Annotated in this window: 44 protein-coding genes, 5 tRNA genes and 4 pseudogenes (1 of these 53 running past the window's edge); 31 read left to right on the top strand and 22 right to left on the bottom strand. The window is 43.6% G+C overall.

The window, feature by feature from the left end:
- The 3 genes from FS373_RS16285 to FS373_RS16275 all read left to right on the top strand — a co-directional run.
- Nucleotides 1-10 carry the 3' end of a VC2046/SO_2500 family protein gene (locus FS373_RS16285; RefSeq protein ID WP_144046671.1) on the top strand. The gene continues 503 nt to the left of window position 1, outside the view, so the window shows 10 of its 513 coding nt (coding positions 504-513); its start codon lies beyond the left edge, outside the window; the stop codon is at nucleotides 8-10.
- Between the two features lie 180 nt (nucleotides 11-190).
- Nucleotides 191-478, top strand: coding sequence for a DUF406 family protein (locus tag FS373_RS16280; protein ID WP_152829881.1), 288 nt, complete (start codon nucleotides 191-193; stop codon nucleotides 476-478).
- Nucleotides 479-627: 149 nt separating this feature from the next.
- Nucleotides 628-2,796, top strand: coding sequence for an EAL domain-containing protein (locus FS373_RS16275; RefSeq protein WP_144048974.1), 2,169 nt, complete (start codon nucleotides 628-630; stop codon nucleotides 2,794-2,796).
- A gap of 46 nt (nucleotides 2,797-2,842) precedes the next feature.
- Here FS373_RS16275 and FS373_RS16270 read toward each other — a convergent pair whose 3' ends face one another.
- The 3 genes from FS373_RS16270 to FS373_RS16260 form a co-directional block, all read right to left on the bottom strand.
- A complete protein-coding gene (locus tag FS373_RS16270; RefSeq protein ID WP_152829880.1) occupies nucleotides 2,843-3,325 on the bottom strand; it encodes a YchJ family protein in 483 nt (160 codons plus the stop codon).
- Nucleotides 3,309-3,884 carry a YybH family protein gene (locus tag FS373_RS16265; protein WP_144046674.1) on the bottom strand — a complete coding sequence of 192 codons (576 nt, stop codon included), beginning with the start codon at nucleotides 3,882-3,884 and terminating at the stop codon, nucleotides 3,309-3,311. The genes FS373_RS16270 and FS373_RS16265 overlap by 17 nt, the downstream gene beginning before the upstream one ends.
- Nucleotides 3,885-4,085: 201 nt before the next feature.
- Nucleotides 4,086-5,924: a M2 family metallopeptidase gene (locus FS373_RS16260; RefSeq protein ID WP_152829879.1), complete on the bottom strand. Its 1,839-nt coding sequence runs from the start codon at nucleotides 5,922-5,924 to the stop codon at nucleotides 4,086-4,088.
- 195 nt (nucleotides 5,925-6,119) lie between these two features.
- On the opposite strand from FS373_RS16260, the gene FS373_RS16255 reads away from it, so the two are divergent.
- Both FS373_RS16255 and FS373_RS16250 read left to right on the top strand, forming a co-directional pair.
- On the top strand, nucleotides 6,120-6,758 hold the full coding sequence (locus FS373_RS16255; RefSeq protein WP_144046676.1) for a TetR/AcrR family transcriptional regulator: 639 nt from the start codon (nucleotides 6,120-6,122) through the stop codon (nucleotides 6,756-6,758).
- A gap of 31 nt (nucleotides 6,759-6,789) precedes the next feature.
- Nucleotides 6,790-9,066 carry an acyl-CoA dehydrogenase gene (locus FS373_RS16250; RefSeq protein ID WP_152829878.1) on the top strand — a complete coding sequence of 759 codons (2,277 nt, stop codon included), beginning with the start codon at nucleotides 6,790-6,792 and terminating at the stop codon, nucleotides 9,064-9,066.
- Nucleotides 9,067-9,217: 151 nt separating this feature from the next.
- Here the strand turns inward: FS373_RS16250 and pyk are convergent, their stop codons facing one another.
- Together pyk and FS373_RS16240 are read right to left on the bottom strand one after the other, a co-directional pair.
- Complete coding sequence (gene pyk / locus FS373_RS16245; RefSeq protein WP_144046678.1) at nucleotides 9,218-10,657, bottom strand: pyruvate kinase; 1,440 nt, start codon at nucleotides 10,655-10,657, stop codon at nucleotides 9,218-9,220.
- 185 nt (nucleotides 10,658-10,842) lie between these two features.
- On the bottom strand, nucleotides 10,843-11,697 hold the full coding sequence (locus FS373_RS16240) for a MurR/RpiR family transcriptional regulator (RefSeq protein ID WP_144046679.1): 855 nt from the start codon (nucleotides 11,695-11,697) through the stop codon (nucleotides 10,843-10,845).
- A gap of 308 nt (nucleotides 11,698-12,005) precedes the next feature.
- On the opposite strand from FS373_RS16240, the gene zwf reads away from it, so the two are divergent.
- The 7 genes and pseudogenes from zwf to FS373_RS16205 all read left to right on the top strand — a co-directional run bounded on the left by zwf (nucleotide 12,006) and on the right by FS373_RS16205 (nucleotide 19,345).
- Entirely contained in the window at nucleotides 12,006-13,478 is a 1,473-nt protein-coding gene (gene zwf / locus FS373_RS16235) for a glucose-6-phosphate dehydrogenase (protein ID WP_144046680.1), read from the top strand.
- A 12-nt stretch (nucleotides 13,479-13,490) separates the two neighbouring features.
- Nucleotides 13,491-14,189 carry a 6-phosphogluconolactonase gene (gene pgl / locus FS373_RS16230; protein WP_144046681.1) on the top strand — a complete coding sequence of 233 codons (699 nt, stop codon included), beginning with the start codon at nucleotides 13,491-13,493 and terminating at the stop codon, nucleotides 14,187-14,189.
- Nucleotides 14,190-14,198: 9 nt separating this feature from the next.
- A complete protein-coding gene (gene edd / locus FS373_RS16225) occupies nucleotides 14,199-16,025 on the top strand; it encodes a phosphogluconate dehydratase (protein WP_152829877.1) in 1,827 nt (608 codons plus the stop codon).
- A gap of 14 nt (nucleotides 16,026-16,039) precedes the next feature.
- Nucleotides 16,040-16,681 carry a bifunctional 4-hydroxy-2-oxoglutarate aldolase/2-dehydro-3-deoxy-phosphogluconate aldolase gene (locus tag FS373_RS16220; RefSeq protein ID WP_152829876.1) on the top strand — a complete coding sequence of 214 codons (642 nt, stop codon included), beginning with the start codon at nucleotides 16,040-16,042 and terminating at the stop codon, nucleotides 16,679-16,681.
- Between the two features lie 353 nt (nucleotides 16,682-17,034).
- Nucleotides 17,035-18,018, top strand: a complete 984-nt coding sequence (gene dmeF, locus FS373_RS16215) for a CDF family Co(II)/Ni(II) efflux transporter DmeF (protein ID WP_152829875.1) — start codon at nucleotides 17,035-17,037, stop codon at nucleotides 18,016-18,018.
- Nucleotides 18,019-18,088: 70 nt separating this feature from the next.
- Complete coding sequence (locus FS373_RS16210; protein ID WP_144046685.1) at nucleotides 18,089-18,508, top strand: MarR family winged helix-turn-helix transcriptional regulator; 420 nt, start codon at nucleotides 18,089-18,091, stop codon at nucleotides 18,506-18,508.
- A gap of 85 nt (nucleotides 18,509-18,593) precedes the next feature.
- Nucleotides 18,594-19,345, top strand: a pseudogene (locus FS373_RS16205) (IS6 family transposase).
- Between the two features lie 295 nt (nucleotides 19,346-19,640).
- Here FS373_RS16205 and FS373_RS16200 read toward each other — a convergent pair.
- The 5 genes and pseudogenes from FS373_RS16200 to FS373_RS16175 all read right to left on the bottom strand — a co-directional run.
- The gene (locus FS373_RS16200; protein ID WP_227992869.1) at nucleotides 19,641-20,702 is read right to left on the bottom strand and encodes an L-tyrosine/L-tryptophan isonitrile synthase family protein; all 1,062 of its coding nucleotides are present in this window, start codon (nucleotides 20,700-20,702) and stop codon (nucleotides 19,641-19,643) included.
- Nucleotides 20,695-22,191 (bottom strand): FAD-binding protein, encoded by a 1,497-nt coding sequence (locus FS373_RS16195; RefSeq protein WP_152829874.1) that lies wholly within the window; start codon nucleotides 22,189-22,191, stop codon nucleotides 20,695-20,697. The genes FS373_RS16200 and FS373_RS16195 overlap by 8 nt, the downstream gene beginning before the upstream one ends.
- Nucleotides 22,188-23,024, bottom strand: coding sequence for a TauD/TfdA dioxygenase family protein (locus FS373_RS16190; protein ID WP_144046687.1), 837 nt, complete (start codon nucleotides 23,022-23,024; stop codon nucleotides 22,188-22,190). The genes FS373_RS16195 and FS373_RS16190 overlap by 4 nt, the downstream gene beginning before the upstream one ends.
- Nucleotides 23,009-23,255 (bottom strand): annotated as a pseudogene (locus FS373_RS16185) (IS3 family transposase); the annotation flags it as partial. The pseudogene FS373_RS16185 and the gene FS373_RS16190, both read right to left, overlap by 16 nt.
- A gap of 703 nt (nucleotides 23,256-23,958) precedes the next feature.
- Nucleotides 23,959-24,464: pseudogene (locus tag FS373_RS16175) on the bottom strand (DDE-type integrase/transposase/recombinase); the annotation flags it as partial.
- A gap of 499 nt (nucleotides 24,465-24,963) precedes the next feature.
- Between FS373_RS16175 and FS373_RS16170 the strand changes: the two are divergent.
- The 4 genes and pseudogenes from FS373_RS16170 to FS373_RS16155 all read left to right on the top strand — a co-directional run bounded on the left by FS373_RS16170 (nucleotide 24,964) and on the right by FS373_RS16155 (nucleotide 29,521).
- Nucleotides 24,964-26,007, top strand: a complete 1,044-nt coding sequence (locus FS373_RS16170) for a type III polyketide synthase (protein WP_144046688.1) — start codon at nucleotides 24,964-24,966, stop codon at nucleotides 26,005-26,007.
- A gap of 209 nt (nucleotides 26,008-26,216) precedes the next feature.
- Nucleotides 26,217-26,324: pseudogene (locus FS373_RS16165) on the top strand (IS6 family transposase); the annotation flags it as partial.
- 388 nt (nucleotides 26,325-26,712) lie between these two features.
- Nucleotides 26,713-28,344: a phosphoethanolamine transferase gene (locus tag FS373_RS16160; RefSeq protein ID WP_144046689.1), complete on the top strand. Its 1,632-nt coding sequence runs from the start codon at nucleotides 26,713-26,715 to the stop codon at nucleotides 28,342-28,344.
- 145 nt (nucleotides 28,345-28,489) lie between these two features.
- Entirely contained in the window at nucleotides 28,490-29,521 is a 1,032-nt protein-coding gene (locus FS373_RS16155; protein WP_144046690.1) for a GGDEF domain-containing protein, read from the top strand.
- 48 nt (nucleotides 29,522-29,569) lie between these two features.
- Here FS373_RS16155 and FS373_RS16150 read toward each other — a convergent pair whose 3' ends face one another.
- A complete protein-coding gene (locus tag FS373_RS16150; RefSeq protein ID WP_152829873.1) occupies nucleotides 29,570-32,260 on the bottom strand; it encodes a bifunctional acetate--CoA ligase family protein/GNAT family N-acetyltransferase in 2,691 nt (896 codons plus the stop codon).
- Between the two features lie 485 nt (nucleotides 32,261-32,745).
- Between FS373_RS16150 and xdhA the strand changes: the two genes are divergently transcribed.
- The 10 genes from xdhA to FS373_RS16100 all read left to right on the top strand — a co-directional run bounded on the left by xdhA (nucleotide 32,746) and on the right by FS373_RS16100 (nucleotide 43,403).
- Entirely contained in the window at nucleotides 32,746-34,203 is a 1,458-nt protein-coding gene (xdhA, locus tag FS373_RS16145) for a xanthine dehydrogenase small subunit (protein ID WP_144046692.1), read from the top strand.
- Entirely contained in the window at nucleotides 34,196-36,556 is a 2,361-nt protein-coding gene (xdhB, locus tag FS373_RS16140; RefSeq protein WP_152829872.1) for a xanthine dehydrogenase molybdopterin binding subunit, read from the top strand. The genes xdhA and xdhB overlap by 8 nt, the downstream gene beginning before the upstream one ends.
- An 8-nt stretch (nucleotides 36,557-36,564) precedes the next feature.
- Nucleotides 36,565-37,491 (top strand): xanthine dehydrogenase accessory protein XdhC, encoded by a 927-nt coding sequence (gene xdhC / locus FS373_RS16135; protein WP_227992867.1) that lies wholly within the window; start codon nucleotides 36,565-36,567, stop codon nucleotides 37,489-37,491.
- Nucleotides 37,492-37,566: 75 nt separating this feature from the next.
- Nucleotides 37,567-38,625 (top strand): allantoicase, encoded by a 1,059-nt coding sequence (gene alc, locus FS373_RS16130; protein ID WP_227992865.1) that lies wholly within the window; start codon nucleotides 37,567-37,569, stop codon nucleotides 38,623-38,625.
- An 11-nt stretch (nucleotides 38,626-38,636) separates the two neighbouring features.
- On the top strand, nucleotides 38,637-39,137 hold the full coding sequence (gene uraD / locus FS373_RS16125; protein WP_144046694.1) for a 2-oxo-4-hydroxy-4-carboxy-5-ureidoimidazoline decarboxylase: 501 nt from the start codon (nucleotides 38,637-38,639) through the stop codon (nucleotides 39,135-39,137).
- A complete protein-coding gene (gene uraH, locus FS373_RS16120; RefSeq protein ID WP_152829871.1) occupies nucleotides 39,134-39,475 on the top strand; it encodes a hydroxyisourate hydrolase in 342 nt (113 codons plus the stop codon). The genes uraD and uraH overlap by 4 nt, the downstream gene beginning before the upstream one ends.
- A gap of 13 nt (nucleotides 39,476-39,488) precedes the next feature.
- Nucleotides 39,489-40,007, top strand: a complete 519-nt coding sequence (locus FS373_RS16115) for an ureidoglycolate lyase (RefSeq protein WP_144046696.1) — start codon at nucleotides 39,489-39,491, stop codon at nucleotides 40,005-40,007.
- A gap of 81 nt (nucleotides 40,008-40,088) precedes the next feature.
- A complete protein-coding gene (gene guaD / locus FS373_RS16110; protein ID WP_152829870.1) occupies nucleotides 40,089-41,399 on the top strand; it encodes a guanine deaminase in 1,311 nt (436 codons plus the stop codon).
- 24 nt (nucleotides 41,400-41,423) lie between these two features.
- Nucleotides 41,424-42,620: a urate hydroxylase PuuD gene (locus FS373_RS16105; protein WP_144046698.1), complete on the top strand. Its 1,197-nt coding sequence runs from the start codon at nucleotides 41,424-41,426 to the stop codon at nucleotides 42,618-42,620.
- 156 nt (nucleotides 42,621-42,776) lie between these two features.
- The gene (locus FS373_RS16100) at nucleotides 42,777-43,403 is read left to right on the top strand and encodes a TetR/AcrR family transcriptional regulator (protein WP_144046699.1); all 627 of its coding nucleotides are present in this window, start codon (nucleotides 42,777-42,779) and stop codon (nucleotides 43,401-43,403) included.
- On the opposite strand, the gene FS373_RS16095 is transcribed toward FS373_RS16100, so the two are convergent.
- The 5 genes from FS373_RS16095 to bhcB form a co-directional block, all read right to left on the bottom strand.
- Nucleotides 43,381-44,343 (bottom strand): urea transporter, encoded by a 963-nt coding sequence (locus FS373_RS16095; protein ID WP_194165866.1) that lies wholly within the window; start codon nucleotides 44,341-44,343, stop codon nucleotides 43,381-43,383. The genes FS373_RS16100 and FS373_RS16095 overlap by 23 nt on opposite strands.
- A 26-nt stretch (nucleotides 44,344-44,369) precedes the next feature.
- Nucleotides 44,370-44,819 (bottom strand): YtoQ family protein, encoded by a 450-nt coding sequence (locus FS373_RS16090; RefSeq protein WP_152829979.1) that lies wholly within the window; start codon nucleotides 44,817-44,819, stop codon nucleotides 44,370-44,372.
- 102 nt (nucleotides 44,820-44,921) lie between these two features.
- The gene (bhcD, locus tag FS373_RS16085) at nucleotides 44,922-45,920 is read right to left on the bottom strand and encodes an iminosuccinate reductase BhcD (protein ID WP_152829867.1); all 999 of its coding nucleotides are present in this window, start codon (nucleotides 45,918-45,920) and stop codon (nucleotides 44,922-44,924) included.
- Nucleotides 45,921-46,202: 282 nt separating this feature from the next.
- Nucleotides 46,203-47,351 carry a 3-hydroxy-D-aspartate aldolase BhcC gene (bhcC, locus tag FS373_RS16080; RefSeq protein ID WP_144046669.1) on the bottom strand — a complete coding sequence of 383 codons (1,149 nt, stop codon included), beginning with the start codon at nucleotides 47,349-47,351 and terminating at the stop codon, nucleotides 46,203-46,205.
- Nucleotides 47,352-47,400: 49 nt separating this feature from the next.
- Nucleotides 47,401-48,378, bottom strand: a complete 978-nt coding sequence (gene bhcB, locus FS373_RS16075; protein ID WP_152829866.1) for a beta-hydroxyaspartate dehydratase BhcB — start codon at nucleotides 48,376-48,378, stop codon at nucleotides 47,401-47,403.
- A gap of 344 nt (nucleotides 48,379-48,722) precedes the next feature.
- Between bhcB and FS373_RS16070 the strand changes: the two genes are divergently transcribed.
- The 3 genes from FS373_RS16070 to FS373_RS16060 all read left to right on the top strand — a co-directional run bounded on the left by FS373_RS16070 (nucleotide 48,723) and on the right by FS373_RS16060 (nucleotide 52,140).
- Complete coding sequence (locus FS373_RS16070; RefSeq protein ID WP_152829865.1) at nucleotides 48,723-49,535, top strand: IclR family transcriptional regulator; 813 nt, start codon at nucleotides 48,723-48,725, stop codon at nucleotides 49,533-49,535.
- Nucleotides 49,536-49,670: 135 nt separating this feature from the next.
- Nucleotides 49,671-50,114: a GlcG/HbpS family heme-binding protein gene (locus tag FS373_RS16065; RefSeq protein ID WP_144046667.1), complete on the top strand. Its 444-nt coding sequence runs from the start codon at nucleotides 49,671-49,673 to the stop codon at nucleotides 50,112-50,114.
- Nucleotides 50,115-50,703: 589 nt separating this feature from the next.
- Nucleotides 50,704-52,140, top strand: coding sequence for an NCS2 family permease (locus tag FS373_RS16060; protein WP_144046666.1), 1,437 nt, complete (start codon nucleotides 50,704-50,706; stop codon nucleotides 52,138-52,140).
- Between the two features lie 914 nt (nucleotides 52,141-53,054).
- Here the strand turns inward: FS373_RS16060 and FS373_RS16055 are convergent.
- The gene (locus tag FS373_RS16055; protein WP_144046665.1) at nucleotides 53,055-54,176 is read right to left on the bottom strand and encodes a pyridoxal-phosphate-dependent aminotransferase family protein; all 1,122 of its coding nucleotides are present in this window, start codon (nucleotides 54,174-54,176) and stop codon (nucleotides 53,055-53,057) included.
- 354 nt (nucleotides 54,177-54,530) lie between these two features.
- On the opposite strand from FS373_RS16055, the gene FS373_RS16050 reads away from it, so the two are divergent.
- Nucleotides 54,531-55,325, top strand: coding sequence for an outer membrane protein OmpK (locus tag FS373_RS16050; protein WP_322619515.1), 795 nt, complete (start codon nucleotides 54,531-54,533; stop codon nucleotides 55,323-55,325).
- A gap of 238 nt (nucleotides 55,326-55,563) precedes the next feature.
- Nucleotides 55,564-56,808 carry a malic enzyme-like NAD(P)-binding protein gene (locus FS373_RS16045; protein ID WP_144046664.1) on the top strand — a complete coding sequence of 415 codons (1,245 nt, stop codon included), beginning with the start codon at nucleotides 55,564-55,566 and terminating at the stop codon, nucleotides 56,806-56,808.
- A 316-nt stretch (nucleotides 56,809-57,124) separates the two neighbouring features.
- On the opposite strand, the gene FS373_RS16040 is transcribed toward FS373_RS16045, so the two are convergent.
- The 5 genes from FS373_RS16040 to FS373_RS16020 all read right to left on the bottom strand — a co-directional run bounded on the left by FS373_RS16040 (nucleotide 57,125) and on the right by FS373_RS16020 (nucleotide 57,659).
- Nucleotides 57,125-57,201: transfer RNA gene (locus FS373_RS16040), tRNA-Val, on the bottom strand.
- Nucleotides 57,202-57,221: 20 nt separating this feature from the next.
- Nucleotides 57,222-57,298, bottom strand: a tRNA-Met gene (locus FS373_RS16035).
- A 44-nt stretch (nucleotides 57,299-57,342) separates the two neighbouring features.
- Nucleotides 57,343-57,419: transfer RNA gene (locus tag FS373_RS16030), tRNA-Met, on the bottom strand.
- A 43-nt stretch (nucleotides 57,420-57,462) separates the two neighbouring features.
- Nucleotides 57,463-57,539 (bottom strand) — tRNA-Met (locus tag FS373_RS16025).
- A gap of 43 nt (nucleotides 57,540-57,582) precedes the next feature.
- A tRNA-Met gene (locus FS373_RS16020) sits at nucleotides 57,583-57,659 on the bottom strand.
- Nucleotides 57,660-57,671 lie beyond the last annotated feature (12 nt).

Below are 57,671 nucleotides of genomic sequence, written 5' to 3'. Positions count from 1 at the left end.
GACATGTTAACCAGCGCTTATCATCTTAGGATTCAGTCAAGTGAAATCCTGATACCCTAGTCGTATTTAGAATGACTTAATGGCCACTAAATTTATTGCTTTTTATTGTTGAAGTTTGAGGTATCTGACAATGCCTCAATGACATTGGCGTATAATGCTAAATAATGTTCATTTACGAGACTGATGTTCCATGAAAAATATTCAGAATGCACAATCCGCCCTAGTTAATGATACCTGTAATGATTGCGGTAGTTATGCCGATATTGGCGCCGTGATCGATGAACACGATAGGCAACTGGTCGTTAGCTTCACCGGAGAAGAAGCCTTGGCTGAGTCAGAGTTATTGCGAGATAAAGTTCAAGCCAGATTCGATAATGTCAGGGTCGAGTTAATGAGTGTAGATTCTGATATTAGCCTAACGATTGATTTTGCTTTTAGTGCAGAAAAAATGATTTTCCAATTAGAAAATTCGATATAACATTATAGCCTTGTTGCTCAAAAGTAATATTGTGTGTAGGCTAAATCAAAAATAATAATACCAATAATAGTTTCAATAACTTTGAATATATTAATCATAATTATATGAAGCTTTGAGTGGGCAATTTTGCTTACTTTTTAGGGATATTCTTGAAGAAGCGTGAGTATCAAGATTTATTAGAGTGCATCGTTAACTCTGCAGAAAAACAAGTTGGTGATTTTCAGAAAACGACTGAGTTGGCGACTGAATTACTCTGTCAGCAACTTGCTGTCACCTATGTGGGTGTCTGTATGCTCTCTTGTAAAGATAACCAAATTAGCTCGACTGCTAGTTATGGTCCCTTGCTGTCTGCTGTTTATTCACGTCCCGCCCCCTCAGATTGTCCAGATTATATTGCTGAACTCAGAAGCAAATGTTTGATAGATATAAGCGATGTGAATCTGGATCCCAGAGTCACAGAGATTGCTGATGTCTATTTCAAGCCTAAAGGGATCATGTCCTCCCTGGATGTCGCCATTAGAATTAACGGCCATCTCGAAGGTGTCTTGTATCTTGAAAGAACATCTGCGGCTTCTTGGACCGATAGTGAGATTCATATCGCGACTCATGTCGCCGATCAACTCGCGCTGACTCTGGCAACGCGCAATGCTTATGAAAAAGATGAGAGACTAACCTTACTGCTCAGTGCCGATGAAGAGTCAGAGCAGGTGAGTATGTTGATTAACTTGAAAACAGATTTGATCGAATATGTAAACCAAGCTCATGAGTTTGTCTCGGGTATCCCTAAGCATCAAATCATCGGGGAGTCATTCAAACGACTCGACTTTATTAAACAACACCCGGAACAGGCAAAACTCGTCTTAGAAAAGGTGTCAATGGGCTCAGTGGCTAAAGGAGAGAGCCAAGTTGTACGTGCAGATGGGAGGCAGTACTGGCTCAGGTATTCAGTGAAACAATTTATTACCGAACGAGGTAATCATTACGCACTGGTTAAAGCCGATGATATCTCAGAAGAAAAGCAGTATCAGGCCAAATTAGAGCATTTAGCTTGGCGTTGTGGCTTGACTGGGCTCTATAACCGCAGCTATTTCAATAAAGAGTTAGAGCACTGTAAATCGGGTCAGCTGATCCTGATCGACCTCTGTGGTTTTAAACGTTTCAATGATGCCTATGGTCATAAAAGTGGTGATGCATTACTGATTGAAGTAGCCAGACGCCTGAAGCATTGCGCTAATGTCAATAAAACCGAACAACTTGCCAGAGTTGGCAGCGATGAGTTTGCGATTATTCTTCCCAAGCAAAATCAAATTGATATGGACTATATTACCGCCAGATTATACAGTCAGCTGACTCTACCGGTAATCATAGGCCGTGAACAGATCCAACCTAAACCGGCTCTGGCTATTGTAGATATCGAGTCTGTCGAAGACAGCTTCGCTCCCTTAGCCTGTGCCGATATAGCGCTACAATACGCGAAGAAAAAACAAAGCGATAAGATCCAAGTTTTTAATAATGCTTTACTCAATAGCTTCAAAGAAGACGCGCAGATAGAGCGTGACCTGAAAACTGCGCTTAGGGGCAGAGAGTTCGAGCTTTACTATCAACCCCTTAAAGATCTTAAAAGCAAAAAATATATCGGTGCGGAGGCCTTGATTCGTTGGCACCACCCTAAGAAAGGGGTGCTGTATCCAGGCGCTTTTATCAATATTGCCGAGCAAACAGGCTTGATAAATGCGATTGGAGCTTGGGTGTTGGAAGCAGCGTGCAGGCAACTTAATTTGTGGCAACATCATCAAATTAATATTTCTATGCATGTGAATGTGTCTGCTCGTCAATTCTTCAGTGGTAACCTTTTCGAACAGGTGTGGAATTTAATATCGCGCTATCGACTTCAACCCGATTCGCTGATTTTGGAGATCACAGAGACAGAGCTGATGGAAGACATAAATTATGCGACTAACTTATGTACTGAGCTCTCTGAACTCGGTGTAGGATTAGCTATCGATGACTTTGGTACTGGCTACAGTTCGATGCGCTATCTGAAACAGTTCCCCATCAGTAAGCTTAAAATTGACCGTTCGTTTATTTCTGATCTTACAGTAAGCCGAGAGAGTCGTGAGATTGTGAGCGCCATCATAGCGATGGCTTCGGCGCTGAACATATCCTTAACTGCCGAGGGGGTAGAGACTAAGGAGCAAGAAGATTTCTTATCGGAACATCGATGTCATCAGGCTCAAGGGTTTCTTTACAGTCCCGCCTTGAGAGAGTCTGATTTTAGCCAGTTTTTATTTAAATCCAATCCCGAGCTGGTTCATTAAAAAGGCCTGTTCATCTATCTGTCGTTTCAGTGCTGTGATTGAGACATCATAGGCAACACTGTTTGAATTTCTTACCACTGCCACAGAGGCAAGCTTGGTTACGTTTAGGGAAAATTGCGTCGAACTGCTCTCCCTGAGTATAAAGCCACTCTCCTTCGATACACTGGAAATCTGAGCGCTCGTGAATCGCGTTGATACTTGTGTCATCTTTATACCAAGCTTGGAATTCAACTTGCCCTTGTAGGTCAGTGCCTGATGAAGAGATGATTTCCAGTGACAACCAGTGAGTTTCCGGACTTTGAGCTAAGCTGTTAGCCGTGAGACCATGCAAGTATTCGGGATGATGAGTGGCAATTAAATAGTCATACAGTTTCATGACGAAAGCCGTATAGCGACTTCGCATCAAGTGTTCAGGACTGGCTGCTTTTAGGGAGTTAGAATGAAATGGTCCACAGCAAGTGTGATATAAAAGCGCTGTGTGCTGGGTGCTATTACCACAAGGGCAGGCAATGTTAGTGTTGTTCGACATGGATCTCGGCTGTTAGCGGTGAAAATTGACGGCCATAATACAGATCTGGGGAGGGTTTTGCATTGTAGTAAAATGGCGTCTCTGAACGATTGTTGGTGTCGACGGTCAGATACCACTTACCATCGGCATTCTTTTTAGAGACATTGACAAATTTTCCGGCAAATTCACTGATAGGCTCTTCGGCATCTTTAGCTGGGTGAAATCGGATCAGGTAGTAGCCTACATCTGTCGCGTTATTGGTTTCCATTTGACGCTCTACGACTCTAAAGTCGACTTCGATACGGGCTTCTTTGTGTTTAATCTTACCAAAAAACGTCTTATAAACCGCGATGATGTTGTCACGGCCCATGGTGATGCCCTTACTTTGATTTTCAGGGACATAGCAGGCATCTTCAGCATAGATATTCTCAACTATTCCTGCATCTAGTTGATTAAATGCCTGTGCAAACTGGGTATATAGTTGATTAATTGCTTTATTGTCTTCTGACAGCGCCATTGCCGGCTGTATCATATACAGAAAAGAGAATAGACCAACTAAGATAACTTTTATTAATGACATTAAATTTTTCTAATCCACCATTACTGATGTCACTATAATAGATGACCTTGATTATCTAAAGTTTTAGTTCTTAACAAAGTGTGTCCAGTGGAGGCGAGCGTGGTTTGTCATAGAAAAAGGGCGCTGTAATAAAGCGCCCTAAATCGTTTATGTCATTAATCTGAATGACTCAAGTGTTTAATTCCTATCGGCTTAACAGAATCACCATCCACATTGGCGGTTAGCCTGAGTGTTTTGCTCATTTAACCAAACTTGTAACGGGGCAAAGTAATCGAGTACGGCACTGGCATCCATCTCTGGGCTACCGGTAACCACTTTCAATGCTTCCGGCCATGGACGGCTCAGCCCCATCTCCAGCATGGTATTGAGTTTACTGCCAGCTTCTTTATTGCCATAGATGCTACATCTGTGCACGGGACCCGTATCACCTGCAGTCTCACACAGCGACTTGTGGAATTGAAACTGTAAAATGTGGGCGAGGAAATAACGCGTATAAGGGACATTGCCCGGTACATGGTATTTAGCACCTGGGTCGAAGTCATCTTCACTTCTCTCGATGGGAGCCTTCACTCCCTGGTATTTCTCTCTGAGACCCCACCAGGCTTGGTTGTACTGAGCCGGTGATATTTCACCGCTGAACACTTTCCAGCGCCACTGATCGATCATCAAGCCAAAGGGCATAAAGGCAACTTTATCTAATGCTTGCTTGAGTAACAGGCCGATATCTTTCGACGCATCCGGGACTTCATCGAGTAGACCTATCTGTTTCAGATAACTCGGAGTGATAGATAATGCAATCGTGTCACCTATGGCCTCATGAAAACCGTCATTCGCACTATTTTTGAAGATAAATGGCTGGTTCTTATAGGCACGTTGATAATAGTTGTGACCTAACTCATGATGAATAACGGTAAAATCTTCAGCCGTTTTCTGAATGCACATCTTGATCCGTATATCATCCAGGTTATCCAGATCCCAAGCAGATGCATGACACACCACATCACGATCTTTGGGTTGGACGAATAATGAGCGCTCCCAGAATGAGTCGGGTAGCTCATCGAAACCGAGTGAACTGAAGAAGCTTTCGGCTTGTTTAACCATTTTGATTTCATCATAGTCATGCTCGGCTAGCAGCTGAGTGACATCATAGCCAGGATCTGCATCTTGTGGCGAGACTTTATCATAGACATTGCCCCAACTTTGCGCCCACATATTACCCAGCAGATGAGCCGGAATAGGTCCATTGGCCGGTACAACTTCATCGCCATAGGCTTCATTGAGCTCGCCACGAACATAACAGTGCAATGAATCATAGAGGGGCTTAACTTGGCCCCATAGTCTGTCTAATTCATTGGAGAACTCATCGGGCTTCATGTCATATTGACTGCGCCATAATACAGATAAATTTTCGTAGCCAAGATCTTTGGCGCCTTCATTGGCTAATTCCACCTCACGCTCAAATAAAGGGCGCATGGGTTTAGCGATTTCACGCCAACCTTTCCACACTTCGAGCAATAATTTTGGATCGCTGGACTCTGCCATGATTGCCGACAGTTCCGGTTGAGTTAAACAGCGGCCGTCATCGAAACAATATTTCCCCTTGCCGTACAAGCCATTGAGTTGTGAACTTATCCCGGCTAGTTCGGCATTTTTTTCCGGATCGAGTGGGGCGGGAAGGACCAATGAGCTGCGTAATATATTGAGTTTACGCAGACTCACATCATCCAGGTTTAAATCGCTATACTGAGCGGCCTGAGTTGCTAACCTGACTGAGGTTGCGGTGAGTTTTTCAGCCGCAGACGCTGACAGGGCCGCCGTATCGTCGGTAATGAAATTACTGTAGATCCACTCGGCGCGGTTTATCTCGACTGACAGCTCGCTTAATGTTTGTTCAGACTGCTTTAGAAATTGCTTAGCCTCTTCAGCTTTAGATAAATCTGAGTGATTTTCATCATTTTGAGAGGAGTTACAGGCGGATATTCCCAGTGAAAGCGCAATAACCAGCGAAAGATGGGAAAGCTGTGGCTTAGAAAGTGACATTAATTCAGTTCCTTTGTTGTTTTTGTGTTGAGCATTTTAACCAAAAACCAACTATTTAAAAGTAGAAGGGACTAAAAGAACTGGAATTGAGTGTAAATCTAGCTGTAGCCTGCAATTGGCGAATAATTTTGTTTGACAAAATGTGAACCAATGTTTAATTTAAACGAGTGTTTAAAATAGAGTTAAGGTCACGGAATGGCAAATCGATCCGATACAAAAACAAGAATACTGGATGCTGCAGAAAAATTATTTGCAGAGCGAGGCTTTTCTGAAACCTCCTTACGTCTGATCACCAGTAAGGCTGAAGTTAATCTTGCTTCAGTGAATTATCATTTTGGTTCAAAAAAAGAGTTAATACGGGCTGTTTTAGCGCGTTATCTCGATGTTTTTATGCCTGCAGCCTCGTCTGAAATAGTGAGTCTACAGAGTTCTGACAAAGATGCATCGCTTAATGATATTTTTTCAACCTTAGTCAAACCTTTGTTAGACCTAAATCAACTAAGGTCAGAGGGTACCCGTACTTTTTTACAGTTACTGGGTAGAGGCTATATCGAGAGTCAGGGGCACCTCAGGTGGTTTATCACCACGCATTACGGTGACCATCTCACTCAATTTGTAAAAGCGGTAGCCGACAGTGCGCCTCATATTCCTCCCGCGGAAATGTTTTGGCGTTTACACTTTACCTTAGGCACTGTGGTCTTCACCATGGCCTCGGCGGATGCGTTAACAGAAATCGCGGCTGCTGATTTCGGTGAACATAATGATATCGAAGCCGTTATACGTAAAGTTATCCCTTATCTTTCAGCTGGTGTGGCAGTTCCGGTAACGGCTTAGCTTCAGCTTCAATAGAATAAAAGGTAAAATCATGACTCTGTTTATACTTGCACTCTTGATTATTATTGTGCTCTTTGGTGTCAAAAATATCAGGATGCAGTTCATCACACGCCCTGTCTTTTCATTTTTTAAGAAGGTCCTCCCGCCTTTATCCGATACAGAGAAGGAAGCGATGGAGGCCGGCGATGTCTGGTGGGAAGGTGAGCTTTTCAGAGGTAAACCCAATTGGGAAACCCTACATAGTTATGGAAAGCCTACACTCACTTCAGAAGAGCAAGCCTTTCTCGATAATCAGGTGGTGACTGCACTGACTATGATCGATGATTATGACATAGTGCAAAATCGTAAAGATCTCCCACCTGAACTTTGGCAATATTTTAAGGATGAAGGTTTCTTCGCCCTGATCATTCCAAAGCAGTATGGCGGTAAGGCCTTTTCTGCTTATGCTAACTCGACCATAGTCAGTAAGCTCGCCAGTCGCAGCGTCAGTGCCGCTGTTACTGTGATGGTGCCGAACTCTTTAGGTCCTGGCGAACTGCTCACCCATTACGGTACACAGGAACAGAGAGAGCACTGGTTGCCTAAACTGGCCAGTGGAGAAGCAGTTCCTTGTTTTGCCCTGACGGGACCCGAAGCTGGATCCGACGCTGGTGCGATTCCTGATGAAGGCATCGTCTGTCGCCAGGAGTTTGAAGGCGAAGAGGTTCTGGGTCTTAAACTTAACTGGGATAAGCGCTATATCACCTTAGCTCCGGTGGCGACGGTACTCGGTCTGGCCTTTCAGATGCGTGACCCTGACGGCTTATTAGGTGATAAAGAGGCTCTGGGGATCACCTGTGCCTTGATACCGACAGATCACGCCGGTGTGAAGATTGGACAGAGACATAATCCGCTCAATATGGCATTCATGAATGGCACGACTCAAGGGGAAGATGTCTTTATTCCCTTGGATTGGATCATAGGTGGACCTCAATATGCTGGCCGTGGTTGGCGCATGTTGGTGGAATGTTTATCTGCAGGGCGGGGAATATCATTACCTGCACTGGCGACGGCCTCTGGTCACACGGCGACGAAAACAACGACTGCATACAGCTATGTCAGGCATCAGTTTGGTCTTTCTATCGGTAATTTTGAAGGTGTGCAAGAAGCGCTCGCCCGCATCATAGCCAATACCTATCAGTTAGAAGCGGCGAGACGCTTGACGACAACGGGTATCGATCTGAAAGTGAAGCCATCGGTCGTGACAGCGATTGCAAAATATCACATGACTGAAATGAGCCGTGATGTGCTTAACGATGCTATGGATATTCAATCGGGTAAGGGGATTCAACTCGGTCCGAAAAACTATCTGGGTCATCCCTATATGGCGAACCCCATCTCAATTACGGTCGAAGGGGCGAACATTCTTACTCGTAGCCTGATGATATTCGGTCAGGGGGCGACTCGTTGTCATCCCTACGTGCTTGCTGAGATGGAAACTGCGGCGATGGACGATAACGAGGCCGCATTGGAACGCTTTGACTCGCTTTTGCTCGGTCATATCGGCTACGCAGCCCGTAATGCATTCAGTTCTGTGTTTTGTGCGTTAACGGCCAGTCGTTTTAATCAGACTCCGGTGAGCGGTGAGACCCAGCAGTATTATAAAGACATGTCGAGACTCTCATCGGCGTTAGCATTTATGACCGATGTCTCTATGTTGATCATGGGTGGGGATCTCAAGCGAAAAGAGATGTTATCGGCAAGGATGGGTGATGTGCTCAGTGAGCTCTATTTAGGCTCAGCGACCCTGAAACTTTTCGAAGACAACGGTCGTCAACATGATGATCTTCCTGCGGTGCGCTATGTGATGGCCACCCGATTACACAAAGCGGCTAAGGCTCTGGAAGCTACGCTACGTAATTTCCCTAACCGTCCAGTTGCTTGGGTGATGAGGGCATTGATATTCCCTCTGGGCAACCATTTTAATGGTGTGACCGACAAGATGGCCATCGATCTCGTTCAAGGCATGTTAAAGCCAGGACCTGCACGTGATCGTATTACCTTCTTATGTCCTGAATTCGAGGGCGATACCAGTGGTATTGCCGAAGTTGAAGCTGCCTTTATTGCGCAGTTTAACTGTAAGCAGATCCATAAGAAGATAAAAACGGCCCAGAGAAACGGGGCTTTGCCTAAGAAGATGAGTAACCTGCCACTATTTCAGCTTGCCCATGAGACACAAGTTATCGATGCGGTTGAATTGGAGTCGGTGCTTGCTGCCGATAAGCTGCGGCTGGCTGCAATCAATGTCGATGATTTCAGCTCTTTGTAACTGCATCAAATACGAGTTTTAAACAGAGAAGGACGCCGAGGCGTCCTTTTTATTTGTGTTTAAATCGACCGCGATAGTAGATATAAACGAGTAGGGGATCTCCCTACAAAAAAGCACGCTTTCGCGTGCCCTTTTACTGAAGGATGAGAAATTAAGCGACGATCAACACCTTACAGGTATTGGTTCCGCCAATTGTTTCCATCGAATCACCTTTAGTCATCAGGACCATGTCACCGCTCTTGAGGTAACCAGCTGATGTTAGTGTTTCTAACGCTTTACGAGCAACGTCTTCAGCACTGACATTGGTAGAGTCAAAATGTACTGCCTGCACCCCACGATACACGGCCATCTTGGCTAATGTCACTTCATGGCGTGACAAAGCAAAAATAGGCAAAGCTGAGCTGATACGAGACATCAACTGAGGAGTCGCACCGGATTCAGTTAACGCAACAATAGCCTTGATACCTTTAAGGTGGTTTGCCGCATACATAGTTGATAGCGCAATAGTTTCTTCAACTGAATCGAAACTTTCATCGAGTCTATGTTTAGAGACTTGTACACTTGGGTGTAATTCCGCACCAAGACAGACTTCAGCCATTGCCTTGACGGTTTCTTCCGGGAAGTCGCCAGCTGCAGTTTCTGCCGATAACATCACAGCATCAGTACCATCGAGAACGGCGTTAGCCACATCCATGACTTCAGCACGAGTAGGCATTGGGCTGGTGATCATAGATTCCATCATCTGAGTCGCTGTGATCACGCTCTTGTTGAGCTGGCGAGCTCGGCTGATGAGTCTCTTCTGTACGGCGACGAGAGCTGGATCGCCAATCTCGACACCTAGGTCACCACGGGCAACCATGACAACATCAGATGCTCTGATCACATCATCCATAGCTTCGTCAGTCGCTACGGCTTCAGCGCGTTCAACTTTAGACACAATAAGTGCCTTACTGCCGGCTTTAAGGGCGAGTTCACGTGCATAATCAAGATCAGCACCCGTACGAGGGAAAGAAACTGCAAGATAATCAACCTGAATTTCAGCAGCGGTTATAATGTCGCGCTTATCTTTTTCGGTTAGCGCTGCAGCAGACAGACCACCACCTTGCTTATTGATGCCCTTGTTATTCGATAAAGGTCCGGCAACGGTGACTATGGTGTGTACCTTATTGCCTGAAACACTTTCGACTCTTAGTTGTACACGACCATCGTCCAGCATAAGGATATCGCCGATGCAGACATCGTTTGGCAACTCTTTATAGTCGATACCTACTTGCTTCTCATCGCCTTCACCCTTGGGAAGATCAGCATCTAAGACAAAGCTTTGACCTAAGTCTAGTTGAACTTTTTTGTTGTCTTTAAAGGTAGAAACCCGAATTTTTGGACCTTGAAGATCGCCCAATACAGCGATATGAACACCGAGTTCAGCGGCTATTCTGCGTGTATCTTTAGCACGTTTGATATGATCTTCAGGTGAGCCGTGGGAGAAGTTTAGTCGAACAACATTAGCGCCAGCTTTTATGATGCGGCGTAAGTTGTCATCGCGGTCGGTAGCGGGACCTAAAGTGGTTACAATTTTGGTTCTGCGGAACATGACATACTCCGTTAAGTTTTAAATAAATTCTGACACTATATTAACAGAGGATTTTAGTTTATGTAGGAAAATTACAAACAAAGTGATCTAAAACAATATAATAATTTTGTGAAGTGAAACTGAAAATGGAGGGTGAAAAGGCAGTAAACAGAAAGTGTACTGCCGTGGAAGCTAAAGAAAGTCAGTTACAGTATAGAATCTTTGTCTATCCTTGACTCTTTTAACACCTCTTTCACTCGCTTTAAACTCTCTCTGAATCTAGGTCCGCGGCGTAAAGTAAAGCCAGTCGCTAATACGTCAATGACAACCAATTGTGCTAAGCGGGATGCCATGGGTAGGTACATATCTGTATCTTCCGGCACTTCCATGGTAATTGGCAGTGTGCATTCACTCGATAGCGGCGAGTTGTGGGTTGTTATACCTATGACGGCTGCGCCGTTTTCACGGGCAATCCTGGCGATATCAATCATAGACTTGGTGCGGCCTGTATGTGAGATAAGCACGATAACGTCACCTTCTCCACTGTTGATGCAGCTCATTCGTTGCATTAACACGTCATCGAAACAGATGACGGGCACGTTAAATCGAAAGAACTTATTTTGTGCATCATGAGCCACAGAAGCCGAAGCACCGAGACCAAAGAAAGAGATCTTTTTAGCCTGAGTCAGAATATCGACGGCCTTATTGATGGCACTGGTATCTATGCTCTGCCTAGCAGTGTCGAGAGAAGCCATTGATGATTCGAATATTTTTGTAGTATAGGAATCAGGAGTGTCATCTTCTTCCACATGCCGGCTGACATAGGGGGTCCCGTTAGCTAAACTTTGAGCTAGGTGGAGTTTAAAGTCCGGGAAGCCCTTGGTGTCTAGTCGACGGCAAAAGCGGTTAACAGTGGGCTCACTCACGTCGGCCATCTTGGCAAGAGTCGCGATACTTGAGTGGATAGCCGTCTGTGGAGAAGCCAGAATGACTTCTGCAACTTTGCGCTCTGATTTACTAAAATGGGTGAGGCTTTTTTGAACCTTTTCTAGGGTATTCATATGCGTACGTCCACTCGAAAAAATATGTAATTTTATTATTTCTTTTCTGTCATTTTAGAAAGCTTCTATAAATGAGAAACTTGACCGCTATGACGGATTATAACTTTGCTGTGATTAAAAGTTCCTACTGTATATAGTAATTTAATCACGAAAAGCATACCAGATTATAGGGTGATATGCCTAGTTTACAAATAGGTGTTATTTGCAAATTTAAGATGCAATTAACAATTTCTGTTGTTATATTACAACAAATATGTGAAATTCATATCGAATCGATTGAACACAGTGAGATAGGAGATTGAGAAGCTATGGGCATAACAACACCAGAAGCCAAAGCTTGTGATTTTGTATTGTTTGGTACTAAAGGTGATTTAGCACGGCGTAAATTACTTCCCTCTTTATATCAGCTAGACAAAGCTGGCCTGCTGAATGTTGATACTAAGGTCATTGGCGTAGCGAAAGATGCCTTTACTCAAGAAGAATTTAAAGCGTTAGTCGATAAAGCCCTGAAGACCTTCGTGAAAGAGGATCTTTGTGGGGAGACGGTCGAGCGCTTCTTACTACGATGCCATTATATAGGGGCTAACTTTACTGAGTCTGAAGGTTACAAACCTTTCCATGACATACTCGAGCCCGAGAAAAGGGTGATGGTCAGTTATTTTGCGACGCCACCCGCAATCTTCGGTGATATCTGTCGCTGCCTTAATGAGCAAAACTTGATCTATCCCGACTCTCGTGTCGTATTAGAAAAACCCATAGGTTACGATCTCGAATCTTCTAAAGTCATCAACGACAATGTTTCTGCCTTCTTCAATGAAAATCAAATCTATCGTATCGATCACTATCTAGGTAAAGAAACCGTTCAGAATCTTATCGCACTTCGTTTTGCCAATTCATTGTTTGCCTCGAAATGGGATAACCGTACCATAGACCATGTACAGATCACCGTTGCCGAAGAGGTAGGTATCGAAGGCCGTTGGGGTTACTTCGATAAGGCGGGACAGATGCGTGACATGATCCAGAATCATCTGTTGCAGGTATTGACACTGGTCGCCATGGATCCTCCTTTAGACTTAGATGCCGACAGTATACGTGATGAGAAAGTGAAAGTGCTCAAATCACTTCGTCCTATTAATTCAGATAATATCTATGAGAATACGGTCCGTGGTCAATACGCATCCGGATTCTTGCAAGGTTCACCGGTTCCCGGATACCTCGAAGAGGAGGGCGCTAATACTCAGTCCAATGCTGAGACGTTTGTTGCCTTAAGGATTGATATCGATAACTGGCGTTGGGCCGGCGTACCATTCTACCTTCGCAGTGGTAAACGTATGCCAGCCAAGAGTTCTGAAATTGTCGTCTATTTCAAGAACCCGCCTCATAACCTCTATCGCTCAAGTTATAGAAACTTGCCGCCAAATAAATTGACGATTCGACTTCAGCCCCATGAAGGTGTCGAAATTCAGATGATGAATAAAGTTCCGGGTCTTGAGCAAAAGCAACGATTACAGACGACTAAACTCGATTTAAGTTTCTCCGATACCTTTAAAAATGAGCGTATCGCAGATGCCTATGAACGTCTGTTACTCGAAGCTATGTTGGGTAATCAGGCGCTATTTGTACGTCGTGATGAAGTCGAACAGGCTTGGACTTGGGTCGATGGAATCATTCAAGCTTGGGAAGATAGTAACGAGAAGCCAAAACCCTATCCTGCAGGCAGCTGGGGTCCTGTTGCATCCGTTGCTTTGATCGCTAAAGACGGCCGTTCTTGGGATGAGTAAGAGGATTTAGTCATGATTAAAGAAAGTGTGTTCAAATCATTCGATGATAAAACATCATTAGAAAACCAGCTTGCGGAGCGTATTGCTAAGCAACTGCAGGAAGCGGTAGATACTCGAGGTAAAGCGAGTCTGATTATGTCTGGTGGCTCGACCCCGGTAAAACTCTTTCAACTGCTTAGTCATAAAAATGTTGAATGGAGTGAGGTGTATATCACCTTGGCCGACGAGCGTTGGGTCGACAATGACTCCGATGCTTCTAACGAGAAGCTTGTTAGGACTCACCTGTTACAAAATAAGGCCCATACCGCCAAATTTCGTGGCCTTAAAAATATGTTCTCTTCACCAGAAGAGGGCTGTGCAATGGCCATAGAACAACTGGCTAATTTCCCGAGTCCATTCGATGTCGTCGTTTTGGGGATGGGTAATGACGGTCATACTTGCTCCTGGTTCCCATGCTCTAAGGAGATAGAAGAAGCGCTATCGACTGAGAAGTTATGTGTGGCGGTCAACCCTGGTTCTGCACCTAACCCCAGGTTGTCTCTGTCAAAAACGGCGATCTTGGCCAGTCGTCAAATATACCTACATATCGTCGGTGAGCAGAAGTTATCTGTTTATCGTCAAGCGCTTGAAAACGAAGACGCTAACAGTATGCCAATCCGAGCCGTATTGGCACAACATAAGACACCAGTCGACGTTTACTGGAGCGCTTAAGGAGTTATTATGCACGCAGTTGTACAATCTGTAACCGATAGGATTATCGAACGCAGTAAAGTGTCACGGGCTAAATACCTGGCGGCGCTCAATGAAGCAAAACAAAATGGTGTCCATCGTAGCTCGTTGAGCTGTGGTAACTTAGCCCATGGATTTGCAGCCTGTAAGCCAGATGATAAGCAATCAATTAAAGGCTTAACTAAGGCTAACATAGGCATAGTTACGTCATTTAATGACATGCTCTCGGCTCACCAGCCCTATGAAACCTACCCGGACCTATTGAAGCAAGCTTGCGCCGAAGTTGGTAGCGTGGCTCAGGTCGCAGCCGGCGTGCCAGCCATGTGTGACGGTGTGACTCAAGGCCAGCCCGGTATGGAGCTCAGTCTTCTCAGCCGCGAAGTGATTGCCATGTCTACTGCGATAGGCCTGTCGCATAACATGTTCGATGGTGCCTTGTTACTCGGTATATGTGACAAAATCGTACCTGGCTTATTGATCGGCGCGCTCAGTTTCGGTCATCTACCTATGTTATTCGTGCCAGCCGGCCCGATGAAATCGGGTATCCCCAATAAAGAGAAGGCGCGTATTCGGCAGAAGTTTGCTCAAGGGCTCATCGATAGAGCGGCGCTGCTTGAAGCTGAATCGGCCTCTTACCACAGTGCCGGTACTTGTACTTTCTATGGCACGGCTAACAGTAACCAGTTGATGCTCGAAGTCATGGGACTGCAGCTACCTGGCTCATCGTTTGTTAATCCAGACGACCCATTAAGAGAAGTGTTAAGCAAGACAGCTGCTAAGCAAGTTTGTCGTCTGACTGAGATGGGCACGCAATACACACCTATCGGTGAGATTGTAAATGAGAAATCCATCGTGAACGGTATAGTTGCGCTACTGGCGACAGGCGGTTCGACTAACTTGACCATGCATATTGTTGCCGCGGCTCGTGCTGCCGGCGTCATCATTAACTGGGATGATTTCTCAGAGTTATCAGACGCTGTGCCACTCGTTGCTCGTGTGTATCCAAATGGTCATGCTGACATCAACCATTTCCACGCCGCCGGCGGTATGGCTTTCTTAATAAAAGAGCTACTCGATGCCGGGATGCTCCATGAAGATGTCGACACTGTTGCCGGTCATGGACTTCGTCGTTATACCCAAGAGCCTAGATTATTTGATGGTGAAATCAAGTGGGTAGAAGGTCAAGTCACCAGTCTGGACACAGAGGTATTGACTTCGGTCGATCAACCTTTCCAGGCCAACGGTGGTTTGAAGCTACTCAAAGGTAATTTGGGCCGAGCTGTTATCAAGGTGTCTGCTGTATCTGAGCAACATAGAGTTGTCGAGGCGCCGGCCGTTGTTATCGATGATCAAAATAAGCTCGAAGCCATCTTTAAAGCAGGCTATCTTGACAAAGACTGTGTTGTTGTCGTTAAGGGCCAGGGCCCTAAGGCTGTCGGTATGCCTGAGTTACATAAGCTAACTCCAATACTTGGCACACTTCAAGACCGTGGCTTTAAGGTCGCTCTGTTGACCGATGGTCGTATGTCCGGTGCCTCAGGGAAAGTCCCAGCAGCCATTCATCTTACGCCAGAAGCGCTCGATGGTGGCTTGATTGCCAAGGTGCAATCCGGTGACATGATCCGTGTCGATGCGTTAACTGGCGAGCTCACTCTATTAGTCACTGACGCCGAGTTAGCGACGCGCGTGGCGGAAAAAGTGGAGCTTCGTAAAACGAATTACGGTATGGGCCGAGAATTATTCGGTGCATTAAGATCAAATTTAAGTAGTCCTGAAACGGGTGCTCGCTGCACCAGTGCCATCGATGAAATCTATTAAAGGAAGAGTAAAGAATGCCTGAGAATAACTGGTCATTACAACCACAAGATATTTTTAAACGCAGCCCTATTGTTCCTGTCATGGTGATCAATAAGATAGAAGATGCAGTTCCCTTGGCTAAGGCGCTCGTTGCCGGTGGGATCAGTGTGCTGGAAGTGACCTTACGTACGCCTTGTGCGCTAGAAGCTATCACAAAAATTGCTAAAGAAGTTCCTGATGCACTTGTCGGTGCGGGCACTATCTTAAATGAAGAACAACTACAGCAAGCTGTCGATGCCGGTGCCCAATTTGTTATCACACCCGGTGCGACACCTAGCTTACTTAAAGCGGCAATGGCGGGGAGTATCCCTTTAATACCGGGCGTTGCCAGTATTTCTGAAGTGATGGTGGGTATGTCACTTGGTTATACCAATTTCAAGTTTTTCCCAGCCGAAGCATCGGGCGGAGTCAATGCCCTCAAGGCCTTCTCTGGTCCACTTGCAGATATTCGTTTCTGCCCGACAGGTGGGATCACACCGAGCAGTTACCGTGATTACCTAGCGCTTAAGAATGTTGATTGTATCGGTGGCAGCTGGATAGCACCGACGGATGCGATGGAGCAGGGGGATTGGACTCGTATTACCGAACTCTGTAAAGAAGCCATTAGCGGTATATAAAGCCTAGCTAGATAATAAGCCACTAATGGGTGGCTTATAGCAGGAATAAGCTAAAGACTCATTCCTGGAGTGTGATTTAATGATGTAAGGCTGCCTAATTGGCAGCCTTTTTTTATGCTTAAAGCTAATGAAACAGGCAAATTGTTCTGCTTCACAAATTAAAAGAAAAGAGGGCACACCTATATACTTTGATGGTCAAACTATATTAAAATTATTATGTTTGATAATCAAAGTAACTAGCCGAACACTCGATCTGTACAAGTTAACACCAGAACGGTTGTTGCATGCTGGATGAGTCGTTTGCTATCGACCCGGTTATTTACATTTAATTTTCCATCTGGTTAAGGTTTAAGATGAATAAAATAAGTCATGCTTCAGAAAAATGGCAACACACACACAACTTTGCTTCGGTCAGTGATGCCGGAGAGCGTAATACCCGATATGTGCTCTACTTGACAGTAGTGACCATGATCGTCGAAATCGCCGCAGGAACCGTTTATGGTTCGATGGCATTACTGGCCGATGGCTGGCATATGGGCACCCATGCAGCCGCATTCATGATCACGCTTTTTGCTTATCATTACGCAAGAAAACATGCTAATAACCCAGCATTTTCCTTTGGCACGGGAAAAGTCAGTGTGTTAGGTGGATTTACCAGCGCCATTGCTTTAGGGCTAGTGGCGATCATCATGTTGGTTGAATCTGTTATGCGGGTTTTCAGTCCACATCAGATTCATTTTAACGAAGCTATCATGGTGGCCATTATTGGGCTTACCGTGAATGTGATCAGTGTTTTCTTATTAAAGGACCATCATACACATGATCATGGGCATTCACATGAGCATTCCCATTCCCATAGTCACAGCGCAGAGGATGCCCATGAACATACTCAGACGCATGACCATAATTTAAAGGCCGCGTATTTTCATGTGCTGGCGGATGCATTGACGTCGATACTCGCCATCGGCGCCCTATTACTGGGTAAATTTTATGGATTAAACTGGCTTGATCCTATCATGGGGATTGTCGGCTCGATTATCATCACCAGGTGGGCCTGGCAGTTATTAAAACAAACGGCGCCGATACTCTTAGATGCGAGTATTGAAACTGACTATAAACAGGAGATAGTCCTGGCTATCGAGTCTGATACTCAAGATAAAATTTCGGATATCCATGTATGGCGAATAAGCGCCGATCACTATGCTGCAGAAATTGCCATAGTAACAACAGCGCCCAAAGATATCGCTTTTTACAAAGGTAAATTGAGTCAGTTTACCCGTCTTAATCATTTGACCATTGAAGTTAATACCTCACATCAGGCAAAATGTAGCGGGTAAAGTTAATATGTGCTTATGGCTGTTTGCCATAAGCACATACATCTCGCAGCGATCATATTAAGAGAAGCAAATGAAGTCTACTGAAGATCAGTTAAATCATGTCATGGTTGAATTTTATGAGAAACTTTCTTCATGGGAGCAAGCCGTGGTGAAAGATAATGGCTACAGTCTGCCACAGATCCACACGGTAGAGATCTTAGGTGGACATGGTCCTATGAGGATGAAGGAACTGGCAGAGAAAATAGGGGTAACCACAGGTACACTGACGGTACAAATAGATAAGATGGTTAAATCTGATCTGGTGACTCGTATGCCCCACGAGTCAGATAGACGCTCGATTTTAGTTGCACTCACCCAAAAAGGACAAGCGCTGTATCGAGAGCATGATGCTTTACATCTGCAACTTACGGGAGAGCTTACGGCTGAATTTTCTGATGCAGAGAGAGTACAGTTGCTGAGCTTTATGAAACGTATCAATGCCGAATTTTAGTTCTGTGTCCCTTACTAGATGGCGTTGTTGCAAAAACAGATTATAGTGGTGAATATACTCGTTTACTTCCTAGAGTAGTTACACCATGAGCAACCCTGAATTTAAATGAAAACATTTTGCTGCTGAGTGCTCCTTTGGTCTGTTGGTTGGCATGGCTCCACTCCAATGAGTTATGCCAACCTCAGTGACATGTTATCAGAGCGAGGAATATCCGTGCATCGCACGACACTCTATCGCTGGTTCATCGAATATAGCCCAGCACTATGTAGAAGCCCTGTCGGTATCTGTTTATCCAAAAGACTCATCCAGGCAACTTGATGAATCCTACGCCAAAGTGAAAGGCCAATGGTTTTACCTGTACCGCGCCATTAATAAGCAAGGTGAAACCTTGGATTTTTACTTTTCCAAAAACGAAAGAAACACGCTGCTTATCGGTTTCTTAAACGTTGCTTGAAGCTTTACACACTTGATAAGCAACTTAACACGCTAAATACAGACAAACATTCCTCTTATGCTAATGCCATTGAACGACTAAAAAAGGAGGAAGGTTTACGAGGTGATGTTAAGCAACGGTAAGTAAAGTCACTCAATAATGGTATTGAATCAGATCATGCTCCTATAAAAAAGCTAATAGGCGTACAGGTGGCTTTGAAGTGCACAATCGCGCTTGGTCAAGCATTCAAGATTTTGAGTCATTACGAATGCTAAATAAAGGCCTGTTTGATTTTTTGCTGCGAGGTGACAAATTATTCCGTGGTGCGGGAGAGATCCGATTTTATGAATAGGTTATTCAATGTTGAGGTTATTTACACATCGTTAGCCGGAAATAACAGGTGAAATCGGCCTCCTAATCTTATTTGCAACACCCCCGGTTAAAGCATCTTTCGCTGCATAAGTTGTGCGGTAAGTTCACCACACTCCTGCTCATGGACTTCATATCCAACAATTTTACGGCTGTAAATATCTTCAAACATATACAGATAATAAAACTGGCATGGTTCAAAAATAGTAGTTTTGAGTGAACACTTTATGAAAGTAAAAAATGGTTGTAGCTATGACTCAGTCTAGGTTTTTACCATTTATTGAATTGAAAACTGTTCACTTTATCTGAACCATGCCGATTTAAGGACGTTTACCTTACAACAGAGCCAGTTGTGCTCTGAGATCTAGAATACGGTGTTTGTGGGTCGGTGACGGAGGAAGGAGGGGTCTCAAAATGACTGGGGTGCCCGTTGTCGTAGACCAATATGAATGAACGCTTTACGGCCTCCGCTTTAGGCATCAGACGGAATTGACCTTTTTCTTTTACCAGCACAGCATGCCAGGGTGTGGTCCATTGATCGTCTTTTGAAATCAGGTAAATCCCGATTTTCTCTGACACCAACTCCTGTGGATGAATAGAAAGACGCAGTGCAAATGGTAGGTGTTTTTGGAGTAACCGACTCCATGCATTACTTCTCTGAATTACCCGATAGGCGGTGAGTCGAGCCATTTTATGTAAGGCGGTCCGGCTGAGATGGGACAACTTGTCGATGCCAGAAAAATCTTCCAGCATGAACCGTGTTATCCCAAGATACATGGTGGAGGCTTGTCTTTCTTCTTTGATATGCTTTCTCAAGGACTGGAGTGTTTCCCCGAACTCGATCATCATCTCTTCCCGCAAGGAATCATAGGCGCCGATTTTGGTGAATACATCTTCGAGGTTGAAGAAATCAAAATAGTCCGGGTAATGGTGCATGGCATAGCGGCGGAGTTCGTGGACATACTCGGACACATGTTCATCTTTGACATGAATAATATCTGCGAACACACGGCCATCCGAACAAATGATGACTTTTGCGCCTGGTGTGTAGATGTTCTCAATCTCCTGACACAGGCCGACCAGATTTTCGAGTGCCAAAAACTCACCTTTGTCCGGTAGATGACTCATCGTCTTATTACGATTAGGTGATTTGGCCGGAAAAGCGGGCAATACCATCACAATCGGCTGCTGGTTATCGACAAAGGTCTGGACTTTCTCAAGATGGGGCGCAATTTGCGCTTCAAATTTCACGGGTTCCTGATTGGGTAGTAAACGTCGCTGCTCTAAAATCAGGCGTAAGATACGGTGTGCAATATGCGCTGTGGATTCATTCACTGTTTCTTTACTGGCACTGTCACTTTTTGGTGCGTGTTTCATTGCTGTCTTATTCATGATTTTGTCCTGTGATACTGGTAGCTTTGGCTGATACGGGGTGAAATGTAGTGGATAGCATTTGATGGATTAGTTGCTGTGCTTGCCCACTGGGAACAAGTGCATGGATATAGGCATCCGGTCGAACGAGAATCGACTGGTCACGATAATAAATTTGTGTTGACCATAACTCAGCACCGGAATTTTCGGCGATCCGAAGCACTTTCACGTAAGGCGGGACCGTTAATTCAGTTTCATCATCACCAAAGATAAGCAGGGTGAATTTGCTGTAATCCAGAAGTGTATAGAGGCGGGTAGTGTGATGCCCTTGGTAAATTTCAAAGTCATAAATCCGGGTACCGTTCAGGCCTGCTTCTCCATAACGAACCCCCATACCGGTGATATTGCCAGCTCGTTTTTCAATAATTTTGACGTAGTCCTGGGCATGGGTACCGGTTTCCGAGTATTTGGTGGAACGCACCAGTTCCCCTGAGCTTTCAATTACGCTCATTGCGACAGGCTGGCGCTCATCCTCATAGCTTTGTAACAGGCTGAGGGGGGCGCCATGTTGAATCACCATGTTGAGTTTCCACATCAGATTGAAAGCATCAGCAAGCCCGGTATTCATGCCCTGGCCCCCATTCACAGAATGGATATGGCAGGCATCGCCGGCAAGGAAAACACTATTCTGGATGAAGAACTGCTCTGCCACCGATTCTTTGACCGAGAACTGGGAGTACCAAACCATGTCCTTAAAGCGCAAGGTATGTGGATGCATGGCACGATTAATTTTCTCGATCGCTTCTTCCATGGTGAAACTCTTGGTATCCATCCGGACATAGAAACGGTCAATATTACCTTCCCTGGGGATCCAGGCCACATCGGAGGTTTCTGCCTGAAATACAATGATTTCTGGGACTTTTTCAAAGTCTGTCTCTAAGACGCCATCCAAGACGGCCCACACAATTTGTGGCCGAACAATTTCAAAGGGGACCGCAAAGCGTTGACGGACATACGATTGTGAGCCATCGGCGCCGATGATGTAGCTTGAGGTGATCACATCGCCATTAGTGAGAGTGGTTTTGCAGCCATGCTCTTTCAGTTCAATGGCTTCAACAGCGGTTTGGCGAAGCACTCCGGCGTTGGCCTGAGTGAGGCGTTTGTCCAGCAATTGTTCGACGAAAGATTGTCCCAGCATCAGGAAATGTTTGTGGAAACAGCCCTCAAGTACATCCCACCAGGCAGTTTGGCGTGAAACAAAGGCGCCATTTGCCCAGACTGAACTGGTATTGCAGGGTTTGCCTTGCGGGTAGAGCTCATCAAATGCATTGATCACTTCCATCAACTGAAGGGTTCGGGCATTGAGTGCATCAGCACGACCCACTTGCAAGGGTTCAGCGGACTTGTCGAGAACCAGAGTATTTAAACCGCATTGCTGACCTAGATAAGCCAACAGTAACCCGACGGGACCGGCACCGATGATTAAAATATCTGTGGTTTTATGATTCATTGGTAAGACTCTAGGTTGGGGTTTTCAAAAACAGGGTTGGCATTGATATGCACGCGTCGTAAGTGACGCGGGGTATTGGAAGTAAATGCTTCACGGCCATGAAGCAGGTTGAAATTATCCGAGATGACCAAATCCCCGGTTTGCCATTCATGCGCGTAAAAACATCGGGGGTCATAGAGTGAAGCACGCAAGCTGGCATGAAATTCTTGCGATTCTGTCTCTGTAATGCCGGAAAATGCCATATTCGATGGGTTGATAAAAACGCCTTTCTCTTCAAGATGAGGCTCGTTGTAGCGAATCACCGCATGATTGAGATAGGGGTGTTGAGTAATGATTAGCGAGGTTGTCCGGCTATTATAGAATGCCATCTCTCGTTCATAGGTTGCCGTGATTTTTTCCCAGAGTGCAATCTCGGTTTCACTGGCATATTCAAGGGCCAGTACGGTATGAGAGAAAGTGGTCCGACCGCCATGGCCTGTTTCTGGGGCCGACACACACTGGAAAATCTGGTATTCAGGCACTTGTGGACGATACATCCCATCCCAGTGCATCGGCATATAGTTGTTGTCAAAAATATGATCGTCTGGTTTATCTTGCTGCACAAGCTCAAGGACCTTGCCAAACGGCCAGATACTGATATCTCCCCACTGCTCACAATAAGTGGCGAGATCATCATTGGTGGCAAAACTGTCAAAGCCTCTGAGCAAGACAAGCTGATGTATTTTGAACAAGGCGCGAAGGGCTTCAATATCGATGATTTGAACCGAAGCAGGTTGAGCGATGGGTTCAACCATGACGCCAAATGGGTCTAAACGTGTTATGTTATAGTGCATTGTTTAACGTTCTCCGACTGTACTGGCCAAGTATAACCAGACACTTTTAAAAGGGAATTTTCATAGCTAACAGGTGATTTATCTCCGTTAGCGGTGTGTAACCTTTCAACGTTGTAATACTTCATATAACTAGTCACATTTATGCTTCATATGCGCTCTAGTTGGCTGAGCTACTTTAAATATCTAATCATGCTTCAAAAAACTTCCAAAGAATCGTTCTACCACAGCATTGACACTTCTATGTCAACACCCGTTGAGAATTAGCTAGAACTCGGCATATAATCGGAAATAACTCTCTGACAATATATCGTTTAAAACATCGCTGAATTTCTTTAACCGTTAGTCCTTCTGTTGTTCGTTCTTTTCTGAATTATATTTTAACCTTAATGATTGACGATCATTTTCCTTATTAAAGTGGTCCGGTTTCATTAGACTAGTACAGGCATAACAGTGTTAACGATGTCATCCTCACGTTTTTCTATTAAAAGAATAAAGTCAATGATTTAACCTGTGGCGACAAGTTTGTTGTATTTTAGGTAACGTAACACTCTTAAATTAGTAACATTAACTTTAATGTCCCCGTTCATCTGGTGGAAATGTTTAATTCTATTAAGGTACTATTAAAAAGTATCCACAAATCTTTGTTATAACGTCATCTAAAGGTTTACCTGAAGTATGAAAGTAGTTTGTTTTGTTTTTAAATCCAACAATATTTACATTAGCAATATGAAGGTAGGGGGTATTGTAAATAATATTAGGAGGCCTGTTCCATCTGTTGTTCCCAGCTAACTATGTGTAAAACACCTAGTTTACCTGAAGTATGAAAGTAGTTTGTTTTGTTTTTAAATCTAACAACATTTACATTAATAATATAAAGGTGGGGGTTGTTGTAAATAATGTTAGCAGGCCGATTTCGCCTGTTGTTTCCGGCTAACTATGTGTAAATCACCTCAACATTGAATAACCTATTCATAAAATCTGATTTCTCCCTCACCAGGGAATAATTTTGTCACTTCGTAGAAAAAATAAAACTGACCTTTATTTAACATTCGTAATGACTCAAAACCTTGAATGCTTGACCAAGCGCGATTGTGCACTCTAAAGCCCCCTGTAGCGCCTATTATATTTTTTATGGGAGCATGTTCTCAATACCATTATTGAGTGACTTTACTTGCCGTTGCTTAACATCACCTCGTAAACGTTCCCCCTTTTTTAAATCGTTCGATGGAATTAGTATAAGAGAAATGTTTGTCTGTATTTAGCGTGTTAGGTTGCTTATCAAGCGTGTAAAGCTTCAATCAACGTTTAAGAAACCGATAGGCTGAGTGTTTATTTTGTTTATTTGTAAAAATAAAATTTCAAGGTTTCACCTTGCTTATTAATGGTTCGGTACAGGTAAAACCATTGGCCTTTCACTTTGACGTAGGTTTCATCAAGTTGCTAGGATGAGTCTTGGCTGTCAGGCGAACACACAAAATGATATCCAAACATTCGGAGGTAATGCAATGACAAACTCAATCGCAGTACACACGACTTCCACTACGGTAGTTGACAGCAACAAGACACAAGCAGGCTCCCAAAAATCCGATATCCTCAAAAATTCATGTTGGGCCAAGGTTAAAATTTCACATTGCTCAGCATTATTGAAATGTCACAATAATTTACAAAAAGACAATCCTTAAAACTCTAAAGTAAAAGGGATTCCCTAATGAAAACACTATGGACTTTAAATGGTTAATTAATACATTTTGTACTAATTAACCATTCTATGGAACGCTCGATATAATTGTATCACTATGTGCATCTCGGCTGAAGGAGGGGATGGTTGCTCGAATGTGTTGTTTTTAAATTAGCTGGTTTTTAATTTACGATCGATGAAAGTTTAATTGATTTAAACCTGTCTTGTTGTAACAGTATAAATAATAAGGTAGATTTGGTTATGACGATTTTATGTGAACCCATGGTGTATTACCCAGAGCATGTAATAACAAATGAAGATACTATTTTCTTTTTGGATGAACTACATCCGGACACGCCAAATAAAGAAAAAGCCTTTCGAATGATTAGAAATTCAACCATAGAAAAAAGACATTTAATACTCCCATTAGATAAAACTATTGAATTGGGTGATTTTGGTGAAAGAGCCACTATCTACAGCGAAGAAGCACGAAAGCAATCCACATTAGTCTCACAGCAAGCAATTAAAAAGTCAGGGGCAGCTACTAAAGATATTTCAATGGTTATAGTGACCTCATGCACAGGTTTTATGATGCCATCTTTAACTGCACATTTGATTAATTCTCTTAAATTATCTAACAGTACGATTCAACTGCCAATCGCACAGATGGGATGTGCTGCAGGTGCCTCAGCCATTAATAGAGCCTATGAACATTGCCAACAGAATTCTAGCAACAATGTTCTTATAGTTGCATTAGAAACAGCATCCTTGTGTTTCCACCGCGAAGCCAACAGACTTCAAGATTTTATTACTAATTCGTTATTTGGAGATGGCGTCGCTGCAGTAGTCATGAAAGGGGATGATAATGGTAGTGGCTTTAAATTATCAAATACCCAAAGTCATTTTATGAATAACTCTGAGGAATACATCACGTATTCTATAACCAGCAATGGATTTCATTTTTCATTAGATAAAGATGTTATGCATTCAATTAGTAAAGTTGCACCTAAAATAGTTCAGTTTATCGAAGACTCTTTTGATAAGAAGCCTCATGAGCTGGATTCATACATTTTTCATACTGGCGGTAAAAGAATTTTGGATGAAGTAGAACGTTGTTTATCTCTTAACTCTAGTAGTCTTGATAATTCAAGAAACTGTTTACGTGATACTGGTAACACATCAAGTGTTGCTGTAATTGATGTATTAAAAAGGCATTTTAAGCAAAGAAAAGTTGGAGGTTTAGGGGTTTTAGTCGCCTTTGGCCCTGGGTTTACCACTGAAATGTCTGCAGGTGAATGGGTTTAGGTGTTGCTTAGACTATTTTGTACAGCATTTGAATGCTGCTGGCCCTCCGTCAGCTGAAATTCACGATACTCAATTATGGTAGATTAGGGAGGAGACCATCTCATCATAATATTACGAACGGGTGCCTAGAAAGACAGCAGATATAATTCCTACGCCCCTAACTCTTTACAATATGCACATTATGTAAAGAGTTGGCCTATTTGGGTCTGAAGTGGCATAGTGAATTTTGGCTGCGAGGTGACAAAAATTATTCCTTGGTGCGGGAGAGATCCGATTTTATGAATAGGTTATTCAATGTTGAGGTGATTTATACATAGTTAGCCGGAAACAACAGGCGAAATCGGCCTCCTAATATTATTTGCAACACCCCTTGCTAGACACTGTCACTGCTCGTTAAGTTAAAACTCCTCCGCTTCTTAGTGGACAGTGTTATTTATATGTACACACATTTTTTTCACAACGCTAGAGCTAAACTTAGTTATTGTTTTAGCTTAGTGTCGATGCCCTTATCTCGACGAGACCTAAAGCAGTGATCCACTTCAATACACTTGGGGTTGGATGTTATTTTTGTTGTGGTTCAGCTTGGAGCGGCCTTGATAGCTAGCTCCAATGACTTGCACAAAGTATTAGGGCTGCATAAGCATTAGGTTTGCAATTTTTATGAACTGCATGCTTGTTTTTATCATCTAGTGAGTGAGAATCAGTGTGCTAACTCGTTTAAAAAATCCAACTGTCATCCAATTTACCCTATTTATCTCCATTTTCTATGTTGCTATTTTTAACATTCCATTTTTTAGAATCGTACAAACCGGCATAGAAAAGCAAGGGGAAGTCGACCCTCTGTTCATTGCAACGATCCCTTTGTTTTTAATTTTCGCCTTGAGTTTTCTCTTCTCATTATTTAGCGTTAAATATCTGCTAAAGCCGTTCTTTATTGGCATCACCTTGCTCTCCTCCAGCGTCTTTTTCGCGGCGCTGCAATATAGTGTCGTGTTCGATTATGGGATGATTGAAAATACGGTGCAGACCAATTCTGCCGAGGCATTTACCTATATTAATTTCTCCTCTGTGGTCAACTTCTTGTTAACGGGTCTATTGCCTTCCTACTTGATATTAAAACTGAACATCAGGTATAAACCTGTGTTAACGGAGCTATTGTACAAATTTGCATTCATGTTGTTAATGCTGGTTGGAATAGGGGTCATAGGTTTCTTTTATTACCAAAATTATGTGTCTTTTGGTCGAAATAACGATGAGTTAAAACGTTTCATCATACCAACTTATGTACTTGGCTCGATCGCTAAATATACTAATATTAACTATCTACAGACTCCACTCGAGTATAAGCAGATAGGGTTAGATGCGGTTAACGAGACTCAAGACACTAACAAGAAACCTAACCTTGTGGTGATGGTTCTAGGCGAAACGGCCAGATCGATGAACTATGAATATTATGGTTATGATAAACCCACTAACACGTACACAAAGCCGTACGATATGACAGCATTTATGAATACAACGTCGTGTGGGACGGCTACCGCAGTTTCTGTGCCTTGTATGTTTTCTAATATGACCCGCAAAGACTATGATAGCCGGGAAGCCAAGGCGCAAGACGGTGTCATGGATGTATTACAGCATGGTGGCATACAGCTGCTTTGGCTCGATAATGACAGTGGTTGTAAAGGGGTATGTGATAGGGTGCCACATCTGATGGTGAAGCTAGACAGCGATCCTAAGCTTTGTAATGGGCAATTCTGTTTGGATCAGGTGCTGTTGAATGAGTTGGATAAAGCACTGGCAGAGCTTAAGCACAAGGATTCTTTGTTGGTATTACATATCATAGGCTCTCATGGGCCGACATATTATTTACGCTATCCAGAGGAACACAGAAAGTTCATTCCGGATTGCCAAAGAAGTGATATCCAAAATTGCAGTGATGAAGAATTGATGAACACCTATGATAATACCATTGTTTATACCGACTATATTGTTGCTCAAGTCGTCGAGAGGCTCATCTCTGAGCAAGAAAGATTTGATACTGGGATGATCTATGTGTCGGACCATGGGGAATCTTTGGGTGAAAAAGGCATGTACCTCCATGGCGCACCTTATGCTATCGCTCCAGACGAGCAGATACAGATCCCTATGTTGACCTGGTTTTCTGATGACTTTGCCTCTGAAAATAGCTTAGACCTGACATGTCTCAAGGCCAAGGCTCGAGTCGGTGGCTTTTCTCATGACAATATTTTTGATTCTTTGCTCGGAATAATGAATGTAAAATCAGAAATATACGACAAAAAATTGGACATCTTCAGCTCATGTAGGCTGCCTAAATAAGTAAATAGTTAACAAAAGGGGATGGCAACATCCTCTTTTTTGTTTATTGTTAGTAATTAAGTCTTACTCAATTGTGAACGGATCCTCTGTGCTAATGAGATCCACATAAAACTCTACTAACAATTATTCACAGGGCGGTGGAAGCATGAACTTAGCGAAGCACCTGACAGATACAGAACTGTCTGCCAAAATTCTTAGGCATGCAGTGCCTAAAATGTCTGAACTCAATATTCCCGTCACACCTGTTAATTATGCTGTTTGGTATGAATATTATCTCGGTATTAATTTAGATCTTAAACGTGCCATCGATGGCCTTATCTCAAATGGAATCACTTTTTGTACGGAAGTGAATGATGGGCTTCACAAGAATTTCATTCAAGAAAAATCAGCAGAAGTGATTGAGAATGTTCAAATTGAAACTCAGATAATCATCAATGCTTTACTCAGTAAAGTCAGTAGGTTGACTCAAGGTACAGACAGTTTTTCCGACACCTTATCTGACTTCAGCCAAGAGCTAAAACAAAAGCCCGATGTTGAAGTTCTTAACACCTTGGTAAATCGCTTAGTCGATAATATACAAGGTGTGATTTTAAGTAATAAACAGATACAAGGGAGCTTAAACATCATGCGTGATGAGGTGAGCTCGTTAAAAAGCGAGATGGAAAATCTAAATCAGGTTGCCATGACAGATCAACTCACATCACTTAACAATCGGCGTAGCTTCGAGGATGAGGTGATGAAACACATGCAAGCATATACTCAAGCTCAGTCTCCAAGTTGTTTGCTCTTAATCGATATCGATCATTTTAAACTGTTTAATGACACCCATGGTCACTTAGTTGGGGATAAAGTGCTTGCCTATGTGGCATTAGCGCTGAAACAAGCGGTGAAAGGGACTGATTTTGTTGCCCGATATGGAGGCGAAGAGTTTGTTATCTTGCTACCTAATACACGTCTAACAGACGCATTGATAGTGGCCGAGCAGTTACGTAAAGTGATATCAGAACGCAAATTAACCATAGGTAAGGATAAGAAATTATCTTTGGGCTCCATTACCGTTTCTTTGGGAGTATCGACTCTCAATATCAGTGACGATCGTGAAAGCTATTTTGTCAGGGCCGATGAAGCCCTGTATCGTGCCAAGTCGTCGGGAAGGAACTGTGTTTGTAGCGAATAATACTGGAAGATATCAGGTTTAAAAGTGAACCTGATATCTGATGCTTGATTACTTTAGTTGCATATCCATTTTAATCAGGTGCTCTTCCATATCGAACGTCACGGTAAAACCAAGACGTTTCGCTAGATTTGCCATACTGCGATTCTCAAACATGGTAAATCCTGTGAGGACTTGAGTGTCATTAGTCTTGTAATAAGCGATCAGCTTTTCCAATAACAGCCTACCTAATCCTTGACCTTGATGATCGCTCCTCACCGCCATGGCAAACTCAGCTTCGGTATTATCCGGATCGATTGAGGCGCGTATCGCACCTAAGGTAATATCTTCACCATCTTCGCCTTTGGACGTAGCAATAAAGGCCATCTCCCGGGCGTAATCGATCTGAGTTAACACTGCCATCTCTTCGTGGGTCATTTTTGAACGAACACCGAAGTAGCGCTTATATCTGTCTTCATCAGAAAGTGAGTTGTCGAACGCCAGATGCTTAGGTTCATCTTCCGGCAAAATGGGCCTCAACATCACTTCTTGACCATTTTTCAATGTAGCGATTTGCTCTAGTTCCTTTGGGTAGGGAGAAATGGCGAGACGAGAGGTGTTATCGAGGGGATGTTCATTGAGCTGTATGTTCACATCCAGCATAGTAATATTTTCCCCCGCGCACAGCACAGGGTTAAGATCGATACTGGCGATTTCGGGACAATCGATCACCAGATGAGATATCTGGGTCAACATGACACAGAGTGCGTTCATATCCAGACCCAAAGGAAGATGACGATCTTTAAGCTTCTTAGTCTTCAGTGCCTGGATCACCATGTATCTTGCTAAGGTCATATTCAAGGGGGGCAGGGCTACCACTGCATCTGTTGAGGGTTCCCATTCAGAGCCTCCCTCGCCGAGTAAAATAGCTGGTCCAAAAACAGGATCATTGATGACCGCAACACGGATCTCCTGGGCTCCGGCTGTTAATGCCATCTTCTGTACTAACAGTCCTTCGATACGAGCATCTGGATGGGTTGATAACACACGCGCTTTAATGGCTATTGCAGCCTGTATCACCTCATCTTTACTGTTTAAGTTGAGCATGACTCCATGGACATCGGATTTATGATGTATATCGGGAGATTGCACCTTTAAGGCTACAGGATAGCCAATAGTCTGTGCTATCTCGGCAGCTGTGTGTGGATCTTGGGCGACATAGGTGTCTATGGTTTTCAATCCGTAGGCACTTAAGATCTCTTGTGACTCATGGGTCTCCAAGATTGTTTTGCCCCGTTCTTTGGCTTTCGCCAGTGCAGCTTTCGCCTTGCAAGCATCTGTTGGAATATTGTCAGGTATCGATTGAGGCACTTCCTGCAGGAGTTTCTGGTTTCTGCGGTACTCGACCATATGCATAAAGGCACCAACGGCACCCTCGGCTGTACGATACGTTGGCAGTCCGGCTTTATTAAACCTTTTACGAGCCTGATAAGCGGCATCTTCACCACTCCAATTAGTGAGGATATTAATCCTATTTCTGTTGGGGTGTTTGGCTACCATCTTAGCCAATTGGTCGGCTATTTCGACGCTATCTCCCAGTGCCGAAGGTGAGTGCAGCACCAAGATTGCATCAGCCAGTTGGCTGTTCATCATGATCTCTACTGCCTTGGTATAGCGCTCTGCATCGGCATCTCCGCCAATGTCTATCGGGTTTTGCCCTGACCAGGTCGAGGGAAGCAGTCGATTGAGGGCTTGGTAAGTTTCATCATCTAACGCTGCCGACTTACCGCCCCTTAGCATGAGTTGATCTAAGGCGAGTACGGCGGGTCCGCCTCCATTAGTGATAATGGCTAACCGCTCACCAAGAAGAGGGGAGGAGTGGGCTAAGGTTTCAACGGCGGCAAAGAGTTCGATTAAGTCATTGACTCTTAGCATACCAGCGCGTCTAAACGCGGCTTCATAAACCGCATCGTTTCCCGTGAGTCCGCCGGTGTGCAGCTTGGCAGCATTCGTCCCCTCAAGGCTACGTCCAGACTTGATCACCAATATGGGTTTGTTACGGGACGCCGCGCGTGCAGCAGAGAGGAAATGGCGCTTCTCATTAATGGAATCGATGTAGAGCATGATGGCACTGGTGCGTGAGTCTCTGCCTAAATAGTCAAGTAGCTCATCAAAATCGATATCTGTGGTGTCGCCCAGAGAAATAAAAGAGGAGAAGCCGATACCCTTGTTATTGGCCCAATCGAGTACCGTCGTGCATATTGCCGCCGATTGCGACACTAAGGCTATTTTCCCTGGTAGGGCACTGGTATGAGCCAAGCTGGCATTTAATCCTAAATTTGGCAGCATCATACCTAAGCTGTTTGGCCCAAGGAGACGCATGCCGTAGCGCTTAGCATTATTCTTGGCCAGTGTTAGCAGATCAATCCCCATATCATTCAACTGCTGTCCCATACCCGAGGCATTGATTATCGCTGTTTTACAACCAAACTGGGCTAAGGTTTCGACAATGCCAGGTACCTTTTCGGCGGCGGTACAGATAATGGCTAAATCGGGTTTTAACGGAAGAGCTTCAATATTGGGGTAGGCGAGGACTCCGAGTACAGCTTGGTATTTTGGGGTTACCGGCATGATAGGACCGGAAAATCCGCCTGCGAGCAAGTTCCTCATGATGACGTTACCGGCACGTTTTTCTGTATTCGAGGCACCAATAATGGCTACAGATTTGGGATTAAAGAGGCTATGTAACGTACGCTGACTCATTAGTGCTTCCTTTTATCACTGCGTGACTCACTTTCACACCAGTCACATAAAAAATCACCTCAATAATCACATATTTAAGCAACCAGGTCTAATGCCATAACGGGCTAAACTTCCCAATTTAACGCTATTTTATCGTTGCTAGTTTGTTGCGGGTTTAGGGCTTTATTTAGGCTTTCAGTTTTATTCCATGATAAGGAACAAATTGTAGCGGAAAAATTAAATTATTATTGTGAGGTGTTTAATCGTTAATTTAATGCATTCTTAATTTTATCTATCTCGCTGTTATTCATCTGCTTTAACCTATTTTTTACGGGGTTGGATTATGATTTTTAGCTTAGTTATCATCCATCAATATTCAAAGTTGTGTTAATGGAATGTAGCTCATTTTTATAATTGACACTTGTGTCAGGTTTTTGGTTCTGATATACCTAAATTAGCAATAAGTGAGCACACACCGAATTACAAGATCAAGTACGGGACAAATTATGACAATGAGTACAGTTCGTTTCTTATTCAATAATGACGTAGTGACATTAGAAAACATCGACCCAAATTTGACGGTTCTGCAGTACCTGCGCGAAAAGCAATTCAGTACTGGCACCAAGGAAGGTTGTTGTTCTGGTGACTGCGGAGCTTGTACCGTCGTAGTCGCAGAATTAGAAAATAATCAACAAGATTTAAATTACAAATCGATAAACTCGTGTATCAGCTTTGTGGGTAGCCTACATGGCAAGCAGCTCATTACGGTGGAAGATCTTAAAGATGGCGCTAAATTACACCATGTGCAGCAATCTATAGTGGATAACCATGGCTCACAGTGTGGTTTTTGTACACCTGGTTTTGTGATGTCATCGTTCGCCTTACATAAGACAAACAACAAGCCAAGTAGAGCCGATGTTATCGAAGCTCTTGCCGGTAATTTATGTCGCTGTACCGGATATCGCTCGATAATCGATGCGGCCATGGAGTCTAGTGAGCATAAACAGGTCGACTCATTTGCCACGAACTATAAACAAACAGTGCAGCAGCTCAATAATTTCAAACAATTACCATCTGCAAAGTTATCAGACAATCAACATCGCTATTTTGCCCCCAAGAACGTTACTGAACTTGCGCAAAAACTGATAGAAGACCCCAAGGCAACCTTAGTCGCGGGTGGTACCGATTTAGCGTTATCAGTCACTCAACATTTTAATATCATCGAAGATTTAGTGTATCTGGGTGATGTCTCAGAGCTACTCACCCTTGAGAACAATGATGATCAGTTTGTGATTGGTTCGGCAGTACCCTACAGCGAATTTACGCCAATGCTACACGATGAATATCATGAACTCGGTGAGATGATAGAACGTATCGGCTCAAGACAAGTGCGCAATAACGGCACCTTAGGTGGCAATGTTGGCAACGCCTCCCCAATCGGTGATATGCCGCCAGCTCTCATTGCCTTAGGGGCCGAAATGACCCTTCAGCGTGGGGATACAGAGCGTAAAATTGCGGTCGAAGATTACTTCGTCGCCTATAAAAAAACCGTACTGAAAGATTCAGAGTTTATTAAGGATTTCTACATTCCCAAAGCTAAACCCGGGCAGTTTCTTAAGTTATATAAGATTTCAAAACGCATAGATGATGACATTTCTGCAGTATTAGCCGCCTTCTTTATCGAGCTAAAAGATAATATTATCACTGACCTGCGAATTGCTTTTGGGGGAATGGCAGGCATTCCAATGCGAGCTAAACATTGTGAAGCGGCCTTATTGAATAAACCATTTAACCAAGACAATATCACTGCTGCTCAGCAAGCATTAACAGTTGATTTCCAACCTATGTCAGATGTACGCGCCTCGGACAAATATCGAATGAAAGTTACGCAAAACTTAATGCAGAAATGTTATCTCGAATTACAAAATCGAACTATTGAAACACGGGTGGTTAACTATGCGTAGTCTTATCGAAATCAATAAAACCAATTTATCAGACACAAATTTACGTAGCGTAGGATTAGGTGGAGTTGGTCGTTCAAAAAAACATGAAAGTGCCGAAAAGCATGTCAGTGGTGAAGCGATATATATCGATGACAGGCCCGAACTGAGAGGTCAGTTACATGCTGCTATTGGCCAAAGCAGTGTCGCACACGCCAATATTAAGTCGATGGATCTTTCTGCGGTAAGCGCAGCCGAAGGTGTTATAGCAGTCATCACGGTAGACAATGTCCCCGGTCATACCGATATTGGTCCTGTGTTTCCTGGCGATCCTGTACTGGCTATCGGTAAGGTTGAATATGTGGGTCAGCCAATCTTTGCTGTCGCCGCAACCAGTCATGACTTGGCAAACCGAGCGGTCAAGCTTGCTAAAATTGAGTATGAAGAACTCGAAGCCGTGCTAAGCGTCAAAGATGCCTTAGCGAAGCAAAGTTTTGTTCGTCCTCCTTACAGCATGAAGCGAGGCAATTCAGAAACGGCCATTGCCAATGCCGAGCACCAATTATCGGGTGAAATTAAAGTGGGCGGCCAGGAGCACTTTTATCTGGAAGGTCAAATCTCTTCGGCAGAGCCGACTGAAGAAGGTGGCATGCTGGTGTTTTCCTCTTCCCAGCACCCGAGTGAAGTGCAAAAGCTGGTGGCTGAAGTATTGGATATTCCACTCAATATCGTGGTTGTTGATACTCGCCGTATGGGCGGAGGCTTCGGCGGTAAAGAGACTCAGGCTGCGCCTTGGGCCTGTATCGCAGCACTGCTTGCCAATGAAAGTAAGCGTCCGGTTAAGCTTAAACTGAACCGCTCAGACGATATGTGCATGACAGGTAAGCGTCACCCGTTTGAAAACGACTATACCGTGGGCTTCGATAGCAAAGGACAAATCAAAGGCATTAACATCAATGTCAATGGTAACTGTGGTTACTCGCCGGATCTTTCCGATGCTATTGTTGACAGAGCCATGTTTCATTCTGATAACGCTTATTACTTAGACCAAGCCACTGTGACGGGGAATCGGTGTAAACTCAATACCGTATCCCATACAGCGTATCGTGGTTTTGGTGGTCCACAAGGCATGATGACCATAGAGATGGTCATGGACGATATCGCCCGTCATTTGGGTAAGGATCCCTTAGAGGTACGTAAGATTAATCTCTATGGCACGGAGGACCGCAATGAAACTCACTATCATCAGAAGGTAGAGCATAACAAGATCTCTGAGCTGATTGCTTCATTAGAGCAAAGCTCTGATTATCGGGTTCGTCGTGAAAGCATCAATCTGTTCAATCGTGAAAATACGATTTTGAAGAAAGGGATAGCATTAACCCCTGTTAAATTCGGCATCTCTTTTACCGTCCAGCACCTGAACCAGGCCGGTGCACTCGTGCATGTGTATACCGATGGCACGATTCACTTAAACCATGGTGGCACTGAGATGGGGCAAGGGTTATTTACCAAGGTAGCCCAAATCGTTGCCGAAGAATTTCAGGTTGATGTCGACACTGTTGGCGTATCTGCAACCAGAACCGATAAAGTGCCCAATACTTCACCCACAGCAGCCTCGTCTGGTACTGACTTAAATGGTAAGGCGGCTCAGGCTGCGGCTAAGATAATTAAACAGCGCCTGATTGAGTTTGCCTGTGAAAAATACAATGTTAACCAAGATGAGGTCATCTTTGCTGAAAGCCAAGTCCATGTCGGCGTGGAGAGATTCAGCTTCGCTGAATTTGTGCAACAAGCGTATATGGGCCGAGTTGGGCTATCGGCGACAGGTTTTTATAAAACACCTAAAATTCACTACGATCGTGCAACGGGTAAGGGTCGTCCATTCTTCTATTATTCGACTGGCGCTGCGGTATCTGAAGTGCTTATCGATACCTTGACCGGTGAATATAAACTACTGCGTACAGATATCTTGCATGATGTAGGTCATTCACTCAACCCGGCGATCGATATTGGCCAAATCGAAGGTGCCTTTATTCAAGGCATGGGTTGGTTGACCACCGAAGAGTTGGTTTGGAATGAGCAAGGCCGGCTGTTATCCAATAACCCTGCAACCTATAAGATCCCCGCAATCAGTGATGCCCCCGCTGATTTTCGTGTCAACTTAGTTCCCGACGATCCAAACCGTGAGCAAACCATCTATAACTCGAAGGCGGTTGGTGAGCCACCATTTATGTTAGGTATATCGGTTTGGTCTGCATTGAAAGATGCCATTTCAAGTGTGTCTGATCACAGGTTAAGTCCAGCACTCGATACGCCAGCGACGCCAGAGCGAGTTCTTTGGGCAGTCGAATCGATGAAAGCAAGCGAACTTAACTAGGGGATACCATGATGATGACGAACTGGAGCAGCGCCGCTAATCAATTAAGTAAGCAGGGCAGTGTCTATGTCTTAGTGACATTAGTGGGAGTCTCTGGTTCAACCCCAAGAAACAGCGGCACTAAAATGGTGATAAGCCAAGCTGACATCTTCGATACCATAGGGGGGGGGCACCTTGAGCATAAAACCATTAAACACGCCAGAACCATGCTAGCTGTCGGTAAGAATTGCCAACATTTAGAGCATTTTCAACTTGGCAGCAATTTAGGTCAATGTTGTGGTGGTAATGCCAGTGTGTTGTTTGAATGTTTTGCCGCCGTTGGCGTCAACATCATGTTGTTTGGCGCCGGCCATGTGGGCAAGGCCTTGATACCAATATTGGCTCAACTGCCTTGTCACGTCACTTGGGTCGACAGTCGTGAAGAGCAATTTCCTGCCAATATAGAAATGTACCCCAATGTGACTAAAGTTGTCACTGAGGAGCCTGAGTTTGAAGTCGGATCTATGCCCGAACATAGCTACTTTGTGGTGATGACCCATAACCATCAAATGGATTTTGAAATATCACAAGCCATTCTCAAACGTGCAGATTTTAGTTACTTAGGCCTAATCGCCTCTGACACTAAATGGCGCCGTTTCAAGCAGCGCTATAAGCATAGAGATGTGGATCAAAACCAAGTGGCTCGTATGAGCTGCCCAATTGGACTCGAGCAGGTGGGCGGTAAGTTACCCATTGAAGTTGCCGTGTCTGTATCGGCTGAAATTATTAACAAGTATCAAGCCGAAGAACAAAAAATAGCAGAACAAAACCGCCAGGTTGAGCAAGTGCTGGAGCAGAGACTAGATACCGGTTCACCAGCAGCGCCCAGAGCACGGCCTAGCTCACAACAGGGTATTAACTGGAAAGAATTAAAGCAATTACTTAACGCAGATTAGCCATGTGTTTAAGCATTAAATAGGAGTCACGAGCTGACTCATTTTACCCTTACAGAGTAAAAAGGAAAATAAGCAATGATGTTAGATATAGATACCCAACAACAAAACAAGCTAAGCGGTACGCCTCTCGAATTAGAGCGTAAATTTAAAACTCATTGTGTCGATCTCGCCAGCGAGGCGGTTGGCGGTGAGACACTGTCTTGCAGTGATGATTTTTTTGCAGGAATGGAAAACCTGATTAAACCGGGCCGAGGTATTTTTATTGATGATAAATTTACCGATCGCGGTAAGTGGATGGACGGTTGGGAATCTCGTCGTAGCTATGGTCGTGATGATGGCCGTGAGTTCGATTGGTGCATTATCAGACTTGGCATAAAAGGGGTTATTCGGGGTCTCGATATCGATACCAACTATTTCCGCGGCAACGCGCCAGAGTCTGTGTCGGTAGAAGCATGCGTGAGCGAAGTTGAACCTGGCGCGGATACTGTTTGGCATACCGTCTTGCAACGAATTTCAGTCGAAGCCCATAGCCAAAATATCTTTTCGATTAGCAATGATACTGCCTGGACCCATATTCGTTTTAACATGTTCCCCGATGGTGGCGTGGCTCGCATACGCGTTTATGGCGAGGCCGATGTAAATTGGGAGCATTTCATTGGGGGTGAGTTAATCGATTTGGCCTACATCAAAAATGGCGCTAAAGCTTTATTGGTCAGCGATATGTTCTTTAGTGATAAGAATAACTTAATCATGCCTGGTCGAGGTAAAAATATGGGAGATGGCTGGGAAACAAAACGCCGTCGAGATCTCGGTCCCGACTGGTCTATTGTCAAGCTTGCCAGCCGTGGCAGTATAGAAAAAGTGATCATAGATACCTGTCATTTTAAAGGTAACTTTCCAGATACATTTAACCTCGAAGGTATGGTGACTGACAGCGATGACTTCAGTAATGGGCAACAAGAAGAACAATGGCAGCCCATTATTGCTCGCACCAAACTCTATGCTCATCGCGAACACCTCTTTATTAATGAAATTCTTGCAGATGAGGAACAAACCTATACTCATGTACGATTAAATATCTTCCCTGATGGTGGGATATCACGTATGCGAGTGTTTGGTAAACGTAAAGTTTAAGTGGAATTAAAATGAATTTAGAACAGTTAAATCGTTTATCCGTTGAAGAAGCTACGCATACTTTTATGCAGTGTTGTACGGCATCTAGCTGGGTTGAGGCAATGGTACTTGCGCGTCCTTTTATTGATGAACAAGCCTTAGCTTACCAAGCCGATCTCGCTTGGGCTGGATCCATAGAAGCTGACTATATCGAGGCCTTTGAAGGTCATCCACAAATCGGTAATGTGGATACCCTTAGGAAAAAGTATGCCAATACTAAAGAGCTAGCCAGTGGTGAACAAAGTTCAGTCAATCATGCGTCTGAGCAAGTGTTACTCGATTTGGCCCAAGGTAATTCTGATTACCTCGACAAGTTTGGATTCATTTTTATTGTTTGTGCCACTGGCAAGAGTGCAGAGCAGATGCTTGCTTTGCTACTTGCACGCTTGCCCAATAATAAAATTACAGAATTAGCCAATGCTGCACAAGAGCAGCGTAAAATCTTCCACCTGAGGTTAAATAAACTAATATGAGCCAAATAACCACTCATGTCCTAGACATCACTCGTGGACTTCCTGCGCGGGAACTGCCCATCACCTTATTTGCTCAAACAGGGGATGCTTGGCAAGAACTTGCCTCGGGTATCACCAATTCCGATGGTCGAATTGCTGGCCTTTTAGCCGATGGCGTCGTACTCGATGCGGGGGTTTATCGTATGCATTTTGAGACTAAATGTTACTTCAATGCCAATAACGAAAAGGGTTTTTACCCTTTTGTTGATATCGTATTCGAACTCGATGGCACAAATAGTCATTACCATATCCCTTTGTTATTAACTGCATTTGGTTATTCAACTTACCGCGGCAGCTAAGGGAGCACTTTTAATGGAAAACAGCATAACTGATAAATTGCGGATTATCACGGCAAAACCCCTAACTCGGGAAGCCTTTAGTGCTTTTGGTGATGTAATTGAAGCCAGCACAGAGGCAAAAAACTTTGCAATTAATGGTGGCCTGACGCATCGCTATCACGACTTGGCCAAGATAGATGTCAATGATAATGATGGTCATACCTTGATCAGTATTTTTCGCTCAAACCCATTAGAGCAGCCCATAGCCATAAAGATGATGGAGCGTCACCCTCATGGGAGTCAGGCATTTATTCCTTTGGGAAACAATCCTTTCTTAGTGGTCGTGGCTCCTGCTGGTGAATTTAATATCAATAATATTGAAGTCTTTATCGCGAGCTCGAGTCAAGGTGTGAATTACCACAAGGGGACCTGGCATCATTTCTGTCTAACATTAAATAGTGAAAGTGATTTTTTGGTGATTGATAGAGGGGGCGAGGGGGATAACTGTGACGCACTGGAGTTAGATGGTTCACTCTTAATAGTGCAAGAGTGAGTATGTGATTTTGCAATGTAATGTATAAATATCGTAATGAGATAATAAGAACTTAAAGATACGATGAGAAGGTGAAGGATAATGATAAAAGTTTATCGGGGAGAGTTACTGCATTTTTTGGCTGACCCCGCCAAAGTTGCCCTACAAGAAAGCTACCAGCATATAGAAGATGGATTGTTAATCATTAAAGATGGCTTGGTAGAACAAGTGGGAGAAGCATCTGAGTTATTACCTCTGTTAGATGATGGTATTGAGGTGATTCATTATGAGAATGGACTCATGATGCCAGGCTTTATCGACACTCATGTGCATTACCCGCAAACTGAGATGATCGCCTCATATGGCGAACAACTACTTGAATGGTTACAAAATTATACCTTCCCGTTTGAGCGTCAATTTTCAGATTTAGAGCACGGTAAAAAAGTCGCTGAGTTTTTCTTAACTCAGCTTCTTGACGCTGGAACGACCACAGCACTCGTATTCGGTACGGTACATAAAGAATCCGTGGAGGCTTTTTTTACTATTGCCCAACAGAAAAAATTACGCATGATCTGTGGCAAGGTATTGATGGATCAAAACTGCCCTGATTATCTGTCAGATACGGCGCAAACTGGTTATGAAGACAGCAAAGCACTGATTGAAAAGTGGCATAAAACAGATAGATTGCAATACGCCATCACGCCAAGGTTCGCACCGACATGCTCAACTGAACAATTAAACAAAGCCGGTCAATTACTGGCAGAAAACCCAAGCGTCTATTTACACACACACATCAGTGAAAACACCAATGAAATTGCGTGGGTGAGTGAACTGTTTCCTGACTCAAAAGGTTACCTCGATGTGTACGACCAAAGTAACTTACTCGGTCGTCGAAGTGTCTTCGCTCACGGCGTGCACTTACATGATCATGAATGTAAGCGATTAGGTGAAACAGAGTCTTCCATTGCATTTTGCCCAAGCTCTAACCTGTTTTTAGGCAGCGGGTTATTTAACCTGAAACAAGCGCAAAAATATGACGTTAATGTAGGTTACGGCACAGATATAGGCGCAGGTACCACATTTTCAATGCTAAGTACCCTGAACGAAGGCTATAAGACACAACAGCTTCGCGCTGAAAAACTCAGCCCATTCCAATCGTTCTACTTAGCCACTCTAGGCGGGGCAAGAGCGTTAGATCTCGAAGGCACCATCGGCAACTTCACTAAAGGTGCAGAAGCTGACTTTATTTTCCTCGATTACCACGCAACCCCGCTTATGGATAGACGTATGCACCATTGCAAAGATCTGTCAGAAAAGCTGTTTACATTAAGCATGTTAGGCGACGAACGTCATGTCAAGGCGACTCATATTATGGGTGAACGAGTACAGACTGCTATTGCTGTAACAACATAAATATTAAAAGAATTGAGGAAGGTTATGGATCCCTATATTAATGAATGGTTAAATTTAATCATTCGATTTGCACATGTCATTACAGGTATTGCCTGGATTGGCGCATCATTTTACTTCGTATGGTTAGATAATCATTTGGAAACACCGCCAAAATGGAAAGAAGATAAAGGTATTGGCGGTGATCTTTGGGCTATTCACGGTGGTGGATTTTACGAGGTGGCTAAATACAAATTGGCACCACCAAAGATGCCAACCACTTTGCATTGGTTTAAATGGGAGGCTTACACTACCTGGTTAACTGGTTTCCTTTTACTGTCGCTCATGTTTTATGTGGGTGCAGATTCCTACTTAATCGACAAACGAGTCGCTGACTTAACCCAATTTCAAGCCATTGGCATAGGCGTGGGGTCAATTGTGCTTGGTGTAGGTAGTTACGAGTTGTTAGTGCGCACTAAATTAAGAGAGCATGGAATAGTTTTAGGTCTTATTTTAATCCTTATTGCCACCGCTTTATCCTACGGTCTAACACATGTGTTTAGTGCTCGTGGCGCATATATGCACATGGGCGCGATCATAGGCACCATTATGGCGGGTAACGTATTTTTTGGCATCATGCCGTCACAACGTGCCTTAGTGAAAGCGGTTGAAGAGGGGACAACACCTGATCCAGCTTATGGATTAAATGCAAAATTACGTTCAACTCATAATACATATACTACGCTACCGATCATTTTTATTATGATCTCAAACCACTATCCGATGACCTACGCCCATAGCGCGAACTGGTTAGTACTCATCGCTATCATTTTAATCACCGCTGCGGTCCGTCAATACTTTGTATTACGTCATTTTGGTAAGCAGAAACCCTTAGTGTTAGTCGGCTCGGTTGTGGCGACGGTTATTCTCGCTTTTGTAATAGCCCCAGCTTCGACTGAGTTGACCGCGGAGCAAAAACAACAAACGGTAAATACCAGCCAAGTACAAAAGATCATTGAACAAAGGTGCAGTAGTTGTCATTCAGTGACACCGACCGACGATGTCTTTACCATTGCACCAGCTGGTATCGTATTTTCCGATGAAGCTAGCATTATACGATTGGCACCTCGTATTCAAGCGCGAGTGGTAGACTCTAAAGATATGCCGTTTATGAATAAGACTCATATGACAGATGAAGAGCGCACGACATTAGCGATCTGGTTGGCAAACACCAGTCGTCAGTAAATTAGAGAGGTCTGCAGACCTCTCTAGTTGTAAAAAATTGACTTTTACTATCTAATGATCGAAAAATCAGTGGCATGGTATAACCATGCCACTGATTTATTATTTACAGTGCTGAAATGGAATGGTGCTGGTTAACTTTTATGACTGGGAGTGTTTGTGGCAAAGTCTAAAGCCTCGGAAGGCAATATTCGGCAAAAGAATAAGGCTGTCATCTTCGATGCAGCAAAGAAAGAGTTTGTCACTTATGGTTTTAAAGGTGCTTCCATTAAGCGCATTGCCGAGCGAGCGAATATTGCACGAGCGAATATCCATTACTACTTTCAAGATAAAACTGACCTATATCAACAGCTGCTCAGCAATATCATAGAAGTGTGGAATAGAGACTACGATACCTTAAGTGTCCATAAAGGACCCAAACAAGCGCTTAGTGCGTATATTCGGGCAAAAGTCATGCATTCTAAGGATGACCCGGATTCTTCAAGAATTTTTGCTAGTGAATTAATTCATGGTGCGCCGGTGTTGAATCAATACCTTTATGGGGACTTTAAAGACTGGTTACAAAGCCAGGTTAGTGTGATCGAGACTTGGATTGAGCAAGGCTTGATGGATAAGGTCAATCCACATCATTTATTGTTCTTAATTTGGAGCTCGACTCAACATTACGCCGACTTTAATGTGCAAGTGGTAGCAGCATTAAATAAAGAAACAATGAGCGATGATGACTTTGAAGATGTGGTGACTTTTCTCACTCAAATAATTCTTAAAGGCTGCGGTATTCACTGAGACGATTTTTTATCCCCATCATACCTATGATCAACCAAGTAGTCAGAACAAAAGGGGCGGTTAACGCTGGCAGGGAAACCACCTCAAAAGCCCTCGTGAGCAGCACAGATAGCATGACTCCCAACACTGCTGGTATTGGTGTGTTTGGATAGCGTGCAGTAAGGGCGAGGGCAACCAGACTCGCGTTGAACCCATAAGCTCCCATCAGCACATTAGACTCAGAAAAGCTCCCCACCCGCGCCGTTAGCATTCCTAATCCTGAGCCGATAACCGCCCATATGGCGGCCTGGTATGAATGAAATAACAGTCCGATAATAAATATGACACCCGATAGCCAATATCCCTGAAACATCACCTGACCTACGCCTCGTGTTAGCGAGTAAAAGTCTGAGCTGGCTTGGGTCGAAAAAGGGGCCACGGATGTGTTTATGCCGGCCATGTCAATCAGGAGTAACACTAACCAAGTTGAGATGATAAAAGGCGTGGTAAATACACTATTTACCGGTATTCGTCTTAGCAAATAATGCATTATGATAGTGGATAGGGCACTTGCACACACAAGAAGTACAAGAGAAAGCTGGCTGAGAGGGAGAAAATAAAACAGCGCTATTCCAACGAGCGCGGCATTGTAACCATAGATGCCATTGCCAATAAGCTCGCTGTCATATCGGCAGAGTTTCGCTATGATTAGGCCTGATAATGTCGCAATAATACCCCCTAACATCATAGTCAAAGAGTTAATGCCAATTCCAATCACAAAGAATAGGCCGGTGACCGCACTTTTTTGTAGCATGATTTGAGAAAAACCATGCAGTAAACGTGGGATAAGGTTAAAAATAGGGGACGTCAAATCTTCTGCCTGTTTTAGATGCTTATACCGATCGGTATTATCGTTAGTGGTATATTCTTCGAATAACTCAGCATGACTCGAGCGTCCCAATTCTAGTCAATGGATTTAACTGATGACTACTTGCAAAGGTACTTCAGACTTGCCACTACTTGATCAACATCGGTTGCCCAGGCATGAGCTGCGGCGTCGACCTCTTTAAGAGGGTGGATGATATCTGTACTGTGTAGCGTGATATAGGGCTTGTTGAGGGCGGCGCAGTAGCCTGCATCGAAGGCTGCATTCCACTGCTTGTATTTATCACCAAAGCGAATAATGGCGATATCGCATGCGGCTATTAATGTTTTCGTTCTTATTGCGTTTACCTTTGCTGATTTATGATCTCGCCAAAAGCCTTGCTTATCACCAGCCAGTCCTTCACCCAGTATATCCCCGGCGCTGTCACTTTCTTCATGATCTGTGATAGCCGAAGAAAACTCGATATTTAAATCGGTATCTTGGCAGCCTTGAATAATCTGATCTCGCCAATCCGTATGAATTTCACCAGAAAGATACACATTTAATTTCATCATTACTTCTACACCTTATTATTATCAACGCAGCAAACTTAAACCAGAAAGTTGAATTTGTAAAAGCCTGTCAGGCAGGCTTTGTGTCATCCCCATGTGAGGTTATAAGTTAAAGTAGGTCGCTAGGCCCTTTGCTTCGGCTAACTCAGATGCTACCGAGGCAACGGCTAAATCTTGTAAACCCACACCTGTGCCATCGAATAAGGTGATTTCATCATCGGACGTTCGGCCTGCTTTAGTACCATTGATGACATCACCAATAGGTATAATGTCAGCTTGGTTAATTAATCCCTCTGCTATCGCGTGTTGGGCTTCACCAATTGTGGTCGATTGCGCTAATTCATCGGTAAAAACTCTTGCTTTAGCGAGTAGATGGGCATCAACTTCTTGCTTGCCTTTGGTGTCTGTGCCCATACAGGCGATATGCGTACCTGGTTTAATCCAACTTTGGTCGATTAATGCTTCAAATGCCGACGTTATGGTGATGATAACGTCAGCTTGAGCGCAAAGTGATTCACGGCTGACAGACTCAAAAGGCAATGATAATTCTTCACATATTACGGCGAGTGCAGTCAGTTTTTCTGGCTCCTTGTTCCATGCAACAACCTTTTCAAAATTGCGCTGCTCAAGAGCTGCCCGTAATTGAAATGTTGATTGGTGTCCTGCACCGACCATTCCTAATACTTTTGCATCTTTACGGGCCAGATGAGCGATTGAGACTGCTGATGACGCCGCTGTTCGTATTGCTGTTAAATAGTTCCCGCCAACCAGGGCTTTGAGCTTTCCAGTATCTGGATCGAATAAAATAACTGTCGATTGATGATTAGTTATTCCTTTGTCGATATTACCTGGCCAATAACCACCTGACTTTAACCCTAACACCATACCGACGCGGTCAAAGCCTGATTTGAATCCATAAAGGGCATCAGCATGACCAATGGCTTCACGGATCACTGGGAAGTTATAGGCTGTGTCCTTAGCCATAGCTGAAAATACGTTTTCTACGGCGGTGAAGGCATCAGCCCTGCCCATGATCTGTTGACATACTGCTTCTGATACTACAGTTACGCCTTTATTATCATTTTGATTTGAATGACTCATTGTTTATTTCCTAGAATAATGGCAATCCCCCTAGATCAATATTAAGGGAGGAAGATGGAAAAGTAAGTTTATTGTTAGTCTCCCGGCTATGTTCGAGGACGACTAAAAAAGCTCCCAAAGGCGAGTTTAAAAGGCTGTAATACTTCGATACTGCCCCTGATAAATACAGGGGCACAGATTTAGTTGGGAACTAATGAAGCGTTAGCAAAAACTCTTTTATCCTCGCTCTCGGGAGAAACGTGAAACTTTTATTGCTTGTTTATAGACTTTTGGTCATCGGGATTAGTAGGCTTTTCCGCGAGCAGACACTGGCCAGAGTGTTTCCACTTTACCGTTACGAACTCCTACGTAGTAATCATGAACATTACAGGTTGGATCGCAGTGCCCTGGCACCAGTCTTAATTTTTCATTAATTTTTAGCGCACCGCTCGGGTCAGAAATTACACCGTGTTCATCTGAACATTTGATGTATTCCACATCATCACGTCCATAGATATAGGGTAAACCACTGTCGACGGATTGTGCTTTAAGTCCAGCATCACAAATTGCCTTATCGGCTTTGGTATGGCTCATCACTGAGGTTAATATGAATAATGAGTTTTCGAATTCTGATATTTTTTGACCTTTTGCATCATGAATACGTTGATAATCAGCATCCATAAATGCATAAGAACCGCACTGTAGCTCATTAAATACGCCAGAATTACCTTCGAAGTAATAGGAACCTGTGCCACCACCACCCACAATGTCACATTCCAAGCCTTCGGCTTTGAGCATATCTACCGTCCGAGCGACCATGGCGCAGGCGATATCGATTTTTTCTTTGCGTTCAAGGAAGTTTTCCATGTGCTGCATCGCGCCTTGATAAGCTTGAATTCCTGCAAATTTTAGCCCTGGGGTTGCGGCAATAGCTTTGGCGATATCAACAACCGGTTGACCTTCGCTGACACCACAACGACCGGCTCCACAGTCAATCTCGACTAAACATTCAATTTCAGTATTGTGCTTTTTAACGGCCGCACCGAGTTCAGCGACATTGTCTATATCATCGACGCAGCAGAGGGTACGAGCCCCTAATTTTGGCAAGCGGGCTAAACGGTCAATTTTAGCCGGATCACGCACCTGGTTTGATACCAAAACATCTTTGATCCCCCCACGAGCAAACACTTCTGCTTCTGACACCTTTTGACAACATACTCCACAGCTATTACCTAAACGCTCTTGTAGTAGGGCAATATCTACAGATTTATGCATCTTGCCATGCACTCGATGGCGAACTCCCATCTCTTTAGCAAACTGGCCCATTTTACGAATATTGCGCTCTAGCGCATCTAGATCGACCACCAAGCAGGGGGTTTGAATATCGGCTTCTGCCATCCCCGGTAATGCCGGAACGTCATAACCCACTTCTAAATTGTTTGTTGTTGTCATGTTAATCTCCATCTATTAATAGTTATTAGTTAACCAACGCGGATCGGCCTTATTTATCCATCCAGGGAAGCTTGTCTAAATCAACATTTCCGCCGGTAATAATGATCCCAACTCGCTTGCCTCTAAATACCTCAGGGTTCTTCAAAATCGTCGCCAGAGTCACTGCGCTGCTAGGCTCTATAACCAGTTTCATGCGCATCCAAATCAGTTTCATCGCTGCTACTATCTCTTCTTCGGTAGCGGTTAAAATATCGGTTACATGGTTTTTTACGAAGTGCCAAGTCAGATCTTTTAAGGGCACTTTAAGGCCATCGGCAACGGTATTGGGGGCATCATCGGCGATGATGTATCCGGCTTTTAATGAACGCGCGGCATCATCTGCATTGAGGGGCTCTGCCGCATAAACGTTAATTTCTGGGGCAATTGTCGATAAGGTGAGACATGTGCCTGATATCATGCCTCCGCCACCAATTGGGGCAATCACAATATCTAAATTATCAACCTGACTAACCAGCTCTTTAGAGCAGGTTGCTTGACCTGCGATAACTCGTGGATCGTTATAAGGATGAACAAAATCAGCACCAGACTGTGCCACAACTTCGCTAAACACCGCTTCACGAGAGCTGGTGGATGGCTCACATTCGACTATGGTACCGCCATAACCTATCACGGCATCTTTCTTTGCTTGGGGAGCCGTTCTTGGCATCACTACAGTAACGTCAATCCCACGTTGTCCCGCGGCGTATGCCAAAGACAGTGCATGATTTCCCGAAGAGTGGGTGGCGACACCGATTTTTGCTTCTTCGTCGGTTAAGCCAAATACTGCATTACAGGCTCCGCGTACTTTAAATGCGGCTGCTTTTTGTAAGTTTTCGCATTTAAAAAATAACTCTGCACCTGTTAATTCATTCAAGAAACGAGAAGTTAATACTGGTGTTTCATGAATGTAAGGTTTAATGCGTTCATGAGCTACAAGCACATCATCATAGGTTGGAATGTACATAGTCGATTCGGTTGCACTATTCATATTTTCCTCTCAATACTCATCCTGCTCGTTGCGTATAGATAAACATCGATTCACCAGGGTGGGCGGCGATTCTTAATCGATGCAAGTTATTACTTTGAGTTAATAAATTTCAATTTCACTTTATGGAAGCTACTAATTTCACGCAATCGGTTTAAATTTCGTATAGTGGAATCTTTGAAGCGTCACCACTAGGTGATCAAGTTATCAGCTTGAAAATATAGGTATTTTTCTTTGTGGGGGAATAAGAAATTCCAGTGCTTTCATAATGTGGAATTAATTTGCATCAATTTGGAATTCGTTTTATTGTAGTTTTAACTACATTATTCAAAATAAGCGTTGTGATTATGAGCAGTAATAATCTTGAAAAAACTAAAACTAAAACTAAAACTAAAACTAAAACTCGAATTCAAGTGATTGATAGGGCTGCTATGTTGCTAGATGCAATATCACGCTACTCCATGCCAGTCACACTTAAAGCCTTGAGTGCCGATACCAACTTAGCGCCGTCTACGGCCTTTCGCATACTGCATTCGTTAATCGATAATCGCTTTGTTGAAAGAGACGGTACGGGGAAATATCTATTAAGTGGCAGGCTATTAAGGCTGAGTAATTACCCAAATACAAATGTCGACTTTCGTAAAATTGCCATACCCTATATGGAAAAACTAAGGGATAACTTTGGCGAAACCATCAACCTCACGACACGTGAGGGTGATGTGGTTATTTACATTGAAAAAGCGATTCCAAATAGGATGATGCATGTGCAACAGATTATTGGTAGTCGTGCTCCATTGCATGTTACTGGGGTGGGTAAAATGATGTTGGGTATGGCTGGTAAGGAAGGGATTAAAGGCTACGTTCAACGGACTAATTTACCTACCTATACACGTAAGACATTTTCGTCATTCGATACTCTGATGGATGAATGTATGGCATGTGTCGAGCAAGGTTATGCTTTCGATAATGAAGAAGCAGAGATGGGTGTCGGCTGTATCGGTGTCTTGTTGCATGACAGATATGGTGAAGTGGTCGCTGGTTTGTCTGTGTCTGCTCCCATCGAGCGGCGAAAGGATGAATGGGTACATGATTTAATTGTGGCAGGTAAGGCGTTATCTGCAGAGTTGGGTTATGTCGAAGAATCCGTTTCACCGGGGTAAGCATATAAGCGTAACAAGCCAGCCCTTATATCAATGAGTATCAGATTAGCTAGTCACAGTTGAGATGATACGTGGGATCTTTAATGATGTAGTAAAGGCGCTTGGGCATTATTTTTAAGTTGATGAGGATAAGAGATGTTAACCCTAAATAGATTAAATCAAGCGGAAGCAAAACTGATCATTGAAGGTGCTGTAGATAAAGCAAAGTCATTGGGGGTACCTATGTGCATTTCTGTTGTCGATGAGTCCGGAAGTTTAATCGCCTTTGAGCGTATGGATGGCGGTAAAATACACAGTATAATTCTTTCTCAAGATAAGGCATTCACAGCAGCATCGGCTCGTAAGGCGACCCATGAAGTCAATCAAGCCTGTGTCCCTGGGCATGACAATCAACTGTTTGGTATTCATACGGCCCTAGGAGGTCGTTTTTGTATCGTAGGAGGAGGCTTACCTATTACATTTGATGGCAAGGTGATCGGTGGGATAGGAGTAAGTTCAGGTGCCCCTAGGCAAGACTTAGATTGTGCTCAAGCTGGAGTCGATACTTTTAATCAATTTTCTTCTCAAGCGGATAGCTAATCACTTACTTAGTAACGCTAATGATATTCAAGCTAATTTGTCTGATGATGTTATTACCCCTACCATCGCCCGGTGGTAGATATTTACTATTCATAGCCCAAAACACCAATATCACCTTTCAAGGTAAGCGTAATGCTGGCTAAATCTCAACGTTTGACTGAGCTGCGTGCGTAATTTATTCCCAGCTGCTTGCTCTACTCAGCTTGTCTATGGCGAAAAGCCATTTTTTACACGGTCTATCAATCACCTAGCGAGTACTGCATACGAGGCAAGATAGACTGGATAATGCCCCGATAATGGTTTTTTAAGCTTCATCTGCTGTCTGTAATGCTCCCACACCTTGGGGGTGTTTTTTACTTTCTATAGTGTTTCCACATTGTGAAATTCAAAGTGTGTCTTTATTGTTAACTTTGGTTTTTTTTTATGTTCTATTGGTTTAGCTACAAAGAAATAGGGTCTAACACAGCCTCTTTCTAGTCATTAGCCACTGCTGGTGTTAGCTATTGGATACTTAGTTCAGCAAAAAGCAGGTCAAATATTAAATAGTAAAAAATGACCTTATATATCAATCAACAAGAGTACTGTAGTTATGGAACAGGTTAGTAAAACGTACGATAAACAAGATAGTGCTGGTGGGATCTTAGAGCGTATATTCAAGCTTTCTGCGCATAATACCACGGTAAAAACTGAGCTTTTGGCGGGGCTTACCACCTTCGTTACAATGTCTTACATCATGTTTTTAAATCCTATTATCATGTCTAAAACAGGTATGCCCTTCGATGGACTGTTCCTTGCGACTTGCCTAGGTGCGGCTATTGCAACGATTCTTATGGGGTTTTATGCAAACTGGCCAGTGGGCCTCGCTCCTGGGATGGGACTCAATGCTTTCTTCACTTTCACTGTGGTGGGCTCCTTGGGGTATACCTGGGAAATTGCATTAGGCGCCGTTTTTCTCTCAGGTGTCATGTTTGTATTGATGAGTGTCACGCGTCTCAGGGAATGGATGTTAGACAGTATCCCTATGAGTCTGAGACTCGCTATGACAGCCGGTGTGGGGCTTTTTCTTGGCTTCATCGGTTTGCGCTTCACTGGCATCGTCGTTGCAGACGCTGATAACATAGTCGCGCTTGCTGACATGACCCATTTCGGTTTCGGCCAGTTTGGCCCTGAAGCACCGGCTTTAGGTTTCTTTAGTTTCTTATTGATAGCAGTGCTTAGCTACCGTAACGTTTTTGGTGCTATTTTAATTGGTATTGCGACAACGACATTTATTGCTTTTGCCATGACCTGGGTTTTACCCACCGACTTCTTTGTGGTTTCAGAAGCGGCTAAGTCTTTCGCTCCTGCTTCTGGTTTTGTTAGTTACACAGGTTTGATGGCCGTACCTGAGTTCTCTTCTCTTGAACCTATTTTGTGGAAGGCTGACATTGCTGGCGCGTTTCAAGTCGCATTAATTCCTGTCATTGTGACTTTCCTGTTTGTTAATATTTTCGATACTGCAGGTACCTTGATGGGGGTTGCCGAACGTGCAAACCTGCAAGATGAAAATGGTAAAATTGAAGGGCTAAGCAAATCGTTAAAAGCTGACTCTATCGCATCTGTCATTGGTACTGGTTTTGGCTGTCCACCAGTCACTTCTTATGTTGAATCTGCTGCGGGTGTTGCCGTTGGCGGGCGTACGGGTCTAACGGCTGTTGCTATTGGTTTGTTATTTGCTGCGGGAGTGTTTTTTCTCCCCCTTGCGCAGATGCTACCAGGTTTCGCGGTTGATGGTGCACTCATCTACGTTGCTATGTTAATGATGAGTTCTCTTAAAGGACTAGACTGGGATGATCTAACTGAATACGCGCCAGCTGTTTGTACGACTATCATGATGACGTTAACTTTCTCTATCGCTAACGGTATCGCTTTTGGCTTTATCACTTACACTGTCCTGAAACTCGGTGCCGGTAAGTCAAATCAAGTCTCTAAGGGGGTTTGGGCGCTTACCTTGCTCTTCGTTGCTAAGTTTATCTTCTTACCTTAATTAAATCGTTTCATTCAGATACAAGAAAACCCTTCTTCGGAAGGGTTTTCTTGTATCTGGGCCTTGCTCATTTGTGTTATTTGAACTTTAAGAGACTCGAGGCTGAGCTAAGTTGATCAATACAGCTGGAGTAGTGTTTTTCAATGAGATAAAAGTGAATAGGTCATTAATTCTCTTTATCAATGAGGGTCTATAATCAGGCTATCCAACGCGTGAAGAGCATACTGTTTGAATCCTACTCGTCGTAAGCTGCTTAATTAGTCTCAGCAGTGCAACATCTCTCCTTGCTGTAGTTTGTCTGACTGCCAACTTTTATGCTGAGCCACACTGAAAGAGCTCACTTATCCTTCACTTACCTACTTTGAATCGGACTGCTTAGAATAACGCTGATCAGAGCATATCTTTGCCAGGTGGCTTAAGGTATTGGCTATTATCCGAGTTATCTAAAAATATTGAGTAGCTGAACTGATGAGAAATAAGTAAGGAGAGGGGAGAGCTGACTTGTTAATATTACTGTCATTAAACTTGGTGAGTGAGATGTATTATATTTAATTATTACTTGATGACTAAGAGGTGGTTTTAACGTGAGGGTTATATTTTGTTTTTATATAATTGTTTGAATTTTTATTTCAACTGTTTTGTATTTATAACTCACTTCTTTGAGACCTCTAAACTTGTGGGTTTAAATAATGGTTGTTTAATCATTTTGTCAGGTTTTTAATAAGTTTACTCTGATTGTCTATATATAAAGTAATACTGTTTTTAGATTTTGTAATTAAAAAAACAGACAGGACTTCATGTGAAGTCTTGCCTGTTTCTAGATTAAAGCCTGAGATTACGCCCCAAATTATACCATGATGCGAGTGTTAACTCGTTTTTGGTTCTGTATGGTGGAAATTATAGCGGGTGTTTCCTTACTGGTTCAACGCATCTTCCAGGGCAGTTAAGCATAGTGCAACGTTCTCACTTCTAGCGGCATAACCCATGATTCCGATGCGCCAAGCTTTACCTGCAAAGTCACCTAAGCCTGCGCCAATTTCGAGGTTATAGTGGTTCAGTAGGTAGTCTCTTACCTTCACATCATCAGCACCCTTTGGGATGTAGATAGCATTTAGCTGGGGGAGGCGCTCTTCTTCTGGGACTATAAATTCTATTCCCAGTTTCTTTAGACCCTTAGCGAGCGTTTCATGTTGAGTTTGATGACGTGCCCAGCGATTTTCAATGCCTTCATTTTGCAATTGAATCAATGATTCATGCAGACCATATAATGAATTTACAGGGGCTGTGTGGTGATAGCTTCGCTTACCCTTACCAGACCAATAGCCCATCACAAGTGATTGATCTAAAAACCAACTTTGAATTTGTGTCTTACGCTCTTTGATCACATTCACCGCTTTTTCACTGAATGAGATAGGGGATAAGCCAGGGACACAAGATAAACATTTTTGTGAGCCGGAATAAATAGCATCTATACCCCATTCATCAACTCTAAGCTCGATACCGCCTAGGGATGTTACTGCATCAACAATGGATAAGCAGTTGTGCTCTTGTGCCAAGGCACATAAGGCCTTGGCATCAGATACAGCTCCTGTAGAGGTTTCAGCATGAACAAAGGCTAAAAATTTAGCATCTGGGTTGGCTATTAATGCTTGCTCTACCTTATCGACTTCTACAGCTCGTCCCCAAGGAGAGTCGACCACTATAGCTTCTGCGCCGATTCTGGTGACATTTTGGATCATACGATCACCAAACACACCGTTACGGCAGACTATGACCTTATCACCCGCTTCAACTAAGTTAACAAAACAAGCTTCCATGCCTGCAGAGCCTGGAGCTGACAGGGCAATAGTAAATTCATTTTTGGTTTGAAAAGCATACTGAAGTAAGGTTTTTACTTCATCCATCATGCCAACAAACAGTGGGTCTAAATGACCAATTACTGGCCTCGATAGTGAAGCGAGAACTTCAGGGCTAATGTCTGAGGGACCAGGGCCCATTAAGATCCTACGTGGAGGGATAAATGATTGAAAATTCATTTTTATACGCCTTTATTAGATTATTTAATTATTTGATAACAAAACCTGACATGAACGTCAAGTTTTAAGGTCTACTGCTTTTTTGTAAAATAAGTAAACAAGATAACCCATAAAAAATTTAAGTTGACATGGGTGTCAATATTTGTAACTTTAAATTTGATTTAACTTGGCATTAACAGAGAGCTTCACCTTATGTAAATCATTTAATCTGACCAGACGTTAATAACTTCGTTTAACTTCGCAGTGGTTTTTTATAAATGTCATGCCTCATGAAAATATTAATAATATAACTTTAAAAAAGGGTAAATGATGAATACCAATAAAATCCACAATATTATTGCTACCGGAGTTGTTGTGTCATCAGCACTAATCTCAACGAGTGCTTCGGCAGAACTCTGGAGCAATACAGAAGTACAATTACAAGCTTTTGGCGAATTAGAGCGAGTGGGTACAGGAGGGACCGCCGATACTACCATTATTACTTTTCAGCACGCTGGAGGCTGGGAATACGGAGATAACTTTTTCTTCGTGGACTACAGTCGCTACAAGGTAAATAACAATGCTAACTTTCCTGTCGATGATAGCAGTGAATTTTATGGCGAGTGGTATTCAAACTTTAGTTTAGGGGCCATTACCGGTAATGACCTCTCTTTTGGTCCAGTAAAAGACATAGGACTAGTGGCTGGTTTTAACTTTGCCCCTGAAGTTGACAGTATGTGGGTATTGCCTGGGGTTAGGTTTTCATTAGATTTGCCAGGCTTTGCTTTTGCGCAAATAGATGTCACAGGTTACATGCATCAAGGTGGTGGTAGCGCCTCCTCTCCTGTTTTTACCGTCGTTGATGAAGACTCAAGCTTTATGGTTGATTTCGCATGGGCATATCCTTTCAAACTAGGTTCAACAAGTTGGAGCATAGAAGGGCACTTAGAATACATCGATGGTCGTCAGCAAACCAGTAGCTTTGGCACTACAGATCTGGAATATTGGATTTTATTCCAGCCGCAGCTTCGATTAGATTTAGGTGAAGTTTTAGGTACCAAAGCAAACCAGCTGTTTGTTGGTATTGAGTACCAATATTGGAAAAACAAGTTAGGTGAGAAAGGTACCGATGATAATACTGCGCAATTTTTAGCCGTATGGCGATTCTAACTAATCAGTCTATAGGCTTTAGCACTGTAGAATGGCGCTAGAGCAAGTTCGTTGTATCACAACTTGGGTTCTGATTATAAAACGATCATAAATTCAGATGGTTAGAAAACAGTGGTCTGCCACTGTTTGCTAACCATCGATATGGGCAATGATGATTTCAGTAAAAATAAACTCAATTACCTCTAAATGCATTGTTAGCTGAATTTCATCCACACATTTATATACTTAAAGGTTACTTATGAGCGATTTAAAACAACGTGCGTTAGATTATCATGCCCTTCCGACTCCAGGGAAAATAGCTATTGAAATAACCACTAAGGCCGAAACTAGCGAAGACTTATCGTTAGCCTATAGCCCAGGTGTTGCTGAACCATGTCGGGAAATAGCCGATAATATTGAAAATGTGTACAAGTACACAGGCAAGGGAAATACTGTAGCAGTCATTTCGAATGGTAGTGCTGTTTTAGGATTAGGTAACTTAGGGCCTATGGCTTCAAAGCCTGTGATGGAAGGTAAGGCGCTATTGTTTAAACGTTTTGCTAATATTGATTCTTTCGATATAGAAGTGACCCATGAGACTCCTGAGGAGTTCATTAACACAGTTGCAAGTATTGCTGACACCTTTGGTGGTATCAATCTCGAGGACATCAAAGCCCCTGATTGTTTCATCATTGAGAAAGCTTTACAGGAGCGCTGTAGCATCCCGGTGTTTCATGATGATCAACACGGAACGGCCATCGTGACATCGGCAGCATTGCTCAATGCGTTAGAGATTCAAGATAAAGATATTGCTCACGTTGTGATTGTTTGTTTAGGTGCAGGGGCTGCGGCAATTGCCTGCATGGAGTTGCTGATTCAATGTGGTGCTAAGCGTGAAAAAATTTATATGTTGGATACCAAAGGGGTTGTTCATTCTCAAAGGACAGATCTCAATGAGTACAAGACTCGGTTTGCTAATAATACGGATAAACGCACTCTTGATGATGTCATCGATGAAGCCGACGTATTTATAGGCGTGTCAGGGCCTAATCTACTCTCTAAAGAAAAGTTATTAAAAATGGCCGAAAGGCCCATTGTATTTGCGTGTTCAAATCCCGATCCAGAAATAAAACCTGAGCTTGCCCATTCAGTCAGGGACGATCTTATTATGGCTACCGGTCGCTCTGATTATCCCAACCAAGTGAATAACGTATTGTGCTTTCCATTTATCTTCAGAGGGGCGTTGGACGTTAGGGCTCGAGAAATAAACCAAGAGATGAAAATCGCTGCGGTGCACGCAATACGCGCTTTAGCGAAAGAACCAGTACCTGAAAGTGTTCTTAAGGCCAGTGGCGAAAGTGCTTTAACCTTCAGCCGTGATTACATCATTCCACGTCCAATGGATCCCAGATTGTGTAACAAAGTCGCTAAAGCCGTCGCGCAAGCTGCTATAGACTCAGGGGTGGCGTCTCTGCCGATGCCAGAGCATTATAATGATTGGTAGCATGTAGTCGTTTAATGTACATGAAAAAGCTTTATCTTTATAGGTGGAGCTTTTTTTATGCTTATTATTTGCTGGAGGCTCATCGTTTAGGCCCCCAAAAAACAGTTTTCGCCGGCTGTATCTCTTTCTGGATAGTGACTCAAGGGAGCTGGATTACTTGTATAAGGGTAGGGCAATGACTTTGTTACTTCGAGTCGGACAAGGGAAAGAGTTTTAAGGAGTTGAATTCGAACTATTTTATGTCGTTTGATCTTGTGTGAGGATGGTTTAAATACTAGGTGAGTAAATAAGTGCTTTGTTATGGTTGACTAAAGAATGGTACAACCGAGTGGATTCGAACCACCGACCCCTACCATGTCAAGGTAGTGCTCTAACCAACTGAGCTACGGTTGTATTATGTCTTTTTAAAGAATTGGTTGCGGGAGCTGGATTTGAACCAACGACCTTCGGGTTATGAGCCCGACGAGCTACCATACTGCTCCATCCCGCGTCCGATAAACGCCATAAGTTATTTTAATTCTACTTATAAAGAATTGGTTGCGGGAGCTGGATTTGAACCAACGACCTTCGGGTTATGAGCCCGACGAGCTACCATACTGCTCCATCCCGCGTCCGGTGAACGCATAAGTTATTTTAATTCTACTTATAAAGAATTGGTTGCGGGAGCTGGATTTGAACCAACGACCTTCGGGTTATGAGCCCGACGAGCTACCATACTGCTCCATCCCGCGTCCGGTGAACGCATAAGTTATTTTAATTCTACTTATAAAGAATTGGTTGCGGGAGCTGGATTTGAACCAACGACCTTCGGGTTATGAGCCCGACGAGCTACCATACTGCTCCATCCCGCGTCCGATAAACGC

Source organism: Shewanella sp. YLB-07 (assembly GCF_009377275.1).
This window is presented reverse-complemented; position numbering and strand designations above follow the sequence as displayed.

Bases quoted from the DNA above. Each gene is read 5' to 3' on its own strand.
- bhcB (WP_152829866.1), bottom strand. From the start codon at position 48,378: ATGAATAGTGCAACCGAATCGACTATGTACATTCCAACCTATGATGAT.
- FS373_RS16065 (WP_144046667.1), top strand. From the start codon at position 49,671: ATGTTAACCCTAAATAGATTAAATCAAGCGGAAGCAAAACTGATCATT.
- FS373_RS16060 (WP_144046666.1), top strand. From the start codon at position 50,704: ATGGAACAGGTTAGTAAAACGTACGATAAACAAGATAGTGCTGGTGGG.
- FS373_RS16250 (WP_152829878.1), top strand. From the start codon at position 6,790: ATGACTCTGTTTATACTTGCACTCTTGATTATTATTGTGCTCTTTGGT.
- zwf (WP_144046680.1), top strand. From the start codon at position 12,006: ATGGGCATAACAACACCAGAAGCCAAAGCTTGTGATTTTGTATTGTTT.
- FS373_RS16210 (WP_144046685.1), top strand. From the start codon at position 18,089: ATGAAGTCTACTGAAGATCAGTTAAATCATGTCATGGTTGAATTTTAT.
- edd (WP_152829877.1), top strand. From the start codon at position 14,199: ATGCACGCAGTTGTACAATCTGTAACCGATAGGATTATCGAACGCAGT.
- FS373_RS16200 (WP_227992869.1), bottom strand. From the start codon at position 20,702: ATGAATAAGACAGCAATGAAACACGCACCAAAAAGTGACAGTGCCAGT.
- xdhA (WP_144046692.1), top strand. From the start codon at position 32,746: ATGACAATGAGTACAGTTCGTTTCTTATTCAATAATGACGTAGTGACA.
- FS373_RS16105 (WP_144046698.1), top strand. From the start codon at position 41,424: ATGGATCCCTATATTAATGAATGGTTAAATTTAATCATTCGATTTGCA.
- bhcC (WP_144046669.1), bottom strand. From the start codon at position 47,351: ATGACAACAACAAACAATTTAGAAGTGGGTTATGACGTTCCGGCATTA.
- guaD (WP_152829870.1), top strand. From the start codon at position 40,089: ATGATAAAAGTTTATCGGGGAGAGTTACTGCATTTTTTGGCTGACCCC.
- FS373_RS16240 (WP_144046679.1), bottom strand. From the start codon at position 11,697: ATGAATACCCTAGAAAAGGTTCAAAAAAGCCTCACCCATTTTAGTAAA.
- FS373_RS16090 (WP_152829979.1), bottom strand. From the start codon at position 44,819: ATGAAATTAAATGTGTATCTTTCTGGTGAAATTCATACGGATTGGCGA.
- dmeF (WP_152829875.1), top strand. From the start codon at position 17,035: ATGAATAAAATAAGTCATGCTTCAGAAAAATGGCAACACACACACAAC.
- alc (WP_227992865.1), top strand. From the start codon at position 37,567: ATGATGTTAGATATAGATACCCAACAACAAAACAAGCTAAGCGGTACG.
- FS373_RS16260 (WP_152829879.1), bottom strand. From the start codon at position 5,924: ATGTCACTTTCTAAGCCACAGCTTTCCCATCTTTCGCTGGTTATTGCG.
- FS373_RS16070 (WP_152829865.1), top strand. From the start codon at position 48,723: ATGAGCAGTAATAATCTTGAAAAAACTAAAACTAAAACTAAAACTAAA.
- uraD (WP_144046694.1), top strand. From the start codon at position 38,637: ATGAATTTAGAACAGTTAAATCGTTTATCCGTTGAAGAAGCTACGCAT.
- FS373_RS16115 (WP_144046696.1), top strand. From the start codon at position 39,489: ATGGAAAACAGCATAACTGATAAATTGCGGATTATCACGGCAAAACCC.
- FS373_RS16255 (WP_144046676.1), top strand. From the start codon at position 6,120: ATGGCAAATCGATCCGATACAAAAACAAGAATACTGGATGCTGCAGAA.
- FS373_RS16190 (WP_144046687.1), bottom strand. From the start codon at position 23,024: ATGCACTATAACATAACACGTTTAGACCCATTTGGCGTCATGGTTGAA.
- FS373_RS16270 (WP_152829880.1), bottom strand. From the start codon at position 3,325: ATGTCGAACAACACTAACATTGCCTGCCCTTGTGGTAATAGCACCCAG.
- uraH (WP_152829871.1), top strand. From the start codon at position 39,134: ATGAGCCAAATAACCACTCATGTCCTAGACATCACTCGTGGACTTCCT.
- FS373_RS16195 (WP_152829874.1), bottom strand. From the start codon at position 22,191: ATGAATCATAAAACCACAGATATTTTAATCATCGGTGCCGGTCCCGTC.
- xdhC (WP_227992867.1), top strand. From the start codon at position 36,565: ATGATGATGACGAACTGGAGCAGCGCCGCTAATCAATTAAGTAAGCAG.
- pgl (WP_144046681.1), top strand. From the start codon at position 13,491: ATGATTAAAGAAAGTGTGTTCAAATCATTCGATGATAAAACATCATTA.
- xdhB (WP_152829872.1), top strand. From the start codon at position 34,196: ATGCGTAGTCTTATCGAAATCAATAAAACCAATTTATCAGACACAAAT.
- FS373_RS16055 (WP_144046665.1), bottom strand. From the start codon at position 54,176: ATGAATTTTCAATCATTTATCCCTCCACGTAGGATCTTAATGGGCCCT.
- pyk (WP_144046678.1), bottom strand. From the start codon at position 10,657: ATGTTCCGCAGAACCAAAATTGTAACCACTTTAGGTCCCGCTACCGAC.
- FS373_RS16170 (WP_144046688.1), top strand. From the start codon at position 24,964: ATGACGATTTTATGTGAACCCATGGTGTATTACCCAGAGCATGTAATA.
- bhcD (WP_152829867.1), bottom strand. From the start codon at position 45,920: ATGAGTCATTCAAATCAAAATGATAATAAAGGCGTAACTGTAGTATCA.
- FS373_RS16220 (WP_152829876.1), top strand. From the start codon at position 16,040: ATGCCTGAGAATAACTGGTCATTACAACCACAAGATATTTTTAAACGC.
- FS373_RS16045 (WP_144046664.1), top strand. From the start codon at position 55,564: ATGAGCGATTTAAAACAACGTGCGTTAGATTATCATGCCCTTCCGACT.
- FS373_RS16155 (WP_144046690.1), top strand. From the start codon at position 28,490: ATGAACTTAGCGAAGCACCTGACAGATACAGAACTGTCTGCCAAAATT.
- FS373_RS16265 (WP_144046674.1), bottom strand. From the start codon at position 3,884: ATGTCATTAATAAAAGTTATCTTAGTTGGTCTATTCTCTTTTCTGTAT.
- FS373_RS16150 (WP_152829873.1), bottom strand. From the start codon at position 32,260: ATGAGTCAGCGTACGTTACATAGCCTCTTTAATCCCAAATCTGTAGCC.
- FS373_RS16280 (WP_152829881.1), top strand. From the start codon at position 191: ATGAAAAATATTCAGAATGCACAATCCGCCCTAGTTAATGATACCTGT.